50 protein-coding genes (1 of these 50 running past the window's edge) are annotated in these 57,671 nt (G+C 45.8%); 23 read left to right on the top strand and 27 right to left on the bottom strand.

Features of this window, described 5'->3' with window-relative positions; genetic code table 11:
- From H6F74_RS00610 to H6F74_RS00595, 4 genes are all read left to right on the top strand, one after another.
- Positions 1 to 580 carry the 3' portion of a peroxiredoxin gene (locus H6F74_RS00610; RefSeq protein ID WP_190434735.1) on the top strand. Its footprint begins 59 nt before the window's first position, so the window shows 580 of its 639 coding nt (coding positions 60-639); its start codon lies beyond the left edge, outside the window; it ends in the stop codon at positions 578 to 580.
- A gap of 130 nt (positions 581 to 710) precedes the next feature.
- On the top strand, positions 711 to 1,295 hold the full coding sequence (locus H6F74_RS00605; RefSeq protein WP_190434732.1) for a Uma2 family endonuclease: 585 nt from the start codon (positions 711 to 713) through the stop codon (positions 1,293 to 1,295).
- 134 nt (positions 1,296 to 1,429) lie between these two features.
- The gene (locus H6F74_RS00600; RefSeq protein WP_190434728.1) at positions 1,430 to 2,404 is read left to right on the top strand and encodes a cysteine synthase A; all 975 of its coding nucleotides are present in this window, start codon (positions 1,430 to 1,432) and stop codon (positions 2,402 to 2,404) included.
- A 455-nt stretch (positions 2,405 to 2,859) separates the two neighbouring features.
- Positions 2,860 to 3,153, top strand: a complete 294-nt coding sequence (locus H6F74_RS00595; RefSeq protein ID WP_190434725.1) for a (2Fe-2S) ferredoxin domain-containing protein — start codon at positions 2,860 to 2,862, stop codon at positions 3,151 to 3,153.
- On the opposite strand, the gene H6F74_RS00590 is transcribed toward H6F74_RS00595, so the two are convergent.
- The gene (locus H6F74_RS00590) at positions 3,154 to 4,146 is read right to left on the bottom strand and encodes a folate-binding protein YgfZ (RefSeq protein WP_190434722.1); all 993 of its coding nucleotides are present in this window, start codon (positions 4,144 to 4,146) and stop codon (positions 3,154 to 3,156) included.
- Between the two features lie 375 nt (positions 4,147 to 4,521).
- Here H6F74_RS00590 and H6F74_RS00585 point away from each other — a divergent pair, with 375 nt between their 5' ends.
- Complete coding sequence (locus H6F74_RS00585; protein ID WP_190434718.1) at positions 4,522 to 5,256, top strand: Uma2 family endonuclease; 735 nt, start codon at positions 4,522 to 4,524, stop codon at positions 5,254 to 5,256.
- Positions 5,257 to 5,316: 60 nt separating this feature from the next.
- On the opposite strand, the gene H6F74_RS00580 is transcribed toward H6F74_RS00585, so the two are convergent.
- Positions 5,317 to 5,961: a Uma2 family endonuclease gene (locus H6F74_RS00580; protein WP_190434715.1), complete on the bottom strand. Its 645-nt coding sequence runs from the start codon at positions 5,959 to 5,961 to the stop codon at positions 5,317 to 5,319.
- A gap of 148 nt (positions 5,962 to 6,109) precedes the next feature.
- The gene (locus tag H6F74_RS00575; protein WP_190434711.1) at positions 6,110 to 7,045 is read right to left on the bottom strand and encodes a helix-turn-helix transcriptional regulator; all 936 of its coding nucleotides are present in this window, start codon (positions 7,043 to 7,045) and stop codon (positions 6,110 to 6,112) included.
- 138 nt (positions 7,046 to 7,183) lie between these two features.
- Between H6F74_RS00575 and H6F74_RS00570 the strand changes: the two genes are divergently transcribed.
- Positions 7,184 to 7,477 carry a hypothetical protein gene (locus H6F74_RS00570; protein ID WP_190434709.1) on the top strand — a complete coding sequence of 98 codons (294 nt, stop codon included), beginning with the start codon at positions 7,184 to 7,186 and terminating at the stop codon, positions 7,475 to 7,477.
- A 97-nt stretch (positions 7,478 to 7,574) separates the two neighbouring features.
- Here the strand turns inward: H6F74_RS00570 and H6F74_RS00565 are convergent, their stop codons facing one another.
- Both H6F74_RS00565 and H6F74_RS00560 read right to left on the bottom strand, forming a co-directional pair.
- Positions 7,575 to 8,078 (bottom strand): hypothetical protein, encoded by a 504-nt coding sequence (locus H6F74_RS00565; RefSeq protein WP_190434706.1) that lies wholly within the window; start codon positions 8,076 to 8,078, stop codon positions 7,575 to 7,577.
- Positions 8,079 to 8,132: 54 nt separating this feature from the next.
- Positions 8,133 to 9,116, bottom strand: coding sequence for a DUF389 domain-containing protein (locus H6F74_RS00560; protein WP_347269465.1), 984 nt, complete (start codon positions 9,114 to 9,116; stop codon positions 8,133 to 8,135).
- Positions 9,117 to 9,489: 373 nt separating this feature from the next.
- Between H6F74_RS00560 and H6F74_RS00555 the strand changes: the two genes are divergently transcribed.
- Positions 9,490 to 11,208 (top strand): DUF3352 domain-containing protein, encoded by a 1,719-nt coding sequence (locus H6F74_RS00555; protein ID WP_190434700.1) that lies wholly within the window; start codon positions 9,490 to 9,492, stop codon positions 11,206 to 11,208.
- A 115-nt stretch (positions 11,209 to 11,323) separates the two neighbouring features.
- Here the strand turns inward: H6F74_RS00555 and H6F74_RS00550 are convergent, their stop codons facing one another.
- The gene (locus tag H6F74_RS00550) at positions 11,324 to 11,896 is read right to left on the bottom strand and encodes a hypothetical protein (protein WP_190434698.1); all 573 of its coding nucleotides are present in this window, start codon (positions 11,894 to 11,896) and stop codon (positions 11,324 to 11,326) included.
- A 248-nt stretch (positions 11,897 to 12,144) separates the two neighbouring features.
- Between H6F74_RS00550 and H6F74_RS00545 the strand changes: the two genes are divergently transcribed.
- The 4 genes from H6F74_RS00545 to H6F74_RS00530 all read left to right on the top strand — a co-directional run bounded on the left by H6F74_RS00545 (position 12,145) and on the right by H6F74_RS00530 (position 15,717).
- Positions 12,145 to 12,303, top strand: a complete 159-nt coding sequence (locus tag H6F74_RS00545) for a hypothetical protein (protein WP_190434695.1) — start codon at positions 12,145 to 12,147, stop codon at positions 12,301 to 12,303.
- Between the two features lie 26 nt (positions 12,304 to 12,329).
- Positions 12,330 to 12,629, top strand: a complete 300-nt coding sequence (locus H6F74_RS00540) for a hypothetical protein (protein ID WP_190434692.1) — start codon at positions 12,330 to 12,332, stop codon at positions 12,627 to 12,629.
- Between the two features lie 103 nt (positions 12,630 to 12,732).
- Positions 12,733 to 13,530, top strand: coding sequence for a hypothetical protein (locus tag H6F74_RS00535; RefSeq protein WP_190434690.1), 798 nt, complete (start codon positions 12,733 to 12,735; stop codon positions 13,528 to 13,530).
- 138 nt (positions 13,531 to 13,668) lie between these two features.
- Complete coding sequence (locus tag H6F74_RS00530; RefSeq protein WP_190434687.1) at positions 13,669 to 15,717, top strand: thioredoxin domain-containing protein; 2,049 nt, start codon at positions 13,669 to 13,671, stop codon at positions 15,715 to 15,717.
- A gap of 161 nt (positions 15,718 to 15,878) precedes the next feature.
- On the opposite strand, the gene H6F74_RS00525 is transcribed toward H6F74_RS00530, so the two are convergent.
- From H6F74_RS00525 to H6F74_RS00515, 3 genes are all read right to left on the bottom strand, one after another.
- Positions 15,879 to 17,735 carry a penicillin-binding protein 2 gene (locus H6F74_RS00525; RefSeq protein ID WP_190434682.1) on the bottom strand — a complete coding sequence of 619 codons (1,857 nt, stop codon included), beginning with the start codon at positions 17,733 to 17,735 and terminating at the stop codon, positions 15,879 to 15,881.
- A 100-nt stretch (positions 17,736 to 17,835) separates the two neighbouring features.
- A complete protein-coding gene (locus H6F74_RS00520; protein ID WP_190434679.1) occupies positions 17,836 to 18,333 on the bottom strand; it encodes a hypothetical protein in 498 nt (165 codons plus the stop codon).
- Positions 18,334 to 18,595: 262 nt separating this feature from the next.
- The gene (locus H6F74_RS00515; RefSeq protein ID WP_190434676.1) at positions 18,596 to 20,752 is read right to left on the bottom strand and encodes a GAF domain-containing protein; all 2,157 of its coding nucleotides are present in this window, start codon (positions 20,750 to 20,752) and stop codon (positions 18,596 to 18,598) included.
- A gap of 638 nt (positions 20,753 to 21,390) precedes the next feature.
- On the opposite strand from H6F74_RS00515, the gene H6F74_RS00510 reads away from it, so the two are divergent.
- The 3 genes from H6F74_RS00510 (at position 21,391) to glgB (ending at position 25,249) form a co-directional block, all read left to right on the top strand.
- The gene (locus H6F74_RS00510) at positions 21,391 to 21,534 is read left to right on the top strand and encodes a hypothetical protein (RefSeq protein ID WP_190434673.1); all 144 of its coding nucleotides are present in this window, start codon (positions 21,391 to 21,393) and stop codon (positions 21,532 to 21,534) included.
- 840 nt (positions 21,535 to 22,374) lie between these two features.
- Positions 22,375 to 22,653 carry a hypothetical protein gene (locus H6F74_RS00505; RefSeq protein ID WP_190434749.1) on the top strand — a complete coding sequence of 93 codons (279 nt, stop codon included), beginning with the start codon at positions 22,375 to 22,377 and terminating at the stop codon, positions 22,651 to 22,653.
- 307 nt (positions 22,654 to 22,960) lie between these two features.
- A complete protein-coding gene (gene glgB, locus H6F74_RS00500) occupies positions 22,961 to 25,249 on the top strand; it encodes a 1,4-alpha-glucan branching enzyme (protein WP_190434671.1) in 2,289 nt (762 codons plus the stop codon).
- 189 nt (positions 25,250 to 25,438) lie between these two features.
- On the opposite strand, the gene H6F74_RS00495 is transcribed toward glgB, so the two are convergent.
- From H6F74_RS00495 to rpsF, 14 genes are all read right to left on the bottom strand, one after another.
- Positions 25,439 to 25,972, bottom strand: coding sequence for a prepilin-type N-terminal cleavage/methylation domain-containing protein (locus H6F74_RS00495; protein WP_190434669.1), 534 nt, complete (start codon positions 25,970 to 25,972; stop codon positions 25,439 to 25,441).
- Between the two features lie 96 nt (positions 25,973 to 26,068).
- A complete protein-coding gene (locus H6F74_RS30810; protein WP_347269464.1) occupies positions 26,069 to 26,152 on the bottom strand; it encodes a hypothetical protein in 84 nt (27 codons plus the stop codon).
- A 143-nt stretch (positions 26,153 to 26,295) separates the two neighbouring features.
- Positions 26,296 to 26,976 carry a prepilin-type N-terminal cleavage/methylation domain-containing protein gene (locus H6F74_RS00485; RefSeq protein WP_190434666.1) on the bottom strand — a complete coding sequence of 227 codons (681 nt, stop codon included), beginning with the start codon at positions 26,974 to 26,976 and terminating at the stop codon, positions 26,296 to 26,298.
- A 39-nt stretch (positions 26,977 to 27,015) separates the two neighbouring features.
- Positions 27,016 to 28,032 (bottom strand): hormogonium polysaccharide secretion pseudopilin HpsC, encoded by a 1,017-nt coding sequence (hpsC, locus tag H6F74_RS00480; protein ID WP_190434663.1) that lies wholly within the window; start codon positions 28,030 to 28,032, stop codon positions 27,016 to 27,018.
- 55 nt (positions 28,033 to 28,087) lie between these two features.
- Positions 28,088 to 28,717 (bottom strand): type II secretion system GspH family protein, encoded by a 630-nt coding sequence (locus tag H6F74_RS00475; RefSeq protein WP_190434660.1) that lies wholly within the window; start codon positions 28,715 to 28,717, stop codon positions 28,088 to 28,090.
- Between the two features lie 69 nt (positions 28,718 to 28,786).
- Positions 28,787 to 33,664, bottom strand: a complete 4,878-nt coding sequence (gene hpsA / locus H6F74_RS00470) for a hormogonium polysaccharide biosynthesis protein HpsA (RefSeq protein WP_190434658.1) — start codon at positions 33,662 to 33,664, stop codon at positions 28,787 to 28,789.
- A gap of 674 nt (positions 33,665 to 34,338) precedes the next feature.
- Entirely contained in the window at positions 34,339 to 34,575 is a 237-nt protein-coding gene (gene rpmB, locus H6F74_RS00465) for a 50S ribosomal protein L28 (protein WP_190434654.1), read from the bottom strand.
- A 278-nt stretch (positions 34,576 to 34,853) separates the two neighbouring features.
- The gene (htpG, locus tag H6F74_RS00460) at positions 34,854 to 36,827 is read right to left on the bottom strand and encodes a molecular chaperone HtpG (protein WP_190434652.1); all 1,974 of its coding nucleotides are present in this window, start codon (positions 36,825 to 36,827) and stop codon (positions 34,854 to 34,856) included.
- 147 nt (positions 36,828 to 36,974) lie between these two features.
- On the bottom strand, positions 36,975 to 37,616 hold the full coding sequence (locus tag H6F74_RS00455) for a methyltransferase domain-containing protein (protein ID WP_190434648.1): 642 nt from the start codon (positions 37,614 to 37,616) through the stop codon (positions 36,975 to 36,977).
- A gap of 27 nt (positions 37,617 to 37,643) precedes the next feature.
- Positions 37,644 to 38,810, bottom strand: a complete 1,167-nt coding sequence (locus H6F74_RS00450) for a glycosyltransferase family 4 protein (RefSeq protein WP_190434645.1) — start codon at positions 38,808 to 38,810, stop codon at positions 37,644 to 37,646.
- Positions 38,811 to 38,826: 16 nt separating this feature from the next.
- Entirely contained in the window at positions 38,827 to 40,002 is a 1,176-nt protein-coding gene (locus tag H6F74_RS00445) for a glycosyltransferase (protein WP_190434642.1), read from the bottom strand.
- Positions 39,999 to 41,009, bottom strand: coding sequence for a hormogonium polysaccharide biosynthesis glycosyltransferase HpsE (gene hpsE, locus H6F74_RS00440; RefSeq protein WP_190434639.1), 1,011 nt, complete (start codon positions 41,007 to 41,009; stop codon positions 39,999 to 40,001). Before hpsE ends, H6F74_RS00445 begins: the two co-directional genes overlap by 4 nt.
- A 97-nt stretch (positions 41,010 to 41,106) precedes the next feature.
- Positions 41,107 to 43,764: an ATP-dependent chaperone ClpB gene (clpB, locus tag H6F74_RS00435; protein WP_190434637.1), complete on the bottom strand. Its 2,658-nt coding sequence runs from the start codon at positions 43,762 to 43,764 to the stop codon at positions 41,107 to 41,109.
- Between the two features lie 201 nt (positions 43,765 to 43,965).
- On the bottom strand, positions 43,966 to 44,298 hold the full coding sequence (rpsF, locus tag H6F74_RS00430) for a 30S ribosomal protein S6 (protein WP_190434634.1): 333 nt from the start codon (positions 44,296 to 44,298) through the stop codon (positions 43,966 to 43,968).
- A 250-nt stretch (positions 44,299 to 44,548) separates the two neighbouring features.
- Here rpsF and H6F74_RS00425 point away from each other — a divergent pair, with 250 nt between their 5' ends.
- Positions 44,549 to 45,340, top strand: coding sequence for a fumarylacetoacetate hydrolase family protein (locus H6F74_RS00425; protein ID WP_190434631.1), 792 nt, complete (start codon positions 44,549 to 44,551; stop codon positions 45,338 to 45,340).
- Positions 45,341 to 45,365: 25 nt separating this feature from the next.
- Here H6F74_RS00425 and H6F74_RS00420 read toward each other — a convergent pair whose 3' ends face one another.
- From H6F74_RS00420 to H6F74_RS00410, 3 genes are all read right to left on the bottom strand, one after another.
- Entirely contained in the window at positions 45,366 to 45,842 is a 477-nt protein-coding gene (locus tag H6F74_RS00420; RefSeq protein WP_190434628.1) for a Tic20 family protein, read from the bottom strand.
- 136 nt (positions 45,843 to 45,978) lie between these two features.
- The gene (locus H6F74_RS00415) at positions 45,979 to 46,176 is read right to left on the bottom strand and encodes a hypothetical protein (protein WP_190424194.1); all 198 of its coding nucleotides are present in this window, start codon (positions 46,174 to 46,176) and stop codon (positions 45,979 to 45,981) included.
- A 182-nt stretch (positions 46,177 to 46,358) separates the two neighbouring features.
- On the bottom strand, positions 46,359 to 46,520 hold the full coding sequence (locus tag H6F74_RS00410; protein WP_190434625.1) for a hypothetical protein: 162 nt from the start codon (positions 46,518 to 46,520) through the stop codon (positions 46,359 to 46,361).
- Here H6F74_RS00410 and glyA point away from each other — a divergent pair.
- The 5 genes from glyA (at position 46,514) to aroQ (ending at position 51,123) form a co-directional block, all read left to right on the top strand.
- Positions 46,514 to 47,797, top strand: coding sequence for a serine hydroxymethyltransferase (gene glyA / locus H6F74_RS00405; protein WP_190434622.1), 1,284 nt, complete (start codon positions 46,514 to 46,516; stop codon positions 47,795 to 47,797). The two genes, H6F74_RS00410 and glyA, sit on opposite strands and share 7 nt — an antisense overlap.
- Before the next feature lie 211 nt (positions 47,798 to 48,008).
- Complete coding sequence (locus tag H6F74_RS00400; protein WP_190434619.1) at positions 48,009 to 49,067, top strand: MraY family glycosyltransferase; 1,059 nt, start codon at positions 48,009 to 48,011, stop codon at positions 49,065 to 49,067.
- A gap of 6 nt (positions 49,068 to 49,073) precedes the next feature.
- Positions 49,074 to 50,324, top strand: coding sequence for a competence/damage-inducible protein A (locus tag H6F74_RS00395; protein WP_190434616.1), 1,251 nt, complete (start codon positions 49,074 to 49,076; stop codon positions 50,322 to 50,324).
- Between the two features lie 188 nt (positions 50,325 to 50,512).
- Positions 50,513 to 50,653: a hypothetical protein gene (locus H6F74_RS00390; RefSeq protein WP_190424186.1), complete on the top strand. Its 141-nt coding sequence runs from the start codon at positions 50,513 to 50,515 to the stop codon at positions 50,651 to 50,653.
- An 8-nt stretch (positions 50,654 to 50,661) separates the two neighbouring features.
- Positions 50,662 to 51,123 carry a type II 3-dehydroquinate dehydratase gene (aroQ, locus tag H6F74_RS00385; protein ID WP_347269463.1) on the top strand — a complete coding sequence of 154 codons (462 nt, stop codon included), beginning with the start codon at positions 50,662 to 50,664 and terminating at the stop codon, positions 51,121 to 51,123.
- Positions 51,124 to 51,239: 116 nt separating this feature from the next.
- Here aroQ and H6F74_RS00380 read toward each other — a convergent pair whose 3' ends face one another.
- A complete protein-coding gene (locus H6F74_RS00380; protein WP_190434613.1) occupies positions 51,240 to 52,598 on the bottom strand; it encodes a mechanosensitive ion channel family protein in 1,359 nt (452 codons plus the stop codon).
- 271 nt (positions 52,599 to 52,869) lie between these two features.
- Here H6F74_RS00380 and H6F74_RS00375 point away from each other — a divergent pair, with 271 nt between their 5' ends.
- The 3 genes from H6F74_RS00375 to H6F74_RS00365 all read left to right on the top strand — a co-directional run bounded on the left by H6F74_RS00375 (position 52,870) and on the right by H6F74_RS00365 (position 57,505).
- Complete coding sequence (locus tag H6F74_RS00375) at positions 52,870 to 53,553, top strand: hypothetical protein (protein ID WP_190434610.1); 684 nt, start codon at positions 52,870 to 52,872, stop codon at positions 53,551 to 53,553.
- A gap of 370 nt (positions 53,554 to 53,923) precedes the next feature.
- Positions 53,924 to 54,817, top strand: a complete 894-nt coding sequence (locus tag H6F74_RS00370) for an ADP-ribosylglycohydrolase family protein (protein ID WP_190434607.1) — start codon at positions 53,924 to 53,926, stop codon at positions 54,815 to 54,817.
- A 237-nt stretch (positions 54,818 to 55,054) separates the two neighbouring features.
- Positions 55,055 to 57,505 (top strand): HD family phosphohydrolase, encoded by a 2,451-nt coding sequence (locus H6F74_RS00365; RefSeq protein WP_190434605.1) that lies wholly within the window; start codon positions 55,055 to 55,057, stop codon positions 57,503 to 57,505.
- Positions 57,506 to 57,671 lie beyond the last annotated feature (166 nt).

Raw genomic sequence — 57,671 nt, 5'->3', positions numbered from 1 at the left:
TATCAACTTTTACCAGTGGGCTGGCGATAGCTGGGTAGTGCTATTCTCCCACCCTGCCGATTTTACCCCCGTTTGTACCACTGAACTCGGTGAAGTCGCCCGCCTCAAGCCGGAATTTGACAAGCGCAACGTCAAGGCACTGGCTTTGAGCGTGGATGACGTAGAATCTCACAAAGGCTGGATTGGCGATATCGAAGAAACTCAGAATGTTGGTTTGAATTACCCAATCCTGGCAGATCCGGACAAGAAGGTTTCTGACCTTTACGACATGATCCACCCCAACGCTGCTAACACAGTAACGGTGCGTTCTGTGTTCATCATCGATCCGCAGAAAAAGCTGCGTCTCACCTTCACCTACCCCCCCAGCACCGGGCGCAATTTCGATGAAATTTTGCGGGTGATTGATTCTCTGCAACTGACCGACCATTACAGCGTCGCTACTCCTGCTAACTGGACAGAGGGAGGTGATTGTGTAATCGTCCCATCTCTGAAAGATCCAGAAGTGTTAAAAGAGAAATTCCCCAAAGGTTACACCGAAATCAAACCGTATCTGCGGATGACTCCTCAACCCGACAAGTAAGCCAAAAGTAAAAAGGTAAAATTTTGTAGGGTGGGCATTGCTCACCCTACTTTGTTAAAGGGTAGAGAAAAGTAAGCGATCGCACTACCATTGAAATCATCAATTCCATTAGAAAATAGACGCAGACGCCATGCTTTCATCCCCGTTAGTTGTAAGAATTCCGCCCTCAATGCAAATGACAGATGACGATTTTTTTGAGTTCTGTCAAGTTAATCGTGGCTTACGCATTGAAAGAAATAAATTTGGAGAATTGGTGATTATGCCTCCGACAGGCTCAGAGACAGGAAACAGAGAAGGTAATATATTTGGACAGCTATGGGTTTGGTCAGAACAAGATGGCACAGGTATAACTTTTAGTCCAAGTGCTGGATTTAAACTATCAACAGGGGCAGAACGTTCGCCTGATGCTTCGTGGATAAAACTAGAACGATGGAATACTTTATCGCCAGAACAACAACAGAGATTTGCCCCCATCTGTCCAGATTTTGTAGTTGAACTCAGATCCCCCAGTGACAACCTCAAGCCTTTGCAAGAAAAGATGTTGGAATATATGCAAGAGCCAGGAGTACAGTTAGGCTGGCTGATTGACCGGAAAAACCGCAAAGTTTATATTTATCGTCCGGGTGAAGAAGTGGAATGTCTAGATAATCCGACTACAGTTAGTGGCGATCGCGTATTACCTGGATTTGCCCTGAATATGAGTAAAATTTGGTAGAAGCCAAGATAGTACCGCAACGCTTACCTAATCTGGTTCTGGTAAACGAGCGATCGCGCTTTCCAATCAAGCGTCTATCCAAACACCTAATATAAGCCAAAATTTTTATAGAGAATAACTCAGGTAATTTCAGAATGGATATCAAAAATGGATTTGTCGATGCGGTTGGCAATACGCCGCTGATTCGGATAAACAGCTTTAGTGAAGAAACTGGGTGCGAAATCCTGGGAAAAGCAGACTTTCTCAATCCCGGCGGTTCCGTCAAAGACCGCGCCGCGCTTTACATCATCAAAGACGCTGAAGAAAAAGGCTTACTCAAACCCGGCGGTACAGTAGTTGAGGGAACCGCAGGAAACACAGGTATTGGACTAGCCCATATTTGCAACGCTAAAGGCTATAAATGCCTGATTTTCATCCCAGACACCCAATCTCAAGAAAAGATAGATGCCCTAAAAACACTCGGCGCAGAAGTCCGCACCGTTCCAGCCGTACCATACAAAGACCCCAACAACTATGTGAAACTCTCAGGCAGAATTGCGTCCGAAATGGAGAATGCTATCTGGGCGAATCAGTTTGATAATCTGGCAAATCGCCGCGCCCACTACGAAACCACGGGGCCAGAAATTTGGGAACAAACCAACGGTAAAATCGATGCTTGGGTGACATCGACGGGTACGGGCGGCACTTTCGCGGGTGTGTCGATGTTCCTGAAAGACCAAAATCCGGCGATTAAAACTATTTTGGCAGACCCAATGGGTAGTGGACTTTACAGTTATGTCAAGACGGGCGAAATCACAACTGAAGGAAGTTCTATCACCGAAGGTATTGGCAACAGTCGCGTGACGGCGAATATGGAAGGTGTCCCGGTTGATGATGCCATCCGCATTGATGACACTGAGGCTGTGCGAGTGGTTTACCAACTGCTGCGGAAAGATGGGCTGTTTATGGGCGGTTCTACGGGGATTAACGTCGCCGCCGCCGTAGCACTGGCTAAACAGATGGGGCCAGGACATACTATTGTTACGTTGCTTTGTGATGGTGGTTCGCGCTATCAGTCGCGGCTATTTAATCAGGAATGGCTGGCATCGAAGGGACTTTCACCGGATTAAATAAATTAACCCCCAACCCCTACCCGCATTTCAAGGGGCAGCGTGGTTTAATTTATTAAAAGAAAATTCTGTAACGTTGATTCTGGTTGGCGGTAGGGGCTTTTTGATTGCCATGCCCCTACAAAATATCGCAATTTTCGATATTTTCTAAGGGTTGTATGAAACCACCCTGCTTCCTGCTTTTCAAGGAGGCTAAGACAAGATTGTTTGATTTTTTACCATGTTAGCGATCGCAGATTGGGGCGGAGAATGCGAAACTTAACACCCATAAGCATTTATTGGGTTGAATGCAAGTGTTCCCAACGTTTAATGATTCCCACCAATAGGTAGATATCTAATTCACAAAACTTGAAACCACAGAGCCATCAATAACGTATAGCAATTAAGTCAACATTTGTATGGGCGTACAAAGTTACCCCCATACAAATGTTGATTAGCGTGGCTTGAAATTACAGATGTTTGAGGGCAATTCATCACCCACCGAAGTATTAGTTTGCCAGAACCGCAGTTGTCGCAAGTTGGGTGCGGTTAAGGTTTTGGCAGCTTTTCAGGCACTTCCAGTTCCTGGGGTTACTGTAACTGGTAGTCAATGTCTGGGACAATGCGGCAATGGGCCGATGGTGCTGGTGCTTCCGGAACAGGTTTGGTATAGCCGCGTCCATCCCGATGAAGTCCCGGCGGTAGTGGAACGACATCTGCGGGGTGGACGAGCGATCGCATCCATGATTTATCGGAAGGTTAAGCAGTAATCACACGTAATCGTGAGTTAGAAATGGCACATTAATAAGCTCACCTTGGCTTTCCCCGACCTGTACTTTCAGCCCTTCGCCACCAGCTTTGGTGCGGATATATGCCAATCCAAAGGAACCTTGTTCGGTTTCAGTGTAGCTGGTGAGTTTGCCGACTTTTTCCTCTCCCACGGTAATCGCACTCCCAGGTTCTGCGGGTGCGGTTAGTCGCACTCCCCAAAGGTGTTGCTTGACTCCTTTATAGGTATTTAAACGGGCAATTGTCTCTTGTCCGATGTAGCAGCCTTTCTCAAAAGAGATTGTCTGCCATAAGCCAGCTTCTAGGGGATTATAATCTTCGGTTAGTTCAAAGTCAGGCGCAGGTCGTCCTTGTTCGATTCGCAGATGTTCCCAGACGCGATCGCTCATCGGAACTGCCCCAGCTTCTACTATTTTCTCCCACAGCTTCTCGCGATTACCAGCACTTAGGATAAGAGTATATCCCGACGTTGCCAAACCGCTACCGACAGCAACCCGCACATCCTCAAACAATTGGTGCGAGGCATAAGGTTTCCCAATAATTGCACCAGCACCCAACTTTTCTATTAGGGCATCACTTCCTGGCCCAATCAGGCTGAAAGTAGCGGTATCTTCAGTTACATCCTTTAATTGCACCTTGTCAGAGAAAAAGATGTAGCGATCCATTAACTGGATCAATTGCTGGCGGCGAGAAGGTGAAACCAGCAGCAGCACAGAATCTTCAATCACATAAGCAGTGGTTAAGTCAATAGTTCTCGCCGTCGATGTTACAAAAACTGTATCGCAACCTTGTCCTGGCTGGAGTGACTGGAAGTTGTTGGTAGTCTGGTTGTGCAAAAATCGGATGCGGTCATCGTCAGAAACTTGAATGCGTCCCCAGTGAGAGCGATCGCATACAGCAACAGAGTCCCGCACCGCTTGGATAGCTGCTGCACTCTTGTCGTCAAAATTGCCGTCAATTGCAGATGTAGGCATGGTGATTGTTGCTAATAGTTTCAATTTTTTACCTAGGATTTCTGCTAGGTTCTTTGACTTGAAAATCTTATCAAATCAGGCTGATTGGCTTCAATATTGTACTCAATATGGAGCTAACATACAGTCAGTAAACTGCTTGTCAAAATACCAGACGACTATAGCAATTCAAGGGTTGGGTGCGATACATCTGTAAGGACATGGCATTGCCATGTCCCTACCAAGGTAGACCGGACGCCCGAACCCCGATATATTCCACAAACTGAGAAACGCTGTAAAGTCGCAACCGCATAAACCAAGTTCGCCTGTACGGACTGACAGCAAATTAAGGTTTTGTTTGTGAGCCAGCAAACTTTAATCCGTAGGAGAGTAGCTGCCATGCTAAAGTACGATCCGCTACAACTTCCATCAGAGGAAGAACTACCCTGTTCTGACGATACTCCTGTGGATAATGAACTGCAAAATTTAATCCCTAACTTATTAGGAGCGATTTTAGCTTTCATTTGGCAAGACCGCAGAAACTGGTTTTTTGCCGTTGATATGGGAATTTATCATACAACAGGAACCAATCCCAGAATCCCAATTGTTCCCGATGGCTTCCTCAGTTTAGGGGTAGAGCGGTTGAAGGGTGACAAGTTACGTTTGAGTTACATTGTCTGGAAAGAAAATAACGTTGTACCTGTTTGGGTATTAGAAATTGTCTCTCACACTTACGGGGGAGAGTACGGCAACAAAGCCGCCCAATATGCCCAACTAGGAGTGTTGTACTATGCAATCTACAACCCCGAATACAGCCAGCGCGATAGACACGACCTTTTGGAGGTGTATCGCCTAGTTGATGGAGCTTATGTTCGCCAACCGGGGGAACCGGTGTGGATGCCGGAGATTGGTTTAGGAATTGGGCGGGAACAAGGAACTTATTGGGGAATAACGCGAGAGTGGCTGTATTGGTATGACCAAGATGGGAGAAAGTACCCATCCCCAGAAGAAGCAAGACAAGTGGCTGAACAACAGGCACAGCAGGAGGCTCAAAGGCGACAGATAGCTGAACAACGTGCCGAGCAATTGGCAGCACAATTGAGGGCATTGGGGATTGAGCCGGATGAAGCTTGAAGAAGCGATCGCGTTTGGTGATGGGGATGCGATCGCGCTCTATCTACTATCAATAAATGATTATTGTTGAAATTGGGATAATAACCAAGCGCCAACCAAACTTTGATTTTCTTGACGACTGCGCTGTAAAGCTTCCACTAGCACCGAAATCGCTAATCCCGGCAACACTTGAGACTCTGTAATTCTTTGACTTCCCCCAGGTGATGTGATCGTAAAAGCAATTATTCTGATGTTCACAACATCCACCACCCAATATTCCGCCACTCCTAAATCTTCGTATAGCAGCCGTTTTTGCCCGATATCATCAGATAGTGAAGTATTAGCAATCTCAATTACTAAATCTGGCGCTGGATATTGGTTTAAGTTGATGATTGACGTTCCCCAAGGAATTACATTAGCATTATCACCAATATAGTAAGACACATCGGGTTGACTTTCTTGAACACCTGTTTTTCTATAGGTACAGTTATCCCGTCCATGTATAGGAATGCCTTTGAGGGTAGCAAACAGGTTAACGGCAAAGATAATAATAGTGTGATCGCTGGCGTGGTCAGAGCCGATAGGTGACATTTCTATCCTCAATTGTCCATTGTGGTAATAGCCTTTCGCTTTTTCTAGTTGGGGATCTTCAATCGCCTGGATATATTCATCCCAACTGGCTACAACCCAAGTATCTGTCGGTATTTTTGTTTGTAGTTTACTCATGGTTAAGGCATTTAGGGCGCGATCACTTCTTTAAATGTAGTGTAGTTTTTGGGATGGCGATCTCTCTTTTGTATATCTATTATATTGTGGCGTATAGAGCGTAATTACACCTTTTATCAGAATGAGTGACTGATTTTAATAGACATTATTATCTTTCCATAATAATTCTCCCAAAGTAATCCATAAACTCTTCCAGGACTTTCCTTGAACTGATACAAACCTGCCCTGCGTAGGGAAAAAGTTCATCTTCCTGAACAATTAAATAGCTATTTTTGTCACTTAAAGTCTCGATATTAAACTCTTGCTTGACTATTGAATACCATCTTTCTCCATCACTATCATAATCTCTTAGTGTAAAAGAGCCAGCAACTTCACCTTTTAAAAAATTTGGATATTGAACTTGCATAGATTTTAAAAATACGTCCTCTTTACTAGGTAAAACCCAAAAGCTTCCAAGAATAGGATATTCATCGTAATCATCCCAGTAGAAAACATAATCACTGAGTGTCAAAATCTCTGATCTCAAAAATTGTTGATGAATAGAAATAGATAAGTAGGTTGGTTGTTGGGCTAATATAAGTTGATAGTGTTTAGATACTTCTCCATTATTCCAGAGTCGATATCCTATATATTCGGATGTCCTGTTCACTCTAAACTTCTTGTTGAAACCCAGATGTTCTAGCATACTGGTAGCTAACGACATTAGATCCTTCCCTGTTTCACTCTCCTTCAGGCTAGACGAAATCGAGTGGGGTATAGGGTCTGGCTTTGCCTGTTCTCTTTCATAACTAACCTCCTGCGTAGCAACAAGAGGACAATCATTTACCCACTCAGGCTTGTACTTGGTGAACAGAGCAACTAAATCACCGCGTTTCGACCGTCGATCGCCTTCAAATTCACTTTTGATGCCGAAGGCGGCATAAAGTTTTTCGATGTGCTTGCGTACAGTTCCTTGATGGATACCCAGAGACTTAGCAATTTCGGCATCTGTACACTTAGCTAACACCATTCGCAATACCTCGACTGTACGAGGTTTCCGCGGCTCTAGCTTTTCCAGTGTTTCTTTGAACTGCTGACGATTCATATCTTTCAAAATATCGCAGTTATTTTATTATCTGCGTACTCTGCGTACTCTGCGTACTGAAATTAGGATAACAGATGCCCATTGTCGTGTGTATCTGCGTTCTGAGCATGATATTCACAGAAGCATTTGAGTAAAGAAATGAAAATTCCAGAAAGTCAGCCCAGATTCCACCAGTTAGAAATACCAGGTATGGAAGAATTTCTTGCCAATCTGGAAACGCAGTCGAAAACTACCAAGGTGAATTCAAAACCCATGTCTGAAATTTCGCCTAACAATACAGAAATTCAAAGTACATTCCATCAGTTAGAAATACCTGGGATGGAAGAATTTCTCTCTAAGCTGAAAACACAGCGAAAAATGGCTGACTTGAGCGAATATGGCAACGCGGTCGCAATTAGCATGAATAATCTGCCTAACGATACTGCTGCTTGAAGAAAAAGCGATCGCGCTATCTTTCCTCCTCTTAGCCCGCGTAGGTGAGCTTTGTTTGTGGAGCATCTAGCCTTCAGCCTGCGGGCTTTAGAAATTTTCAACTACCAGGCAAATTCACAAATATTTCTTCCACTAGATGCTTAGCTTTAGCGTCCAAAAGATTCCAGTCTACATCACCAGTGTCTTCTTCAATTAAGCTGGTATCAATCTCTACTTCTGCATTTTCTTGGTGGGTCGCTTGATTATAATTGCGAAAACAAACTTGATAGCACAGTTCCCACAAATCAACGCTAACTTCGCGGTCTTGTTGCTGCAAACAAAGCAGATAACCAGGATAGGGATTTGGGATATCAGCTAAAGCATTTTCAATTACAGACGCTTCTTCTGGTGAGGCGGTGGCGAGTTGTTGCTGCAAAGCAGTAAAGGCAGCTTTAGTTTCTTCTGATGTCCCCCCAGACCAAATTAGCACTTCTTTGTAAGTTCCTTTCCAGGTTGATTGATCTAAGTGTTTGCGGATGTGGTCAATGATGCGGATGAAGGCTGGCTGCATCAAGATTTCGGCTTGCCCCCAACTGGTAATATCTGTGAATTTTGGTTGCATTATTTTATGAAAGATTAAAAAAGTTGGATAAAAGATTGTTCAAGATTCAGGCTGTTAAGGTGACGAGGTTGGGACTTCTCGCCGGACATCTTTGACTTGACTAACTTGAAAAATTAATGTAAAAGGTTGACCCATTTTTTGCTCGACAAACTCTTCCAGTAGCAGCACTTGTCTGGGTGTTAAAACTTCCTGAGCGCGAACTGTGAGATAAACTTCTGGTGGGTTAGTTAACCAGTTGGACTCAGTTTTAATTAAATCCACTCGCTGAAATGTAATGGTTTCCTTAAGCAGTGCTTGTTTTAAACTTACTTCTAGTCGGGCTTGTCTGATTAATTCTACTAAACTGATACCTAATGGAACTAGGAGAATTGCTGTAAAAACGAGAGTCCAAGTTAGGGCTTTACGGGCGCGATTTAAAGGGGTGTAGCCTGACACTAAAAATGTCAGCATACAAGCTAGGGTAATGCCCAACAAATTTGTCATGTACAGCAGTGCTGCACCGAAACTCAGCGACCAATTAGCTTGGGAAAGACCTAAGCCAATGACGCAAACGGGGGGCATAAGTGCGACTGCGATCGCAGTCCCAGCTAAAGTACCAGAAATTTTTGGCTGAACTTTGGCAAAGCCGCTGATTCCCCCAGCAGATACGGCAATTCCTAAGTCTAGCAGAGTCGGTTTAGAGCGAGATAGCACTTCGCTGCCAAATTCTGGCAATCCGACAAAGGAACCGAGAAGAAATGCTAAAAAAATCGCTAAAACTGTACCCACAATTACTGATTTTAACCCTTGGCGAAACAGCAGAATATCGCCTTCTAATGCGCCAAAAGCTAAGCCGCGAATGGGTAACATTAACGGAGCGATAATCATTGCCCCAATAATTACCGCCGCACTGTTGGTCAGGAGTCCGAAAGTAGCGATCGCGCAAGACCCAACAATCAATACCATATAGTTCAGGTCTATTATGGATTCTTCCAATAGGCCTTCTCGCAGCTGAGTTATATTTCGCTGTGCCGATTTTCTTAATCTCTGATATTTCAGCCAATCCTGTTGAATGTTTCTTAACAAATTGAAACCACTCCCATAGAATTTTACTCAAAGACGAGGTTAAGCCAATGCTTGTATAGTTAGTAAACTTCTCCCTAAATTGGTGTATATCCGCAGGCAAAGGTCTAAATCCTATGACACCCAAAGCGCGCCAAAAGTGCGATGGTATTGAAATGAAATACCATAATCACCATCCATCGGTAAAATGTAACTACTTCTCAGGGTAGAAATGAGCAGTGAGGTAATTGATAATAGGTAACTGGTAATTGGTAGTAGCAATTACCCATTACCGATTCCCGATTCCCCATTTCCCTTTCCCCATTCCCTGCTAAATTGGCAATGGCACTGCATAGCCTGTCTGAATTTCATGCTTAAGAAAAATAAACGTCCCCTAATTCTGGCTTTGGGAACTGGTGCGTTGCTACTGGGCGGCGCATTGGCTTACTGGCTGCTGGTGCAGCAAAATATTTTACGGGGTAATGTCCCAGAAGGTGCCAAGTTAGTTCCTCAGGATGCGCTCTTTGCCGTGTCAGTTTCTACTGATGAAAAGCAATGGCAGCAACTGCGGGAGTATGGCACTCCGCAAAGCCAAGCTGCCTTTGCCAAACAGCTGCAACAGCTGGAAAAAAATCTCCTGACTGCCAACGGCTACAACTATCAGCAAGATATTAAGCCTTGGGTGGGTAAAGAAGTCACGATCGCTTTTTTGCCACCGGAAACACCGCAATCCCCGAATGCGATTCCCGTTGGTCAACAATCGGTGGTGATGGTGCTGCCAATTAACGATCCCTTGCAAGCAAAGCAAGTGTTGGAAAGAGCCAGACCGCAAACGGCGAACAAGTTCGTTGAACGCGATTACAAGGGCATTAAGATTAGAGAAACGCCGAGCGGTGCGGCACAGAAGTTTTCCACAACGCTGCTAGAACGTTCTTTGGTTGTCAGCACCGATCCTAAAGGGACGGAGCGCATAATCGATACCTACAAAGGTGCAGCATCTTTGGGGACTACTCCAGGTTACTCGGAGGCGTTGGGTAGGATTAGAGCCACAGATCCGTTTGCGCGATTATATTTCAATGTGCCAGTTGCTACTGCTGTAGCCGCAGCAAATTCGGCGCGATCGCTTCCTTCCCAAAACCTCGCTTCTTTGCAAGAAAAGCAGGGTTTAGCAACATCGGTGATGTTGCAACCAGAGGGAATTCTTTTTAAAGGGGTTTCTTGGCTGAAGCCAAACAGCGAAAACAAGTATGCTGTTGAAAACAATGCCAAAATTATGTCCCGCCGCTTGCCAGAAAACACGCTGATGATGACTTCTGGCGGCAATTTAGAGCGGTTATGGCAAGATTACGTCAAGGGCGCTCAATCAAATCCGATTATCCCGATCAATCCAGAAGCCCTGAAAGCTGGGATAAAGTCTCAACTTGGTCTAGATTTAGAGCAAGATTTGCTGCCTTGGATGCGAGGCGAGTTTAGCTTGGCTTTAATTCCCGCACCTAAAGGAGTTCCCTCAAATTTAGGTGCTGGGGTGGTATTTATGGTGCAAGCAAGCGATCGCTCTCGTGCCGAAAAATCCCTCCAGCAAATAGATCAGGTGATGGCAAACCAATACCAATTCCAGGTGCAACAGGGAAGCTTGAATAATCAACCAGTCGTCAACTGGACATCGCAGTTGGGTGGTTTAGCCGCAACTCACGGCTGGTTAGATGGAAATGTTGCCTTCCTCTCCTTGGGCGCACCTATTGCTACTACCATCGTCCCGCAACCACAAGCAACTCTCTCCGACAGTGAGTTATTTAAACAGGGGATGCCAACAGAACTTAATGGCAAAAATGGTAGCTTCTTCATCGATGTTGACCGCACGATTAATACTGGAAATCTGGCACTGCCGCAATTTTCACCCGATCAAAAGATATTTACAAATGCGATTCGCTCCATTGGGGTAACAGCTGGAATTAGTAGCGATCGCTCTAGCCGTTTTGACATCTTTGTGCGGACGAAAAAAATCGGGGAACCCACTAATTCTGGAAAACCTAGTATTTCTCCTACTCCCCAAAGTAGCCCCCAAGCATCTCCCACCGCTTCGCCCTAATTTTAGGAAGCTGCACATCTTTATTGTTTTTTGTCAGTGGTCAGTTGCCACGAAAAACTGACCGCTGACTACTGACAATAGCCAAACAAGGAGTTTAAATTTATAAGAGCGATCGCTAATTTATTTTTTGGCAGTAACACTGTAATGCCAGGTCATAACAAGTATTGCTATTTTTATAAAACTCAACTTGGCTGGGCTTATTTGTCACTTCTGAGTTTCCCAAAGCACTGCACAGCCACCAATCACCAGTAAGATTGAGACGTTTTGCCCATTCAGCGATTAACGGTTGAGCTTTTGTATGCCATTCGCTGCTTGGTGAAATTCTGCCAACTTTGACAAGTGCTTCTTTATAATTATTAGATGCTGCTAACTGGTTCGCCCACTCAAATCGACACTCTTGAGTTAGTGCATTAGCATCGGCGTAATAGTTTGAATTACTAAGTGCTGTTTTGGCTTGTACAATGCACTCCTCAAATTTTCCCCCAGCTTTAAGATTTTCAACTTCTGCCAAAATAGTTTTTGCTTGAGAAGTTTGTAAAGGACTTGACGGACTTTGCATTTCAATTAAATTCGTCTCTTGGCTTTGTTCAGCTTGTATTTCAGTGTAAGCGTAAACGCTCATCCCACCAAGAAGAGCAATACCAAGACCTATTTCAAATATCAGGCCAGCTTTGTTGTAGGATGACATAAAATTTCGCACAATAGCCTTGTGCAGAGATATTGTAAGGGATAGGCTACTGGCTGGAGAATGTTTAATACATCCTGCTATCAGGTGAATTTGCAATACACCCACACTGTACAAGGGTAGAGACTGAAGTCACCCAGGCATTTTGACTTTAACAATAATCACCCAATCGGGTGAATCGATAGAACGAAGTGCGATCGCTTCACAACATCGTATCGTAATATTTACCATGCGATGGATGGAGGTTGCCAATGTTTAAAAGACTTCTCCAAGCCGCCGCGATCACCTTGTCTCTCAACGTAATTGCGGCACTTAACCAACCTACTATAAACCTGACGACTTATCAATTGCCGTCCGGGAGAACTTCAAAGCCAATAGCGAGTTTGCTGGATCAATTTCTCAAAAACTGAGACTTAATTAATCAAGGAATCGCTAAATGACACCACAATTTAAAGATTTAGAGGCGTTAGCTCAACAAGAAATTGAGCTAATGCCCACATTAGCACTTGCTTTGCGATCGCGCCAATATCAGGATGCACCTCTAGAAGAAATCTTTGATTTACTCGAAAGTGTTACAGAATCCTTTGCAGCGATCGCTCACACGCTTCCTATACAGATGCAATACAGCGCGCGAAAAGAAATTGAGTTTTTTGTTTCTTTGTACCTACAGCGGTTTCATGATGCACTTTACCAAAAAAAATGCTATCGTGCAAAGGCAAAAGTCATTAGTCGTTAGCTAGTGACAATATAGCAATCTTAAAGAGGTTGTAACCCGTAGTAAAGGCTGGCCAACCTGTCGCTTTCATGACGAGTGCGGCTTAGCCAAGTGGAGTTTAAATATGAAAAAAAGTTTAATTGCATTTTTCTTACTAATATTGGGTTCTGCTTCTGTTGCTTATTACTTTTGGAGTCAGGCAACAAAGCTCCCAGATTGGTACGTTTCTAAGGGAGTAAGTAGTGATAAATTAATTAACCTATCTAATGAAGTAGAAGTACAAGCAGTAAAAACTAAACTACAAGAAAAGATTGATACCAAAATAGAAGACAGCATTAATGCTCGTCAAGAAGCCAGCCCTAAATTAACCAGGGGTGATGGGGATAAAGTTAATACTGATGCACCGAAAAATCCTCAAGTCCAAGAAAATAGTAAAACTATACAAATAGACTTAAGCGAAAAGGATTTTAACGAGTTGGTGGTTTCATCGGTAGCAGAAAATACACCAAATAGTAAAGTATTAGAAACAGCTAAAGGTTTTAATACAACCATAAAAGATGGAAATCTAGAGAGTGGAGCGGTAATAAATGTTTCCGAGATTCCCAATGACAGACTAGAGCAAAGGGAAAAAGTTTTTGTAGAAAAGATAACTAAAACTTTCCCTTTTTTAGAAAATCAAGATGTTTATATTGGCATAGAGGGTAAGCCTAAAGTAGAAAATGGGCAGTTAAAATTTGAGGAAGATACAAGGATAAAGCTGGGAAACTTGAGCTTGACGATATCAGAACTTTCCCAAAGGCTGGGGATTCCTGAAGATAAAATAAAAGAAAGACTAAAGTTGGAATTGGAACTTGGGAAATTAAAAATAAGCGATATAGAATTTAATGATGATAACGCTTTGATAAAAGGCTCAGTGAATTGATGCGATCGCGAGTAGCCGCGTATACCACCAAAGACAATCGAACAGGATACGACGCAAGATGGAGCGATCGCTTGATGCCTCACGCTAAACTGCTAAAGGTGAAAACCGTTGTCAGACCGAGTGCTGCAATTAGCGTTTATGAGCAATCGCCTAGCCCAAGAATCGAGCCTCTATCTCCGAAAACACGCTGAAAATCCCATAGACTGGTGGCCTTGGAGTCAAGAAGCCTTAGAAAAGGCAAAGGCTGAGAATAAGCCGATTTTGCTCTCGATTGGTTACTCCAGCTGCCACTGGTGTACGGTGATGGAAGGAGAGGCGTTTTCCGATAACGCGATCGCGCAGTATATAAATGCCAATTTTATCCCGATTAAAGTAGACCGGGAAGAACGTCCTGACATTGATAGTATTTATATGCAGGCGTTGCAGATGATGAGTGGTCAAGGCGGTTGGCCTTTGAATATCTTTCTGTCGCCTGATGATTTAGTGCCTTTTTATGGCGGTACATATTTCCCCGTAGAACCGCGCTATGGACGACCGGGATTTTTGCAAGTGTTGCAAGCGCTTCGCCGCCACTACGACACCGAAACCGAAAAAATGCGAAGTCTCAAAGAAGAACTTCTCGGTTATATGCAGCAAGCAGCTGTATTGCAAACAGGAGTAGAGACACAGGGGTTGGATAAAAATTTGTTGCGCCGAGGTTTGGAAACTAGCGCCGGGATAATAGATAGCGACGGACAAGGTGCGAGTTTTCCGATGATACCCTACACGGAGTTGGCGCTGCGGGGTGTCCGATTTAATTTTGAATCCAAATCAGATCCGAAGCAAGCTTGCAGCAAGCGAGGATTAGATTTAGCACTGGGGGGAATTTACGACCATGTAGGCGGCGGCTTTCACCGTTACACAGTCGATCCTACTTGGACGGTGCCGCACTTTGAAAAAATGCTTTACGACAATGGGCAAATTGTCGAGTATTTGGCGAATCTTTGGAGTGCTGGGTTAAAGGAAGCAGCATTTGAGAGAGCGATCGCGCACACAGTAAAATGGCTGAAACGCGAAATGACTGCACCCGAAGGTTATTTCTACGCTGCTCAGGATGCGGATAATTTTACCACTCCAGAAGAGGCAGAACCCGAAGAAGGAGCGTTTTACATTTGGAGTTACCCGGAAATAGCTCAGTTGCTAACTCCCCAAGAGTTTGCAGAAATTCAAGAACAGTTTACAGTGACACCAGGAGGCAACTTTGAAGGCAAAATTGTATTGCAGCGCCGTCATCCAGGGGAACTGACCAAAACACTAGAAGCAGGTTTAGACAAGCTGTTTGAAGCTCGTTATGGTGCTAAGGCAGGATTGGAAACTTTTCCTCCAGCCCGCAACAACCAAGAGGCGAAAACTGGAAATTGGCCGGGTCGGATTCCACCTGTCACCGATACTAAAATGATTGTGGCATGGAATAGCCTGATGATTTCGGGTTTAGCCAGAGCTTACGGAGTATTCAGCAAAGAAGAGTATTTGTCTCTCGCGGGCGGCGCTGCCAATTTCATCTTAGATCGCCAATTTGTTGACGGACGCTTCCACCGCCTCAACTACGACGGCTGTCCATCCGTATTGGCGCAGTCGGAAGATTACGCCCTGTTTATCAAAGCGCTGCTAGATTTGCACCAAGTGACTCAAGCTCGTTTTTGGATGGAGAAAGCGACACAGTTGCAAGAAGAGTTTGACGAATTTCTTTGGAGTGTGGAACTGGGTGGATATTATAACACAGCAAAGGATGCCAGTAGCGATCTAATCGTGCGAGAACGCAGCTATGTGGATAATGCTACACCAGCGCCGAACGGGATAGCGATCGCCAACTTAGTGCGTCTAGCTATGCTCACGGAAAATCTGGAATATCTCGATCGGGCAGAGAAAACATTACAAGCGTTTAGCAGCATCATGGAGCGATCGCCGCAAGCGTGTCCCGGTTTGTTTACCGGGCTGGATTGGTATCTTCACTGTACGCTGCTTCGCACCACAGTCAACCAACTTGCCAGCGCGATCGCTCAATACCTCCCCACAACTGTATGCAATGCAGAGGTGATGCCATCAGAGGCGGTGGGATTAGTTTGTCAAGGGCTAACTTGTCTGCAACCCGCCCAAACCCAAGATCAGATGTGGGAGCAACTTTTGCAAAGCCAAACTAGGGGGTAGGGGCTGGGGACTAGGGGCTGGGGGCTGGGGACTAGGGACTAGGGACTAGGAACTAGGAACTGGCTAAGATTCTTCCCAATCCCCAATCCCCAATCCCCAATCCCCAATCCCCAATCCCCAATCCCCAATCCCCAATCCCCAATCCCCAATCCCCAATTCCCTCACTTTTCCACTGAAGGTGGAATTTGTTCGATACTAATCAGCGCCTCCATGACTGATTTAACCACTGGCGCCGCCACAGTGGAACCATAGGCATTTTCCCCTTTCGGTTCATCCACTACAGCTAAAACCACATAGCGGGGAGAATCTATAGGCAAGATACCCACAAAGCTTGTAATTCTGGCACTAGAGTATCCTCCTGTGGAACTGGCTTTTTGGGCAGTTCCCGTTTTACCACCAATCCGATAACCTGGAATCTGAGCTGCTTTCCCCGTTCCCTTGGCCACTACAGCTTCCATCATTTCTAACACCGTCTGGGTAGTCTTCGGGGAAAAGAGGGGGCGCGGTGTTGGTTGATTTGGTTGCCAAAACACCTGCCCTTGAGTATCAAATAACCCCCGGACTAGATGGGGCGTTATCAGTTTGCCACCATTGGCCAGAGAAGCGTGCATTTGTGCGAGATGGATAGGCGTTAGAGAGAATCCCTGACCAAACGAGGTTGTAGCTGGTTCAATCCGAGATGAGGTAAACTGCTCAGAGCTTTTCATCTGCCCTGGTGCTTCAAAAGGCAGGTCAATGCCCGCTGTTTGCCCCAGCCCCAGGCGTTCCAGCCAGCCGTAGTAGACGCTTGGCTTCATTTGTTGCATGATTTGTACCATGCCAATGTTGCTGGAGTATTGCAGAATCTCAGAAATTGTGAGTCTCCCGTGACGGCCAGGTTCAGCGTTTTTGATCTGCCAGCCAGCTACCTGAATATTACCGCCGTCATAGAATGTAGTTTCTGGTGTAATTGCTCCAGCTTCCAGAGCGATCGCTACATTCAACGGTTTAAACGTCGAACCCGGCTCATAAAGGTCAGCCAGCGCCCAGTTCTTAAACAAACCCACGTCAGAATTAAAATACTCATTCGGGTCATAGGTCGGCTCTGCCACCAGCGCCAGCAAAGCACCATCCCGCGCATCCATAACGATAACCGTACCACGTTTAGCTCTAAACAACTCTATCTGTTGCTTCAAGGCAGATCGCGCCGCCCGTTGCAAACGAGAGTCAATCGTCAGCTGTAGTCGCAGGTCATCAAAGTGGAGCAATCCTTCTGGCAAATGGTCAGGCATTAACGTGCCATTCCCCGCGCGGCTTAGTCGCACGGTGCGAACAGCACGCACCAGTAAATTTTCCTGACTATATTCCACACCCGCCTGTCCGCGATGGTCAACATCGACATAGCCCACCACGTCTGCTGCTAAATCCTTCTGAGGATAGAGGCGGGCGTAATTTTGAATCAGTTCAAGTCCATCGTTTCGCAGTTGGGCGATGTTGTCAGCCTGTTCTTCGCTTAGAGAGTAGGCAACCCGAATCCCACTATCGCGCTGGTTAAACATAGTAACCAGCGCGTCGGCAGAAATTCCCAAAGTCCCACTTAGCTTGGAAGCGATCGCAGATTTTGATTGTTTGAACAGCTTTGGATGGGCAAACAGTGTATAAGCAGGGCGGTCTGTTGCTAAAACGTTGCCATTGCGATCCACAATCGCGCGGCGCGGCACAAACGGACGCAGATATACCATTTGCTGCTGTCGCGCTTTTGCAAGCAGTGTTGGTGCCTTGACAATTTGCAGCCGATACACATTCAGTGCCAGCCCTAACCCACTTGCGAACAGCACTCCCCAAACGAGTAGCAGCCGGAAGGATGAAGGATTAGACAGCAAGGCAAAAAAAGGAATTATGCCGCTTGTTTGTTTCTCTTCTTGCGGACTTTTGCCACCTATTAGAGACGCGAGATTGCGCGTCTCTACATTATTTGATGCCTGATGATTTTTTCTGGCACGAGTACCTTCTAGGGGCAGTTTTTTGGCTGATGGCATCCTACTAGCTTTGTGATTCAGCAGGTTCGTAGTTTTGCCATTTCCGGAGACTTTCTGCGTAGATGTCCTACGACTTCTAGATCCTGAATTCTCCATGCCTCTAGTAGCCCATTGGCATTGTTGGTGCTGGTTCTGGGTTAGCAGTCGCTGCTGGTGTGGGCAGTGACTGGCGCTGCGGTGCAGGCGCTAAAAAGATGGTGTTGGCGGGATTAGGAGAAACCAAGCCAGTTCCCGGACGCTCAGCTTCTTGAGCCAACTTATCTTTCAAGACTTCATTCGCCGCCGTCATCTGTCGCTCATTGCGTTGCAAGGTTTCCAGATGCTTGTACTGCCGGCTCCACATCTGCTGAGTATAGACTGTCCAAGCATAAACTCCCAGCGTAGCGGCAATCAAGCCGAAGCACAATATGTCTGAGACGCGCTGCACATAGGCAAGCGATCGCAGCCAACCTGGTGATTGAGCTTGAAATGCTGGCTTTTGGGTTCTTCTGCTACTGGTTCTAGACGGTACGCCGCCTTTGGGTTGCCGCGAGGAGATATCTGGTTTTCTTTTCCCAAGGCGGCGGTCTGAAGCAACGGATTGAGGGACAGCAGACATAAGCAGTTTTTAGTTGTGGGTTATCAGTTGTTAGTTGTCGGTTGTTTTTCCTTGCCACTAACTACTGACACCATTTTGTTTTACTTTGGTAACGCTTTGAATTATTGAAACTTCTACAGCTTAGAGTTTCAAATCCAAAATCCAAAATCCAAAATGGTATGACCACTGACAAAGGACAAAACACCAACGACTTTAAACCATAGACACAAAGGCTGTCTATTGTCCACATTTTAGAGTCGCTAGTCTGTTTTCGTACAATTTGTCAATTCTTGCCCAATGGTGTCTTCCTAATCTCCATCGCTAATTTCATCGTGGTGTCTTCCCAGTTCCCAGTCCCCAATTCCCGATCCCCAATCTCTCCTTTACTTGGTGCCAACGGTTTGGGTTGCTGGAGAGGAATTTCTATAATAAACTCTGCACCTTGACCGGGTTGGGAGTGACAGTGTAAGTTGCCTTGGTGTTGGGAGACGATGGTTTGATAACTTACGGTTAAGCCCAATCCCCTACCCTGACCAACATCTTTGGTAGTAAAGAAGGGGTCGAAGATTTTCGGCTGAATTTCTTGGGCAATTCCAGGGCCATTGTCTGCGATCGCAATCCTCACAAAATCTTCCCCCGTTTCCCCATCACTCACCAGCTCTGTACGCAACTTGATAATTTTTTCTTTAGATGACCACCTGCTGATCGCTTCTATAGCGTTCATCAAGATACTCATAAACACCTGATTGAGTGGCTTTGGGTAACACTCCACGGGGGGTAAGTCGCCATAATGCCGCACCACCTCAATTTCATCGCCCAGGTAAGTGTACAGAATTGAGAGGGTACTTTCTAACGCCTCGTGGATATCTATCGATTTTTGGGACGCTTGATTGAGGCGAGAAAAGTGCTGCAATGAGTTAACAATCTCGCGAATCCGCTCAGCACCTACCTGCATCGATTTTAAAATCTTGGGTAAATCTCTGAGTAAAAAATCTAGCTCCACTTGCTCAGTCAGCTTTTGTAATTCCGCATTTCGGTTCGGATACTGAGTTTGATAGCCCTGCACTAACCGGATCAGGTCATGGATATAATTTTCTACATAAGGAATATTGCCGTAGATAAAGTTCACTGGATTATTAATTTCGTGAGCAACCCCAGCTACCATCCGCCCCAAACTTGACATTTTTTCACTCTGAATCAGCTGAGATTGCGTTAGCCGAAGTTCTAAGAGCGTTTGGGAGAGTTGCTCGGCTTGCTGGGCGCTCGTGTGTGCCTGCTGCTGAGTTTGGGCATACAGATTCGCCTGTTGAATAGAAATCGCCAACTGATCGGCAACTGCTTGGGCTAGTTTCTGGTCATTTTTCGACCAATACCGGATTTCGGAACACTGATTGAGATAAAGAATTGCGTGCAGCGTTCCGTTAGCCTGAACTGGTACCACTAGAGAAGATTTTATCTGAGCTTTTTGGTACTCAAGGTTGGCGTCCCCAACTCGTCCATCTCGCGTAATGTCGGAAATGCTCACCTGTTGACGATGCTGGATCACCCACTGGGTGATTGGGCCGTGAGTATCAAAGTCATCAATTGTCGGGGGAAAAGGCTCCCTACACACTTCATAAAGGTGTTTCCGTCTGAAGGCAGCAGAAGAGGGTTGGGGGTGTTGTAGGTGATTCTCCCGCTCAAATACACGTATACTTTCCTGTTCATGATTTTCCACCAGATGAATTAGACACCGATCTGCTGATAATGCTTGCATCAGCTCTCGCGTCGCTTCGGTGAGAATGGTTTCTATGTCAAAACTTTGGCGGGTAAGACTGGTAATCTGATTCACCAGTTGCTCTCTTTGAGCTTGTTTCTGGGTTTGCTCGTAAAGCTGAGCTTGACGGATGGCAATCTCTAGCTGCTGGGCGATCGCTTGCAGAAACTCGATTTCGGAGCTTGACCAAATGCGGGGTTGCTCTGAAATACAGGCAATAAAGCCTATCGAGCCTTCTGACTGTTTTAAGGGAACCAATAAGTTACCGATCGCACCCTGGAATATAGGTAATTGTGGCGATCGTTGGTCTTTCTTTATCTGCTGTTGGATCAGCCGCAGCTGGGAAAGCCATCGGCTAACTATACCCACCACGCCTGGATTAGAAACTGCTGTTTTGCTGTTGATGATTAATTTGCCAGTAGCGATCGCGGGCGCGATCGCTCCAAACTTTTCTAGCGGATAGTATCCCAGTTGAGCATTTTTTTGATTGTGGCGCGATCGCTCTACTACCACTTGCACCCGCTGCGTATCCTCGAAATACCACAAAAAACAACACCTATCCAGGTTTAGCAATGTGGCAATTTCGTCCACCGCCGTTTGCAGAACTACTCTCAATTCCAATGAGTTCCGAATCCGGTCAACGATTTTCTGTAGTAGTGTCCAATGTTTTTGAGGATATGGCATCCAGGCTGCTAGTAATTTGCTTTTTTTAGCAAAAATAGGGAACACAAAGCTTTCCTTGAACAATTCGGGCGCTTGTGGGCTAGTTAAATTTTTATGCAGTGGTTACAAGTCCTTTTGTCAAGTTATTTGGCCCCGTGAAGCTTTGTCAGCATAACGGATCTTTTCCTCCTTAAGTTGTATTCAGATTAACTAATACTCAACTTCAATAGAAGTTTCTTTCCAATTTACAGGTTTTTTTGTTACTTAAAGCTTAAAAAAACTGCATCACTCTTTAGTTATGGATTTTACACTAAAAATAGTATAGACAGAAATTACCGCTCATGCTAGAATTTGTGTGTTTATTTTGGATTTTCCAAAAATCCCAAAACCCTAAGCAAATTCGCTGTCTGACGAATAAAAGCAAATCCGCAAAGGCGGCGATAAACCGTCAATACCTAAGACAGCTTAGGAAAGGTGAGGCACGCGGAAATCGTCGGGACTCACTCGAAACGGAAACATCACTTCTAGCCGATTGAGCAAATTGAAGTTCAAAATCCAGAAATCCTCCTTTGTAGGGACAGGAGTTTCAAGCAAAAAATACAATATTGTGATTAAATAGCAAACGATTCCTTCAGTAGCAATCCATAAAAGAGGAGTGTATGAACAAAAAGATACTTAGTTTGGTTTTGGTACTCGGCTTGGCTGCCACCTTGGGAGCTTGTGACCAAACCGGAGGAGGCGGAGATGGAGCTAGTCCTTCACCCACCGTATCACCCACCGCATCACCTACAACATCTCCTTAGTAATTAAGCTGGGTCTCGCTTCTCACCCCTTGAATGAAGTTCATACCGCCGAAAGGGTATGACTTTCTCTACTTAGTTGGTTATCCGTAGTCTGAATCTCAGGTTGGTAATCGTTCCTAAGATATTAAGTTAGGCATGTACTACCACCTGGGTATCAGATTTTTGATTCCCAGCAAATACAAGTTCTATCTCTGATGTAGGCGCAGCTGAATTTTGGGTAATGGCTGACAAGATTTATATGATATTGCGGTAAGCAGCTTTTGGCGCTAAGGGCTACTACTGCAATTAAACAGTTTTGACTATTGTCGAAAACGAGACTGGAACTGGGATTTAAATAAATTCCCTATCGAGTGAGAATTTAACCCCAGGGCTAGATATTTTCTCAAGCTAAAACCACTCACCAGGCAGAGGAGAGTTCCGGTGCTTTTGGCAAAAATGGGAACCGGAAGCGATCGCACACTCATCGCCGATTTAAAAATTTTTAGACAGCCATCGTTCTAAACCAGCGCTTTCTTTGCCAGATTCCCAGCTACCAACCGAAGCATTGATGCTGGAATGGTTTGATGAAAGCATAGGCTCCCCACTCGCCTTGGAGAATAGCTGCCCTGGTTAGCCCTTTAGCACTGATTCCCAATTATCGGGAAGAATACCCTTGGTTGTTTGAGCGCATCAAGCAGATTCAACAAATCTGTAACGAACCGCTACCCCTAGGACTTCTGAAGGATGAACGATGAATTAAAAAAAACAAGTTTTTGCCTTTTGCAGCCTTCCACCCCCTCCAACTGGTTCGCCAGCAGGGGAGAGATAAGGAAAAACTTTTATTGCTGGGGGTTAGGCGGGATTGCCTTTTGTTTTTTACCTTTTACCTTTTGCCTTCCTGCGTGGGCATTACCGCCGCCGGAGGAAGTGCCAGAAGAAGTATTGCGGACGGAGATTATTACCGAAGCGCGATCGCCAATCGATGGCAAACCGATCACAGCAGCTGAATACGCCCAGCTGCAAGCCGAGTTGCAAACCATTACCCCAGCGGCATCCCCACTCAATCCTCAACTGCGAGAATTAGTTTTTCTGCTGAGAGTGCGGCAACTGCTGCGGAGAATTGGCGTTCCCATCAAATAGCATTTTTTCACTCCCAGCAAGACATCTCAGACTATTGCGATTGATTCCCCGCCAATAATTTTTTACCTTTGCGCCTTTCTCCTGCGGATACTGGTGCCATAATTTGCTATTGTCCCTTAGCAGGATGCAAAATATACAAACATAAAAAAATGTATATAAATATAAAGCACTCTTACATAGAGCGCCTGTAGATGCTTAGAAGCGAAACGACTTTAAGCGAGAGTGCCAGCTACCCTGATGGGTAGTGCAAGCTTCTCATTGAGCAAATCGTCTCAATTCAGTCAAGACCTTTAGGATAAGTAGGTTTATGTCCATGACCATTGCCCCCGAACAGATAGAGCGGATTGTTTGGAATCAACATCAAGACCCATTTGAAATCCTGGGTGCCCATCCCAGTACGCAAGATGGGAAAACCGTCTGGGCAGTTCGAGCCTACCTACCCAATGCGATCGCTGCCTGGGTAGTTCGCCCAGAAGAACGGACTGAATACCCAATGGAATCAGTGCATCATCCCCATTTTTTTGAATGCACCATTGAAACCCCAGAATTAGCAAACTATCAGCTACGAATTCAAGAAGGAGAACACGAGCGCGTTATCTATGATCCCTACGCCTTCCGTTCTCCCCGCCTCACAGACTTTGACCTGCATCTGTTTGGCGAAGGAAACCATCACCGCATCTACGAGAAACTGGGCGCTCATGCGACAGAAATCGACGGCGTAAAAGGAGTTTACTTTGCTGTCTGGGCCCCAAATGCCCGCAACGCCTCAGTTTTGGGAGATTTTAACCTCTGGGATGGTCGCCAGCATCAAATGCGTAAAGGCTCCACTGGCATCTGGGAACTATTTATCCCTGGTTTGGCTGTTGGGGAACACTACAAATATGAAATCAAAAACATTGATGGTCACATTTACGAAAAATCTGATCCCTACGGGTTTCAACAGGAAGTCCGACCTAAAACTGCATCTATCGTCACTGATTTAGATTCTTACCAATGGAAGGACGAAGAGTGGATGGAGAAGCGCCGCCACACCGAGCCGCTAGCTCATCCCATCTCCGTGTATGAAGTGCATCTAGGATCTTGGCTGCACGCTTCCTCAGCTGAACCTGCGCGGTTGCCAAATGGCGAAACTGAAGATGTTGTAGTCGTCTCTGACTATAAACCAGGGGCGCGGTTCCTCACCTACCGAGAACTGGCAGAACGACTGATTCCCTACGTCAAAGAGTTGGGATTCACTCACATTGAATTGTTACCAGTAGCAGAGCATCCTTATGATGGCTCCTGGGGCTACCAGGTAACAGGATACTATGCCCCCACTTCCCGCTATGGCACAGCCCAAGACTTCATGTATTTCGTTGACCAGTGCCACCAAAACGGGATAGGGGTAATTGTGGACTGGGTTCCCGGTCACTTCCCCAAAGATGGTCACGGTCTGGCATTCTTCGATGGTACTCACCTCTACGAACACGCAGACCCCCGCAAGGGCGAACACAAAGAATGGGGTACGTTGGTATTTAACTACAATCGCCATGAAGTGCGTAACTTCCTGGTTGCCAATGCCCTGTTCTGGTTTGACAAGTATCACATTGACGGAATTCGCGTGGATGCTGTAGCATCAATGCTTTATTTAGACTATTGCCGTGAAGAGGGGGAATGGCTGACTAACCAGTACGGCGGGCGAGAAAATATTGAGGCAGCTGATTTCCTGCGCCAGACGAATCACACAATTTTTAGCTACTTTCCTGGTATTCTCTCAATTGCGGAAGAATCCACCTCTTGGCCTATGGTGTCTTGGCCTACTTATATGGGGGGGCTGGGTTTTAATTTGAAGTGGAATATGGGCTGGATGCACGATATGTTGGACTATTTCCACATGGACCCGTGGTTCCGCCAATTCCACCAGAACAATATCACTTTCAGTATGTGGTACAACCACAGCGAGAACTTCATGCTGGCGCTGTCTCACGATGAGATAGTCCACGGCAAGAGTAATATAATCGGCAAGATGCCTGGTGATGAGTGGCAGAAGTGCGCTAATGTGCGCTGTCTGTTCGCTTTTATGTTTGCTCACCCAGGCAAGAAAACTCTGTTTATGAGTATGGAGTTTGGGCAGTGGAGTGAGTGGAATGTCTGGGGTGACTTGGAGTGGCATTTGTTGCAATATGAGCCACACCAAAAACTAAAGCGGTTTATGAGCGAACTCAACCACGTGTATCGCACCGAACCGTCACTTTATACTCAGGATTTCGCTCAGGAAGGTTTTGAGTGGATTGATTGCACTGATAATCGCCACAGTGTGGTTGCGTTTATCCGCCGCTCTAAGGACTCTGATGAGTTTGTGGTCACGGTCTGCAATTTCACGCCTCAGCCACACAGTCACTACCGCGTAGGTGTTCCTGTACCTGGATTCTATACGGAATTGTTTAACAGTGATGCCCGCGAGTATGGCGGCAGTAACATGGGCAATTTGGGTGGTAAGTGGACTGATGAATGGTCGTTCCACAATCGTCCCTATTCCCTAGACTTGTGTTTGCCGCCTCTGGGGGTGCTGATTTTGAAGCTCAACCCGCAGAAGACAGCAGGGGCAATGTCTTAAGCCTAGGACTAAAGTTAAGGGCGAACAAACAAAGTGTGCCGACCCAGGCTAAGAAGGCTGCTTCTCGTTCCCAGTCTCTGACTGGGAACGCTCCGAAGAAAGGCTCTGCCTCATTGTAAGCATCCTCTAGCGATCGCTTCGCTAGGCAACCAGAGAAATTTCCAGCCTCCCAGCCCATGCACAAACTTGCTAATAGCAATACTTGTTATCTTGGGCCGTAGAATGCTCTTTGGCAGTTCGCATTGCTCCTAAGAGGGTAGAAACAACTACACAACGTTTGGCTTTACCACCATTTTTTGAGGACAGGGTGATGCGACCAAATGGAATTGTTTTCACTTCACCCAGAAAGCCAAATTCTACACCGCGTACTCCATTGCTCTGAATGGGGTAGGTGGTTTCTGGATCAATTTGAATCAGCGGGTCAAGGCTATTCCAGTTTGCTACCGTTGGACTAAGGCTAGACGGATAAACTGCCCACTGCACAATTCCATTAACTTCTCGAAAACTAGCTCGCCAGTTTTGTTTATCGCGTTTGGCGTTGCTCTGGGCTGCCCGCATTGCCCAATAAATATGGTCTTGGGCTGTTCTGAGACTTTGGGTACTGAGGAAGCTTAGCCAGCTGGGAGCAGCGATCGCGCTCAATATTCCTATAATCAAAATTACTATTAAACTCTCTATTAGCGTAAACCCACTGCTGGAGCAATTAGATAATTTTTTACGCATTAGCTAGATACTTAAAAGACACACCCAACTTTTCAAGTTTCCTCTCTGGGTGCGTCTTTTGTATTCCGTATCTTCGCTGATTTTTGCAATTGACTATTAGTTGTAGTCAGTATCTTTCCCAGTTGCGATCGCGATCGCGCTCAATATCCTGATAATTAAAATTACTACTAAATTCTCTATCAGCGTAAATCCTGTGCTTGACTATTCCCATCTTTTGTGCATTATTTAGATACAAAAATCCACACCCAACTTCTCAAGTTTTCTCTTTGGGTGCGCGTTTTGGATTCCGTATCTTCGCTGATTTTTAAGTGCAAGCTAATCTTTTAATTAGCCTTGCAGTCATCGTTGAGGCCTGGTTGGATTGAGCCTAAAATAGTTCTTATTTTGACACATCGCTTCGTGGCATTATCGCTGTTGAGTGCCGGTTGATTTTGTGCCACAACGACAATTATACCTTTATTTCCCAAAGCAGCTTCAGGTGATAAATTTCCCAAGTAATCAAAGGTTATAGGGTACGATGGCGGATTGACAGCGAGCTGAGAGTTCGTAGTACCAGCAGTGTTTCTGTCAGTAAGGTTTGTACCCAACACAACTGTATTCTTGGGCATTTCCTGGTTTTCGCCTAATTTCTTCCAGGCATTGGCAGGAGGATTGACAAAGTTGCCATTAGCGTCTTTAGCAAGATAAACAGCATATTCGGGAACACCATTGTTGGTTCGGAAGCTGACGCTGTAACTCAGTTTTGTTTTCTTAGCATCTCTTTGGGCTTCTCTGAGGGCGTTCAAGGCTGCATCATTAACCGCGTTCATCCGTTGCTTATTTGTAAAAGCCAGCCAGCCGGGAGCTGCGATCCCGCTTAATATTGCTATAATTACCACCACTACGATCAACTCGATCAGGGTGAATCCAGCAGCCGATTGGGAGGGCGATGTCCTAAGATGACGATTTTCGGTTCGCTTTGACTGGTACCGCTGTATTTTTTTTAAAAAAGCTAGACTATCCATCCTTTCCTTTCCCTCTGATTTGCCTTGTTGAGGCTATGATTACTTAAACAGAAAACTACGTCCTTGAATTTGAATGCTTGCCTTAGGAAAATAAATAGAATTCCGATCGGTAGTTGTAGAGTTCTTCTTAAATCGCTCTAAAGCATTTCCTCTAATAACCACTTGTGCTGTGTACTGAGCGGAATTTGAATTGACGCAAGCATAGAAACCGCCTGTCAAAGTAGACGGAACCAGTGCTGGGCTTGGACAATTTGGAGTTAACCCATTTTCACTTTGGTCAACGTAATCAATTAAAGGTTGAATTTTAGTTTGTGCAGTGAAAGAACCCGAATTCTGCCATGTATTCATTGCTTGTTTGACACTACCTGCTGTTTTCAGGTCAAACAATTTAAAACCTGGACTCGGCTGTTCATTTGTATTTGCAATATATTTAGGGTCGCCATTTGGCTGAGTTGACTCAAAAGGATCTCTGACTCCATCTTTAATTTCAAATCTACCAATCCGGGCAGCTTTAGACCAAGTAGAGTCAGCATTTTCGATTAAGTAGTAACCCACTAGGGAGTAGACAAAGGCATCGTTACATTTATCCGGCGTAATTGTACAGTAGTTAGCTGCGGCATTTTTAACAGTTGGGGCAACCTTTGGTCTTTGCTGGCGCTTCCAGAAGACAAGAACTGGCACGCATTCCCCCGGATTACACCCAACCGCTGAAGAACCTGGTGCATAAGGTGGAATTTGGTTTCTAATCCCAGAATTAGCAGGGTTGGTATTGAAATCGTTATTCAACCCAGTTGCATCGTAGATATATACTGCCTGTGATAAATCCTGTGCAATGTAGTCTAGGGCATTTTTTATTTCTTGTTCTGAATTTGCCTTGGCTTGTTCTTTGCGATCGCTATCTAAAATGTTGATCATAAACCCTAGCAAAGGACCAAGCACTAATGCTGCCAGAATTATAGCTACTAGCAGTTCAATTAGGGTAAAGCCGTCATCTTTTTTCTCCGACCAATTTGAGCGTTTTAGCTGAGTCCTAAGCAGAAACTTTAGTTGATTCATAATGCTACGGTTTCCCCCTTTGTTCGCCAATATTTAACAATCCTAATTTTGATTACTACAAGCATTGGGAATCAGGATTGTTAGTGTTTTTGAGGCGAGCGCACAAAGTTTTCAAATTTGTGTTGCTTCCTGCCATCTCTGTAATTGTTTCAAACTGGGGGGATTTGCGATCGCCTAATCCCCCAGAAAAAGTTTGAGCTTTAGCTCCATTAACTCCCATCGTTTTGAGTAAGCCTGGAGTTGAAAAGGCATCTGCTCTGTAAACTCTAATACCCAACATATAGCCATTCTCAGGACTAGCTGCAACTCCGTTTCGGAAAGCCTGAACATACAAATCTTTCGGGCTATTGATACTACAGCCACCACCATCTAGATCGACGCAGTACAATCCTGCATTACTTGTAGGAGCAGCAACCTTTTCAAAGGGCTGAGGTGTGTGAAACGGGAAGCCTAGAGTAGTGCTTGTGATGGCTCCAGACCGAACGCCATCAATGTATGCTCTGGCAGCATCAGCTCCCTGTTCCACCCGCTTTGCCTGAACCCGCGTTGCTACCGAAAGGACGATAACAGGTGCTACCCCCACCATCAAAATAGTTACCACAAGAATGGCCAGCAAAGATTCAATGATTGTGAAACCAGCTGCACTGGATTGGGAGCTAATTTGCTGCTGTTTGGGTTTTATCATGGCTGGGTCTTAGTTGAACTAGAGTTTTGCTACAGTCTGGAGAATATTTTCGCCTATGGCTGATAGTAATCAACCCCCTGTCATATCCCGACAGAAAGTACCAGGCGGACGTTGGTCTGTGTCGATGGCGGGAGTATTATTTGGCAACTTAGCACACAGTAAAGTTTTTACCCATTCGTCATCCCGACCCACTTCTCTGTAAAACTCGTTAGGATCGCCCGCCGAGGGTGTTGTGAACCGTTGCGAGAACAAATCGGGCAGCTGAGACAACAGAGCTACATCAAAACCCCAGTAACGCTTGGGTTCTACGTAGAAGGGTACTTTACCTCCAAAGATTTCCGAGGTGTACAACCTTGTGTAGCCAAAAGGAGTTTTTGTCGGATCGAAGCTTGGGCTTAGAACTGGTGTGAACGGGGCGGTAGCGTAGGTACTGCGCTTGAACTGGATAAAGGAACCACTAATCCGGGCAGGGATGTTATACCAGTTCTCTATGAATCGCACAAAGTTTTGCAAGCCCCCATTGGATTCAATCCTGGTACCACCGCTACTAGGACTATCTCCTCCAGCAACTAATAGATTAAAGATTGTGCCTCTGTTACTGCCTGTGGCAGTAGGTTTTTGCACCCAGAGTGTATCTTTGACACTGATAGCTGAAGCATTGTCGGGATTTTGTCCAGCAGGAGGTATTGGTTGTAGGACATGAAATTGTAATACTGGTTCCAATATCGGCTGCTCAGTTGGGGTGGCTGGCATCTGCTTTATGTACAGTTTCCTACTGTTGCCATAAGCAGCAGTACCCGGATTTGGAGTTGCATTATTAGTAGTTGTCTTAAACCACAAAGCATTACTTGCAACTGTTGGTAGTGTACTAGCACCGTAGGGAATTTTCGCTATGCTGTTGCTAACGATTCCTAAAGGAACCAGTTGGTTTAGGTCTGTTGTAGTAAGAACGGTAGTACCATTGGCTGCCACCAATTGATTGCTGGCATTTCTGAGGAAAGCAACCCGACGAGCATAACGTTGATACAGTGGAGCAGGAGTCCGAGCAGTTGTGCCTGCTTTATGTACATTGATATTGAAGCTGGCACCAACAGCCGTCAATGCTTTTATTTTTGCAGCAGATGGATCAACATACCAATCTCCCGGCCCACAGTCAGAAACGGGTAGTTTTACACACATTTCCATCAAATACTCTGGAAAGTTCCCCCGTCGTTGAATAGGCGTGACGAAGTTGTTGAAGTAGGAACTGGAGACGTAGTTGGCCTGCGTAGGGTCGCTCCCTGTATACGTTAAATCGTCAGGTGTTTTAGGTGCTGGCACATTACTAACAGCAGCACTGCCAGTTTTTGTGGCATTGAAAATAGCACCACTGCTAAGACCGTTGGTGACGAAGTTATTGCTTAAGAACCCTTGCTGCTTAAGTTTAGGTATCGAAGTTGGATCTCCTTGGTTGTTTCTCAGGTCATAGTCTCCCTCATTACGGAAACCAAACCGGAAATCGTCTGAAAGCAGGGTTACAGAATCCCCCAGTACGGTTGCTTGTCGCCAAAGGTCGCCACCAGGACAATTGTTTTCAATGCCCGGTTGTCCAGAGCGACAAGCAAATCTGTTTTCTGGATTTTTACGACCATAGAAATAGGCTTGAGCATAGTCATTGGTTCCTAGCTGTTCCGAAAATTCTTCCAGCTCCCCTCCACCTGTTGTTTGGTGCTTGTTAAAGCTCTTAGTCTCATCAGCTTTGACATAAGCTGGCAAGTTAGTCGCCAAGATCAAGCCTTTCTCTGCCCCTGGAGGATTTACCAAAGCGTAGGTGTTGGGAGCGGTGTTACCAGATCCACCACGCGCTAGAACGCTGCCGTTAACTAACATAATCCCGTTGGGTCGGCGGGTGGGGTCGAGTTTAAAGTCCACTGAGCTGGTGCTCTTGCGTTCTGCCATTTTTTCTTCTGGGGTACCGATTGCAGGGGTAAGTGCGCTCAGATCCAGAAGTGCATCATCACGAGTGGCATAAATAATGCCACTGTCTGGCAGCAGGTACTCCGGTGAGGGGCTGTTTGGTGCGCCACCACCTGCAATTGGTGTTTTTCGTAGTTGGTTCAAATCCAACGCGGTGACGCGAACCTCTAGAGGCTGGCGTTCTTCTAGGGGAAGGTCATAATTTTTTGTCAGTAGAGATGTATTAGTAGCGCCTACAGCTCTAAAAGTGGCTGTGCCTGGAGCAGTATCAGGATCTCGATCAATTGCTTTAATCTGTCGAGCATCTAGAAAACTGGTTTCGTAGATTGTTCCATGAGGGATAACCGAGCTATTAGGACTCAGAGTGCCATCGGCAATTTGGAAAGCGCAAACGGTAGCATCCAGGGCTGATTGCTGGGCTAGGGTAGGTTGCTTACCTGCGGATAGGGCTGTCAGCGCCTCTCGCAGTGGTTGATTCACAAAGCGCCCATTGGGAAAGATTAGGTTAGCTTGATAGTATAGGCGATCCAGCAGAGCAACGGCACTATCTGCTGGATTTTGAGCTGGTGAATTTACTCCCCCTGCCAGAGGAAATAAACCAGTACCAGCGTTTGGCGATGCTGAAGTATTAGGCACATTCTGAGGCGCTGGGTAACTAATGCCGTTGTTGGATAAGCCCCTAGTTCCAGTATTCCCTTGTGGTTGCCACGGCAGCCCATTTCTGTTCCTAGCTGTATCGCTGGTGCTGGGGTCGTAGTAGCTGCTAACACAGGCGATCGGTGCTTGACGCTGTGTTATGTTCTGTTCCTTATCAATAGAGCTGCGTTTGTAGTGATACACTGCTGTGGCTCGCATCACTAGATCCCCTCTCCTGTCACCGTTAACCCCAGGAAGGTCAGGACCCGGAGTGAGACTGGCAGCAGATAAGAAACTTGTGTCTTCCCACATTGGCATCGAGTCAGGCCAGACAGGTGTAAACAGGTTTTCCCGGATATTAGTGGTAGATATATCGTCGATAACAGGGGGGGGCTGCGGCAGGAAAGACCACCAAGCATTGGCAAGATTCGCTGGGGCGGGATTTGAATTCGGTACCGTGCGTTTACCAGTGTAAACTCCAGCACCAGTAACAACGCGCAACCCCCCAACTCCATCGAGCGGTTGATTTGGTTTCACAGCAGCGTTTCTTTCCCAGAAGCCATCCCGATCGGTGTCACCTAAATCGGACATAGGCACTACCTGGGTAGTGCGATAGCGCCATTTTGTATCTGGTTTACTTGTGTCGTAGGAATCCCACGGCGTGTCCGGTTTAACTGTTTGTTTTCCTTGGTCTTTGACAAAACTTGGTGTGGCTAGCGTCTTATCCCACCAGATAGCGGGTAGACCATTGCCAACGAGGATGCGATCGCCTAAATATGTTTCCTTATCATCTGCTTCTTGTTTTGTCCGTTCTGTCGCCTCCGGCTGATCGCGCTGAAGCGTCACATTGTTATTACTCGCTCCGCTAGATGGCTCGACTGGATATATCCACTCATCGGGTGGACGCAGAGTGTCTCCACTTCCTTGCGGAGTTTTTGCTTGATCTCCAGATGTGTCTTCTGCAAACGGAACTTGGCGCATCCGATCTTTGAAGTAATCTTGTAGAGCTTTTGTACGCTCAATGCCAATTGCAACTTTATCTTGAACTTCGCTTGGATCGGTTCCAGTTGTGTTTCTTACTAAAATATTAATTCTTTCAGCAAATGCTTCGCTGTTATATGCTGCCTGGATGGGCGTACTACCACTAACAGATTGGTCATTGCCTTGGAATTCTTCACGGTTAACTTTTTTTTGCGGTTTTGAATCGTACAAATCCACACTAACTGAACCAGCATTACCACCTGTTATGCTGCCAAGAATTACATTACCGCCAACGGTTATTTCGCCGTTTTCTTCCTCAAAAAAGCACGATTCATAACTGCTGACTTGATAATATTCAACTCTTCCTCCGGATGTTTTAGCAGTTATTAAATTTCCGTTAGTTTGGATACGTCCGTTTAGCTTAATGCCAGAACCTGGGGTAATTTCTAAATCATCGTTATACACAACAGCATTGTTGCTCAGAGGAATTTGCGCCCGATCTTGCTGGTACTCTATAGCAGAAAAGCCTCTGTTGCTCCCTGGTGGGAAAACCTGAGGATTCGTAGGTTTATTAGTAGGACTGGTAAATGGAACAGTTGTAGCGAAGACATAAAAGCTTTTCTTCAAAACCGACCCAGATTTATACCAACCTGAACTCCCTACTAAACCAGCAAATGTCCCCTGTGCTGCTCGACATTGCGGCTTGGTATTGCTGTCATCCTGAGGTGGAGTTCTCGCCTCTATAGGACTTCTACTAGGGTTAGCAGTTCTCACAAGTGGATTGGGAGTGCGGAAATAAATGCCGTAAAGAGTGAAACTATCAAACCGGCCGTCGTTATCTGTATCAACCGGAAATCGCCACGCAGTGGTTATTCTTTCATCATTGTCTAGAGCTGGAGTATTTGGTTGAATACCCCCAGCCTTATCAATGTCATACTGGACGACTAGCCGCGTCTCATCGCCCAAAGTATACTTACCAATATTTCCAGATATCGCATTATTCAATGCGATATCTGTTGGTGTGGCTCGTGGCAGGGTTGGATCTGCCAGTAAAGCTGATATCTTGGCTTTGGCTCTGTCTAGTGCTGGGGTAGCCGCCGCCAGAGTTGCCTGACTCACTCTCACGTTACTGGCGTTTTTGGAGCGCTCAAATGACCGGAACACCATTGCCGTTGTCAGCAAGATGACGACTAAAATTACCATCGTCACCGTTGGCAAGATAAATCCAGCATTTGCCAGATTTGCTTTTTTCCCAGTTACCAATATGCTCCGCAAGAGCCAATTCATCAGCTTTTTAGTTACAGCTTTTGCTATCTGCACCATTTCCCGGAACAGATTTTGAATGGCTTTGAGCAGCTTTTTGTGGGGTGACATACTTGCTTTCCTGTCAAACGTTGAATAGGGCTGAAATGAAGACTGAGGGGTAAATAATCGGCGGTCAATTAAATTTTTATAAAAGGCAGATGGGCTGAACTTCCCTAATCGCCTTGGTAAAGCTTCATCAAAACTTCATAGTTTTGGCGTTCTTTTCTGTCATAACAAGTCTAAACTTTGTTATCAACCGGGAAAGTACGCATTTAAATGTAATAAATTTTTATTAAGTTTTTCAGTATTCTTCCGGAGCATAAATCGTCCATCAGAATTTTGAAACAAAAGTGAGGTTTGCGCTTCCCCCACAAGACTGATTTAGGGAAGATGTATGAGTTGTCTGTGAAAGATAGCGATCGCCTTAAACATAAATTAACAAACAAGGTGGGGAAATTACTGTACTTAGCATACCCACCTGTCTTATAAAATCTATCACCCCTCGAAAAAAAAATCGGGAAGCCGCCCGACACCTAACACAAGCAGGATATCAGGCAGGATAGAGATCGCAACGGTAGGCACGTTGGATGCAAAACGTTTTATCCCCCCAACCTCAAGGGTAAACTGGGGGGGCTATGAATCCCCCAATTTTTAAAGGAGAGCTGGGGGGAACTAAACAATACAGTGTTGCGCTCAAAGTTTCTACAGAAATAATAATCAGAGAAACTTCGAGAGTGGCTGCATTAATAGTTATTTAGGTTGATTCCAGCTTCGTTCGCCATTGCTTGCAAACCCTTATGTTGTAAGGTTTTGATTGCTTTGGTAGAAAGCCGCAGTTTCACCCAGCGATTGCCTTGCGACCACCAAATCCGCTTTGATTGCAGGTTGGCTTCCTGTAGCTTTTTGGTGCGTCGGTGAGAGTGGGAAATTGCAAAGGCATTATTCGCCTTTTTTCCGGTCAGCTGACATTTGCGCGACATAGAATATCTCCAGATTTTGGTTCTGTTATCAGTAAAGGCCTACAGATTGAAGGATGCTGTTGTCAATCTGACCTCTCCCCAACCCCTCCCCTCGTAGGGGAGGGGCTTTTTTTACCCTTCACAGGAGGGAAGGGGCGGGGGTTAGGTTTTTGATTCGCCCACAGACTGAAGTCTAGGGCTAGACAAACAAAGTCCGCGTTGCGCGGACTTTGGCAAGATGTCTATTGTATCGAATCTCTTCCAGGCTCAGCTTAGGAACGAGAGATGATCGCTAGTTGCTAACGTTCTGTGAGACGAGTTAGCACCTGATTCGACCGTTCCACAAAGGATTTCATCCCTTCGGCATCAAATCCCTTTTGAGCCATGAGCGCCAAATCATAAATATGTTGACAGATTAGATTAGTCAACTCACCTGTAGGCGATCGCCCTTCTTCTTGAATGATACTACCTTGACTCATTTGAGTGAGATTCTGGATCAGGGGGTGGGCAGTGTTCACTACCAGGACGTGTTCTTCGGGAAACTCAACATTTTGCTGCTGCATCAGTGCATTCATCTCTCGCAACCGTCGCAGCACTTCGGGTAAAAGCACCATTGCGGGCGGCGTTGCTTGCGAATCGTCGGACTTCAGCGCCTCGGTACGAATGTTAAGTTTAGGCTTGTTGAGGGCTTGCTGAAATAGTTCTTTGATTTGTTCGCTGCGGGTTTTGTTGGTTTTAGGGTCAACAATTTCGCCGGATTTATCTTGGTCAATTAGGGTCTTGTCCAGTTCTGAGTCTACGCGGGAGAATTTGACATCAGGATGTTCCCGTTCTAGGAAGCTGATGAAGTGGGTGTCGATGAAGGAGTCCATAAACAGGACTTCTAAACCCTGGCTTTTATGTAATTGTACGTAGGTTGCTTGGGTGACTTCATCGGTGCAGTAAAAGACGCGGTTTTCTTGGCGTTCTTTGTTGCGTTCCAGGTAGTCTTTGAGGGTGGTGTATGGGGATGAATTTTGTTGTTCTCCGGAAGCTGGGGTGACTTCTTGCCAAACATCGCCTTCCTGGGATTGTACTTCGACGGCTGAGGGAGTTTCGGGAGTTGCTTGTGTAAGGTTGGCGGTGGTGCGATAGATGATGATGTCTTCGACTTGTTTTTTGAATTTGTCGTCGTTGAGGGAGCCAAATTTGACGAAGGTGCCAACATCTTGCCAGCAACGGATGTATTCTTCGCGCTGTTCACGGTAGAGTTCTTTTAAGCGATCGCCTACTTTTTTGGCGATGTAATCTGCTATTCTCCGGACGGTGCGATCGTTGGTTAGGGCGCTGCGGGAGACGTTGAGAGGGATGTCAGTGCTATCAATGACACCTTGCAGGGGTAGCAGGAATTTGGGGATAACTTCTTCGCAGCGATCGCTCACAAAAACCTGGTTACAGAATAGTTTAATCTGCCCTTTAGTGACATCAACATCCGGCTTCAGCTTCGGGAAGTAGAGAATCCCATTCAGAATGAAGGGATAGTCGGTATTTAGATGCACCCACAGCAGCGGATCTTCTTGGAACGGGTAGAGGTAGCGGTAGAATTCTAGATAATCTTCTTTAGTCAGGTTTTGCGGCGATTCCTTCCACGGTGCCTTTTGACGGTTGATTACCTCCCCATCCAGTTTGATAGATACTGGCATGAAGTCGCAGTAGGTTTTCACCAACTGACGAATCCGCATCGGTTCCAGATATTCCTGTTCTTCATCCTGAAGGGTGAGGGTAATGGTGGTACCGCGTTCAGTGCGTGGCGACTCTTCTAAAACAAAGGCTGGCGAACCATCGCAAGACCAGTGTACTGCTTGCGCTCCTGGCTGGTATGAGAGGGTATCAATCTCGACTTTTTGCGCCACCATGAAGGAGGAGTAAAAGCCTAGTCCGAAGTGACCGATAATTTGCTGTTCGGCGCTGGCTTTATACTTTTGGATAAATTCTTCAGCGCTGGAGAAAGCAACTTGGTTGATGTACTTCTTCACCTCATCGGCTGTCATCCCGATGCCGTTATCGGTGATAGATAGGGTCTTTTTGTCTTTGTCAATAGCGATGTTAATTTCTGGTTCGCCTATTTCGCCTGTGACTTCCCCAGCAAAGGAAACCATTTTAAGTTTCTGGATAGCATCGACGGCGTTGGATACCAGTTCCCGCAAGAAGATTTCGTGGTCTGTGTAGAGGGACTTCTTGATAATCGGGAAAATATTCTCGGTATGTATCGTGATTGTGCCTTGTTCCAGCATATATATCTTGTGGTAGTTGTGTAGAAGCTTTCTAAAGATTGATTGTGAGCGATCGCAGATGCTTGTGAGAAAGGGATTTTCCGCCCTTGAGGAATTCGGATTCCCCTACTTGCTGGTCTATATTCGCTCAATTAAGCTTGCTGAAGGCTAACTTTTAGCCTTTTTTTCCAGTACGAAAAAGTAGTGATATGGATTCAATGGATCGATAAATTCTCTTTTAATTGTAAGACCCGCTTTTTCAATCGAGTTTACCAGACGCTGTTTTGGGTAGCCTTTCAATCCCATCTCCCAGTAGTGTTCATCCTCGGTTAAGGGCTTTTGACTCCAGAAGCGGGGAACGTGGAGAAAAAGATGTCTCGGCCTTTGCTTTAAAGAATATTTAAACTGAATTGACAAAAATAAACTGCGATAGGGAACCGATATTACCAAAAACTTTTTAGTAGCGTTTGCCAGCTTTTCGAGGGCTTTTTCTGACTTATCGTAAGGGATATGTTCTAGCACTTGAAAAAGCGCGATCGCATCAAATTTATCTTCTGGCAGTGTAAAATCAGTGGCTAGATCCAAAACCATGTCCGGATTTAGTTCGGCATCAAAATCAGCGGTTGTGACGTTATATCCAAACTTCCTTAACAAGTCCGTGAAAAGTGAATTAAATATTCCAATTTCCAGAATATTATTTACTTGCTTTCCTAATCCTTTGATGATACGCACCTGATTATTGTAGCTGATGAGTCGGTCTTTTGATATGTATTCATCGCTCGGAATTTTAGACGTGTTGATGCTTGTCATAAAATGTCCCAACCAAATAAATCACTATTATAGTAAGTCAGTCATTAGTTGCTTCACGGTTTGGGTAGCTACATCCCAATTAAGGCGAGATTGATACTCTTCAAATGAGGATATAGCCAATCTTTTATATTCACTATAATTTTCCATAATAGACACAATATAGTTACAGTAATCGGATATATTGGCTTCTAACGCAAAAGTCTTTCCATTGAAATTCTCTTTAATAATGGTTGGTATACCGCCAGTATTTGTTGCTAAACAAGGAACACCAAAAGAATTTGCTTCAACTAAAACGTGAGGAGAACAGTCAGCAAAAGTTGGTAAAATCAGAAAATGTGATTCAGCAATGATCTTATTTAATTGATTCAATCCTTCCTTAGTTGATTTATCAATAAATCCTCGAACTTCAACAAAATCTGGTAGAGGCTCATCAATAGTAGGTTTACACCCAACTACAGTAAGTTGAGTATTCAAGCCGATGCGATTTAATTCTCTAGCAACCTCAAAGGCAACATCTCCCCCTTTCCTGTGCCACTCAAGACCCATAAATAACAATTTACAAGGGTTTGCAGCTCTAGATGCTATAATACTTTGAATATCATCAATTGTGCGATCGCATTCTATATTTGCTCCCCAAGGAACTACTTTTACTTTGGCTGGCTCAATATTATAAATTTTAATAGCTGCTTGAGCGGCCCAGTCCGATAAGAAAATTACTAACTTGCATCGGTTTAACGCAGCTTGTTCCATTGCATAAATATTATTTCTGGTTTCGCCACACAAGTTATTTAAATAAGGATAAAAATCAATTAATCCAGCCAAGGTTGAATCTGTCCACAAAACAATTGGCTGTTTACATTCAAGATAAGCAAGGGGTACTGCATTTTCAGGACAAAGCACTACATTTGAGTTTAACGCAGACAGTTTTTTAGAAATTTGACGAGCATAATTTTTAAGCACTAATGGTTCTGCCCATCGGTAGTAATCTTGATGAAATAAGTTGCGGTAAAAGCTCCACTTAGCTCTAGTAAAGAATGAAAACTTTTTCTGCAAAGCTCCAAGATAGTCAAGTTCAATAGACTGGCTAGCTAAAGATTGGGCTATATAATAACCTGCTCCACAAAATCCTACTTGATTTTTAGACCAAGTAGAACTATTAGAAACATCATAGGTGGTAACATAAGCTACTTTCATAAATTAACTCATTATATTATATTAAAGTCATAAATAAAGTTTTAGCTGTTTGAGTAGCAACTGCCCAATTTAGACGAGTTTGATATTCATTAAATGAAGATAATGCAAGTTCTTTATACTTGTAATAGTTAGAAAACAAACTATAAATATAGCTACAAGCTTCTGTAATAATTGCATCTATTGAGTAAACTTTCCCATTTAAATCATCTTTAATAATTGTCGGTATACCGCCGCTATTGGTAGATATACAAGGAACGCCAAAAGAATTGGCTTCACAAAAAACGTTGCCATAAGCTTCTGCTCTTGAAGGAACTATTATGAAGTGAGATTCAGCTATCAATTTGTTTATTTTCTTTAATCCTTCTTCTGTAGATTTATTAATAAAACCAGGATTAACAACAAAATCAGGACATGAATCGTTCTGGAAAGGCTGGCACCCAACTATTGTTAATTCAACATTTAACCCTGTTTTTTGTAACTCGCTTGCTACTTCCACGGCTATGTCGCCACCTTTCCTATACCAATCTACACCTAAAAAGAGTAACTTACATTGGTTCGACGGTCTGGCATCCACAATCTCTTTGATGTCTTCCAATGTTCTGTTACACTCAACGTTAGCACCGGAAGGAATAACTTTTACTTTAGAAGGGTCAACTTGATAAACATCAATTACCTTTTGTGCAGCCCATTCGGACGAAAATATAGCATAACTGCAATTATCATAGGTAAGTTTATCCATTGCAGTTAATTGCTCAGTTGTCTCTTTACAGAGGTTGCTAAACTCAGGGTAAAAGTTGATTAATCCGGCATAAGAAGCGTCTGTCCAAACCACAGTAGGTTGCTTACAGTCAAGATAAGAAATCAAATTGATGTCTGGACATATGACGATTTCGGGATTAGCTTGTAGGATCTTTTGTTCAATTTGAAATGCATAGCCTTGGTTGACAGCGGGTTCCGCCCAAAGATAGTATATTTGTTTAGATATATGCTTGTGCCAGCGGTTCTTTGCCTTAGATAATAATCTAAAAATGGGAGCATAACTTTCCTCAAGAGGCCCAATATACTCCAAAGCCCCCAACTGCCTTTCAAGAGCTTTCGCTTTGTAGTAATTAGTGCCACAGTGCCCAATCAAGTTCCGAGACCAAGTGCGGCTATTAAAAATATCATAGTGAGTAGCGTATGCTATCTTCATTGACTTTGTTCAGAATTTGCTTTTCCGTTAATAAAACCTTTGAATGGCAATTTTTTGTATATTCCTAAAAAAGGACTATAAAGTTGGCCTAATTGGGACTGAAATTCACAAGCTTTCGGAAAATTATTGGGTATAGAATTTTTATTTTGTAGGTAGTAAATTAAGATTTTCGACCCATTCCGGAAGGTAAAAAATGGTATCAAAAAAGGCAGGAAGGGACGCTGCCATCGATAAAACCGAGTGACTCGCGTTAGATGATTGGAAAGACCATATCCGAGAGCTAGTCTGAGTAGATAAGGTTGTTCCAAGCGATTTGGGGGAATATGGTGCCAAATCTCCATTTCGGGATTGTGCCAGACTTCCCACTTACTATTTTGAATATAGAACATTATTTCTGCATCTTCACCGGCAGCCATTGTTTTCTCATCTCTGCCGGGTATTAAGAGTTTTTCTGGAGGAGGAATGGCGTCTTGCCATGTCTGCTTTCGGATTACCGATCCAGGTGCAGCAGGAATTCGGCGCGGTTTATCCGAACGCTTGTATTGGAAAGCGGTTGAACCTCGGTTATAGATAGTGAGATACCCTTTTATTTGCTCAAAGTAGGGGGGGGGTGGTTCATCAAGTTTGGCATGAATAATGCCACCGTAGGCGCCAACTTGGGGGCGATCGCAACCAAAGCAATAAGCTTCGGCTACCCAGTTGTCTGCTGGTAGATTATCATCATCCAAAAATCCAATCAATTCGCTGCTTCTAGCTTCCTGTACGGCTCGATATCGAGCATAGGCAGCGCCTTGTTTGGCTTCAAAAACATATCTCAACTGGCTATCTTGACGCCAGTTTGTCGCATAGCGAGCAACAACGGCAGCAGTATCGTCATTGCTATTGTTGTCAACAACTAGCACTTCCCATTCAATATCCTCTGTGCCAACTTGATGAAGCAGTTGATCTAGAACTTCGGGCAGACGTTCTGCACCGTTATATGTGCAAATTGCTACAGTAAATTCCACGGATATGTTTTTGACGTTGTCGCATCAATTTTGGATGTTGTATTGCTTTCAAACTAACAGGAGAGACGTTTAGAGGCAACGTCTCTACTGATGATTGTTAAATGATTTGAGCTTCGAGGAGGCTGACGGACTGTTTTTTGGTGAAGGTTAGGGCATCATCTACGCAATCAACTACGATGGTGTCGCCACTCACGAAGGTGTTTTCTAGAAGCGCCGTGGCAAGCGTATTCTGCAATTCCCTCTGAATAGCCCGTTTCAGGGGACGCGCACCATAAACTGGATCGTAGCCAGCCTCCGCTATGTGGTCTTGAGCTGCTGACGACATTTGTATAGTAATTTTTTGATCTGCCAGCATGCGCTCAATCTGCTTAATTTGAATTCCCACAATTTGTCGCAGTTCTTTGCGGTTGAGCGTGTGGAATAGAATTATGTCGTCAACCCGGTTAAGGAATTCCGGACGGAAATGCGATCGCAGCGCATCTGTCACCTTCTTCCTCATCAACTCATATTGTGCATCATTCCCAGCCACATCTAAAATATGCTCGCTGCCAATGTTGCTGGTCATCACAATTACTGTATTCCGAAAGTCTACCGTCCGACCTTGAGAATCCGTTATCCTGCCATCATCCAGCACCTGTAGCAAAATGTTGAAAACATCCCGGTGCGCCTTTTCCACCTCATCCAGCAACACCACCGAGTAGGGACGACGACGAATTGCCTCTGAAAGTTGACCCCCCTCCTCGTAGCCTACATACCCTGGAGGCGCACCCACAAGGCGCGAGACGGCGTGTTTCTCCATGTACTCGGACATATCAATCCGCACCAGGGCATCATCGCTGTCAAACAGAAACTGAGCTAAGGCACGCGCTAACTCAGTTTTGCCCACACCAGTTGGCCCCATGAACAGGAACGAACCAATCGGACGACCGGGATCTTTCATCCCTGCGCGGGCGCGACGAATTGCCGCCGCCACAGCCGAAACCGCTTCTGATTGACCGATAACGCGCTCGTGCAAGTGCGATTCTAAATGTAACAACTTTTGACGTTCCGACTCTAAAAGTCGGTTCACGGGGATGCCAGTCCACTTTGCAACGATTTCGGCGATGTCACCCTCGCGTACTTCTTCGCGCAATAAAGCAGAACCGCGAGATTGCATTTCCAAGAGCTGGGCTTCTTTGGCTTCCTTGTCACGCCCTAACACCTCCAACCGCCCATACTTAAGCTGGGCAGCCTTGTTCAAGTCATAGGCGCGTTCCGCCTGCTCTATCTGCACCCGCAGGTGATCCTCCTCCTCCTTGACAGCATTAATTTCTTCCAACAGTTGCTTTTCAGATTGCCACTGAGAGCTTAGTTGACGTTGTTTTTCACTCAAAGACTCAATTTCTTGCTCTATGCGCTCCAAACGCTCTTGGGAAGAACGGAAAGCACCGACAACAGTTACACCCAACCGTTGACCTTCCCCTTGCAAGGATAGCTTTTCCATCTCTAGCTGCATTAGTCGGCGGTCAATCGCTTCTAATTCTACTGGCTTGGAGGTAATCTCCATTTTCAGCTTAGCTGCTGCCTCGTCCACCAAGTCTATCGCCTTATCTGGCAAAAACCGCTCTGTGATGTAGCGATCGCTCAAAGTAGCAGCAGCCACCAAAGCGGAATCCGTAATCTTCACACCGTGATGAACTTCGTAGCGTTCTTTCAACCCCCGCAAAATCGAAATCGTATCTTCTACTGAAGGCTGATTTACGTAAACCTGCTGAAATCGACGTTCTAGTGCCGCATCTTTCTCGATATGCTTACGGTACTCGTCCAGCGTACTCGCCCCTATACAGCGCAATTCCCCCCGCGCCAACATTGGTTTGAGTAAATTACTTGCATCCATCGCGCCTTGAGTTGCACCAGCACCGACGACGGTATGTAACTCGTCGATGAACAGGACAATTTGACCGTCAGAAGAGGTGACTTCGCGCAATACCGCCCGCAGTCGGTCTTCAAATTCTCCCCGATATTTGGCACCTGCAATCAGACTACCCATATCCAGGGCGATCAGCTGGCGTTTTTTCAGGGATTCCGGTACGTCCCCGTTAACGATCCGCTGCGCCAGACCTTCTGCGATCGCTGTCTTCCCCACCCCCGGTTCCCCAATCAGCACCGGATTATTCTTACTTCGTCGAGATAGCACCTGCACCACCCGACGAATTTCCTCGTCTCTGCCAATTACCGGGTCGAGTTGACCAGATTTTGCCTTTTCCGTCAAGTCTTGTCCGTATTTTGCCAACGCTTCATAGCGTCCCTCTGGATTTTGGTCTTGTACTTTCTGAGCGCCCCGGACATCCTTGATTACCGCTTCTAGTTTCTGTCTGTCAACGTTGAAGCTTTTCAGCAACCGCCGTCCGACGCGGTCATCTTCCGCAAAACCAACCAATATATGCTCTATGGCAATAAATTCATCTTGTAAGGCACTTCTTGCTGCTTCAGCCTTGTCTAGCATGACATCTAAGCCTCTGCCCAGGTACAGCTGGTCAATTACGGTGACTTTTGGCTGGCGCTGGCTGAAGGCTTCCAGTTGCGCTTTTAATGCTGTGGTGTCTACCGCGGCTCGGCTCAAAACCCGACTTGCCAACCCGTCTTGTTCTATCAGGGCAATGGTTAAATGCTCTACCTCTAGCTGCTGATTTTTGAAGCGACGCGCCACATCTTGGGATTTGACGATGCCTTCCCAGGCTTTTTCAGTAAACTTGGTAGAGTCAGTAGGCTGCATTTTATAAAATATATCTCAGTCAAATACCGTGTCCCACACGCTAGTATAACAATCTGTTATTGGTCATTGGCCATTAGTTATTAACTGAAGTGCGCCAGAGACTTTTACTCTGGCGCTACACAAACAAAGCTGTAGCCAGCTTATAGACCGCCAAGGCGGTCTTTGTTTGTGTAGCCCCGACTTTAGTCGTCGGGGTTTAGCTTACGCCTCTTGCTCAACAGGTTCAGCTTCTGGCTTCGCCTCGCGCACTTCCTGCTTGACGGTGAGGTAACGGATCACATCCTCCGAAAGACGCATTGCCCGCTCTAGAAGCGCAATCTGGCTGCCATTGCACTTATAGTTCATCTGGACGTAGACACCTTCCCGGTGCTTGCCAATTTCCTGAGCCAAACGCCGCCTGCCGCGATGCTGAGTTTCAATTTCCTCAGCTCCATTTTCGGTCAGGATGTTCTGGTATTTGGCGATCGCTAGGTTGGTTGGTTCCTCGCCTAAATCGGGACGGAGGATGTACATAGTTTCGTAAACAATCTGCATTTTGGTAATCTCCTTATGGACAATGAGGCTTCTTGGGGGGCTAGGGACTGGGGAGGAGGTGACTGGGTAGTTATTCCTCGCCTTGTGGGCTTCTACCCTGATAACTCTTCCCTAACGCCTAACAACATGAAGAAGCAAGGACTTAAAATCTTACTACCAGTTCACAAATTCTACAAATTAACCGGGCTAAATTTGCATCTGTGACATTTGAAGCACACTCTTAAAGCATAATCAAACATTACTCAACCATATGGCGCAGCGCTACGTCCGAGTTCGCACTGAAAAAGGACAGACTTACTACGGTTTACTGCAACTGAGCCGAGGTGTTCAGGTGCTTGATGCGCCTCCTTGGTTGCATGGGCAACCTACAGATTTGCAGTTAGAACCAGACACTTACCAAATTTTGGCTCCTTGTGCGCCGTCTAAAATTATTGCGGTGGGCAAGAATTATGCTAACCATGCGGCGGAAATGGGAACCCAAGTGCCAAAAGAGCCGCTGCTATTTCTCAAACCGCCGACTTCTGTCACCGCAGTGGGTACAGAAATTCATTATCCGCCGCAATCGCAGCAGGTGGACTATGAAGGCGAGTTGGCTTTAGTGATTGGCGATCGCGCTTGCGATTGTACGCCAGAGGAGGCACAAGAAAAAATCTGGGGCTACACTATTGCCAATGATGTTACTGCCCGCGATCTGCAAAAATCAGATGGTCAGTGGACGCGGGCAAAAGGGTTTAATACCTTTTGCCCACTCGGCCCGTGGATTGTCCGCGAATTAAGTCCTGCTGCTCGGTTGCAAACTTTTCTTAATGACAATAAACAGCCAGTGCAGTCTGCCTTAATTAATCAGATGGTGTTTTCGCCAGATTTTCTGGTATCTTACATCTCTGGGGTGATGACACTGCTGCCTGGGGACGTGGTGCTTACCGGAACACCGCAGGGAGTGGGTCCGATGCAAGTGGGCGATCGCGTCCGCATCGAAATTGAGGGTATCGGTCAGATGGAAAATACCGTTGTGGTACGCCCCACACCGACAGCACCCTAAACAAAGAAATGCCTGCGGCTTGAAACTAGCGCAATTGGGTGTAAGCTGCCTCAGAAATGGCGGGTATTTCTCCGTAACGTCCCAGTATTGACTGGACAACTGAATAGCCGCAGGCTACCAGCGTTCCTAAAAAGACTACATTGAACAGCGTTTGTGTGATTAAGTTAGCGCCCCCTAGCGCTGGAACTAAAATCTGCAAAAGCATACTGCACAGAAACAGCAGGATATCTAAAAGTATTGCCTGCATGGTGTTGAAACGAATAAAATGGTTAATGTTTTCGTTTCTAACTACTCCTAAGAACAAGGCAAAGAAAATAATTAAGCTAGCAAACGGTATATTGTAAATTGCTAACAAAGGTGACAGCGGCGTGTAAATAAGCCCTAATACAGGAAACTGTCTAAACAGAAACAGACTAAAAGGATACGCCGAAAGTAAAGGCAGTATATAAGGAAGGCAAGAAAAAATCCGGTCTTTGGTTGTTGTTGAACCACGCCAAGCCATCGTGCGTTCTCCTGTTGTAATGTTATTAATCGCTAGCTCTTACTAAGTTCAGGATAACGCACCGCAGCAGGTCAACCATCTTGGGGCTGCTTGAGGCGGATCTTTCCCCCAGATGGTTCCAGGGTAGCGATCGCGCTCATTTAATATTGGCAATCCGGAAGCCCATTAGACACTCGTATTGCTCCGGTTGATTTTCCGTCAGCTTGTGAATCGATTGACCACAGCCGAGTTGTCCTTTCCGCCAGCGGGGTTGACCGCTAGAGTCTGCTAGTAAACAGTTCTGACAAACTTGCTTGGGAGAGAGAATTTGTTCATCCGTAAGAATGACTAACATTTGACACCTCCCTTAAGAGGCTTATCCGCTTTCCTCAATTTTAAGCCAGGTTTTCGGGAATATATGGTAAATTAACATACACCTTAATGTCTTTAACCCTTATAGTCTTGAAGTTTTAATATATGGGTTGACTCGCCTGTTGTCAGGCAAGGTATTTTTAGGAGAGAGGGAACTCCGTAGAATCACTGATAGAGTGTTAACAGAAAGGTCTGTCCCGGACGCGACTCCAACAGCATTAAAATAAAAGACTCAGGAAAATACAGGCGCAAGCCAGAAAAGAAAGCATCCGAACTAAAGTAGGAAGCGATCGCTAACAGTATCTCTAGGGGTTTACTCCGTGACAAAAACTAACTTAGACTTTCTCGCCCAAACCGATCCCGTTGTTGCCGAGTTTATTGGGCAGGAACTCCAGCGTCAACGCGACCACCTGGAACTGATTGCCAGTGAAAACTTTGCCTCAGCAGCGGTTCTGGCAGCACAAGGTTCCGTCCTGACGAATAAGTACGCCGAAGGCTTGCCTGGAAAGCGTTATTACGGCGGCTGCGAATTTGTAGATAAAATTGAGCAACTGGCAATTGACCGCATTAAACAACTATTTGGGGCGGCTCATGCCAACGTACAACCCCATTCCGGGGCGCAGGCGAATTTTGCCGTCTTCCTGTCGCTGTTGCAGCCTGGAGACACGATTATGGGCATGGATTTGTCCCACGGGGGACACTTAACCCACGGTTCGCCAGTGAATGTATCCGGAAAGTGGTTCAAGGTTTGTCACTACGGTGTCAGTAAGGAAACAGAGCAGCTAGACTATGACCAAATTCGGGATTTGGCGCTGCAACATCGTCCTAAGCTACTAATTTGCGGTTACTCAGCTTATCCGCGAGTGATAGAGTTTGAGAAATTCCGCGCGATCGCAGACGAAATTGGGGCATACCTGTTAGCCGATATCGCCCACATTGCCGGGTTAGTCGCCACAGGGCATCACCCCAACCCCCTCCCCCACTGTCACGTTGTCACCACGACCACTCACAAGACCCTGCGCGGTCCCAGAGGTGGTTTAATTATGACCAATGACCCGGAATTGGGTAAGCAGCTAGATAAAGCCGTCTTCCCCGGCACACAAGGCGGGCCTTTGGAACACGTTATTGCGGCTAAGGCAGTTGCTTTTGGGGAAGCACTGACACCAGCATTTAAAACGTATTCAGGGCAAGTGATTGAAAATGCCCGTGCCTTAGCCGCCCAGTTGCAAAAACGCGGCTTTAAGATTGTTTCTGGCGGCACCGACAATCACCTGATGCTAGTAGATTTGCGTTCTATCGGTATGACTGGCAAGCAAGCCGATCATCTGGTGAGTGGGGTAAATATTACCGCTAACAAAAATACCGTTCCCTTCGATCCAGAGTCGCCTTTTGTAACGAGTGGCTTGCGGCTGGGAACGCCCGCAATGACAACTCGCGGTATGGGAACAACGGAATTTACCGAAATTGGCGATATTATTGCCGAACGGCTGCTGAATCCGGAAGACGAAGCAGTAGCGGCTGCTTGTCGGCATCGAGTTGGGGCATTATGTGAAGTCTTTCCCTTATACCCCCATTTAACAATTCCCGTCCCAGCCCTAGCTTAGTTAGCAGTCATTGGTCAGGGGTCAGTAGCAAGGGACAACTGACCCCTGACAACCGACAAATGACGACTAACTACTGACGTTTACCGTCCCAAATGTAGTAGACTCTGCCTGACGCCTTTTTTAAAGGATGAAAGATGAATAGCAATTAGTTAACAGCTAACAGCTTTTTTGAATTATCCTTTGTGATGTCTCGCACCCTACTAAATTTCAGATGCCTCCCCAGCTATACCATCTGGTTGCCTTTCTCGTCTCTGCCTTTGTTGTCCTCTGGACGACACCCGTTGTCAACAAAATTGGCTTGCAAAAGGGATTGGTTGATTTACCCGGTGAACGCAAAGTCCACAAGCACCCGATAGTGCGAGTGGGAGGTATCTCTATCTTTGCAGGTACCATAATCGCCCTGCTGATTGTTTGGGGAACCGGGGGATTTGGCACTCTCAGCGCAGATAAATCCTCCGAGATTTGGGGAGTCACCGTTGGTGGTCTAGGCTTTTTCCTGATTGGGCTAGCCGATGACTTGTTCAGTCTTTCCCCCTTCACGCGCCTGTTTATGCAAATAATCATCGCTAGCTGGGCGTGGCACTTTGGTGTCCAAATTGACTTTCTCACAGTTCCCTTCGCTGGGCTTGTCACTTTGCCAGACACCATCAGCTGGCCGATTACAGTCATTTGGCTGGTAGGTATGACCAATGCCATCAACTGGATCGATGGTTTAGACGGTCTAGCTGCTGGTGTTTCTGGTATCGGTGCCGTGGTGATGCTAATTGTGAGTTTGTTTATGAACCAACCAGCAGCAGCCTTAATCGCGGCAGCGCTTGCTGGCGGCGCACTAGGATTTCTGCGATATAATTTCAACCCCGCCCAGATTTTTATGGGAGATGGGGGAGCCTATTTTATGGGCTTTACTTTGGCTGGTGTCGGGGTGATTGGCTTGGTGAAAAGCACCGCCGTCACCGCCGTGCTGTTGCCCTACTTAATTTTAGCTGTGCCGATTGTGGATATGTCAGCCGTAATTGTGCAACGGCTGTTACGCGGCAGTTCCCCTTTCATTGGCGATAAATTCCATCTACATCATCGGTTACTGAAAGCTGGTCTGCCACAACGCTTGATAGTTTTGTTTATCTACGCTTTAACTCTGTGGGTGGGAAGCCTGGCGTTGGCTTTGGCTAACGTACCCAGCGGGCTAGCTTATGCTTTTGGCGCAACGTTGCTGCTGGGTTATACCAGTTGGCAAGTTTGGCGATCCTCCCGTGTCAGAGGCGAAGAGTAAAAAGTTATGAGTGCTGAAATTATTTGTGTTGGTACGGAACTGCTACTAGGCGATATCCTCAATAGGAATGCTTATTTTTTGGCGCAGCAACTAGCATCTCTGGGAATCCCCCACTATTATCAAACGGTGGTGGGAGATAATCCAGAACGTCTCAAGCAGGTGATAGAAATTGCCCTGCAAAGATCGCAAATCTTAATTTTTACTGGTGGGCTTGGCCCGACTGCGGATGACCTGACAACGGAAGCGATCGCAGACTTTTTTGGCGTTCCCTTGCTGGAGAAACCGGAAATTATCGAAGATATTGCGCGGAAATACGCCCAGCGGGGGCGGCAAATGACGCCCAGTAACCGCAAACAGGCCCTGATGCCAAATGGTGCCTCAATTTTACCCAATCCAGGCGGTACAGCCCCTGGCATTATCTGGCAACCGCGCCCAGGTTTGACGATTCTCACTTTCCCAGGTGTCCCCAGAGAAATGCAGCGGATGTGGCAAGAAACCGCTGTACCCTATCTCAAAAGTCAAGGCTGGGGCAAAGAAATTATCAAAAGCCGGATGTTAAGATTTTGGGGAATTGCTGAGTCGGCTTTGGCTGAAAAAGTTGCCCCTTTTCTAAATTTGCCCAATCCCACGGTTGCTCCTTATGCTGACTTTGGAGAGGTACGCTTGAGAATTTCCGCAAGGGCGGAATCGGAGTCCCAAGCGCTGGGGTTAATTGACCCTGTGGCGCAACAATTGCAGCAGATTGCGGGGCTGGATTATTATGGCAGCGACACTGACACTCTTGCCTCTGTGGTGGGGCAGTTGTTGCAAGCAGAGGGTGAGACGCTTTCGGTTGCGGAATCTTGCACTGGAGGCGGCTTGGGGCAGATGATCACAGCTATAGCCGGAAGTTCTAGTTACTTTCTGGGCGGTGTCATTTCTTACGACAACTCGGTGAAAATTTCCCTTTTGGGTGTCAATCCAGAAGATTTATCCCAATTCGGTGCGGTAAGCGATGTAGTTGCGACAGCGATGGCGGTTGGGGTGCGATCGCGTCTCTCCACTACGTGGGGGCTTAGTATAACTGGTATTGCAGGCCCAGGTGGAGGTACGGATGCTAAGCCAGTTGGCCTTGTCTACATTGGATTAGCAGGGCCAAATAGCATTGGGTCAAGTTTTAAGTACCAGTTAGGTCAAAATCGCGAACGTGACTCAATTCGCTACGCCAGCGCTTGTAATGCTCTTGACTTGCTGCGGCGAAAATTGCTGACCCGCTGAGCCTTCGATCTGTCTTTTGGCTGATAGAGGACACAAAAACACTCTTCTATGGTGGGAGAGAGATGCTATTTCCTAATGTGCTAGGGTTAAAATAATAAATCTTATTAGTACAATAGGATTTAAGAACTGTCAATTTTGCCCAGTTGTAAACTATTTATCCTGGTTGTATTGCAGGAGCCGTCAGTACAATGGACTACATAGAAAACGTGTTGGAAAAGCTTAAAGAATGGGCGCGGAAGCTCATCGAAACGCTGCTAGGGCCGGAGGCTGAGCCGGAACCGGAACCAATTCCAATACCCGTAAACGAGCGATCGCGCCAAAGACGTTAGTGTAATACGTGACTCATAAAACTTTGGGCGCTGTAAGTGTTTTGGTACTGCACGGGCCAAACCTGAACCTGCTGGGACTGCGAGAACCAGGGATTTATGGATCTTTAACGTTGGATGAAATTAACCACCTGTTAGAGCAAGAAGGGCAAACGCTACAGGCGAAACTTTCTATCATCCAGTCGAATCACGAGGGTGTCTTAGTTGATGCCATCCAGAACGCTCTGGGGCAGCACCAAGGCATTTTGATTAACGCAGGGGCGTATACTCATACAAGCGTAGCCATACGAGATGCGATCGCGGCTGTGAACCTTCCCACAGTTGAAGTGCATCTGAGTAACATTTATCGCCGGGAAGCTTTCCGGCATCATTCCTATATTGCACCAGTGGCAATTGGGCAAATCAGCGGCTTTGGTTCACAAAGTTATCTGCTTGGACTACAGGCGTTGATTCACCATCTGAAAGAAAATTAAAAACTAAAAGTCTAAAACTTTATTATTTTTTAATTTTCCCTTAAATAAGGTCACGGCTGTGCCGTGACCTTATTTTTGCAGGCAAGATACCTGAGCTAGAGATGAGAAGATCAGATTTATCGCATCGGGTTGCCATTAGGAAATAACCGCTGAGAATCACGATCGCCAGCAGCGTCATTTTGGGAATTGCGAACCAGCACCGTATAAATTTCCGTTGGGATCTCAATTCCAGCCTTGTGCAATGCCTCTTTAATTGCCTGATTGGCGCTAGAAGTAGTCTTGAGAAACTCTAAGCGTCGGGAATTTACCCAAAAGCGTATTTCCATACCCACACTGCCAGCAGCTAGTTCTCGAACCAAGACTTCTGGCGGTGGGTTCGGCTGCACTCCTTCAACTTGGACAACAGCATCGGTTATGACTTGCGTAGCCGTATTGATATCTGCCTTATAAGTAATGCCCACCGTTACCGAACTGCGCCGATAGGAGTAAGCAGTGTTATTAGTAATACTCGCTTGAAAAACCTCTTGATTAGGAATATAAACCTTTCGCCCGTCATAGGTATTAAGGGTTGTAGCCCTCAGTTGAATTTGGGTGATGGTTCCCTCGAATTCCTTAATCACTACCTGATCGCCTAAGCGAAAAGGTCTGCCTGCCAGTAAAATCATTCCAGAAATGTAATTACTAAAAATTTCTTTAAGACCAAAACCGATAGCAACGCTAGTTAGTCCCACCGCTCCTAGTAAAGCTCCAAAGTTGAGTCCCAAGACACCCAGAGCAACTACTGAGCCAAATACCCAAACACCACCGTATCCCACTCGTCCCAAGAGGATTTCAGCACTGCGATCGCCTTCTGTCTTTTGCGCCCATTTCAAAGTGACGTAACGCATTCCCTTGGCAAATCCCCAAGTGATGCCTATCACCAGCAGCGTCCCTAAAATTGACGGCAACTTGCTTATCGTGTCGCGTAGCAAATCCCGCACAGTAATATATAGGCGCTGTCCGACATCAATGGCTAGAGACGGTTTCTCAAAAGCCCCATTCAATTGCCTCGCCCACCTCTCGGCAAGCACTTCTACAGGCAAACCGAAGTCGCGGGCATCCTGTTGAGTCACTGTCATCAAGACGCGGTTATTCACCTGTAAGGTGGCGATTTTCTTGGGATCATCGGGCTTGACTATGACTTGCTCCAAAGCTTCGGGTTGTGCCAGCACGCTAGCAATACGCCGACTGATAATTTGCGATCGCTCCTTAGCGCTGAGTCCCGCCAAACTTCCGACTTGAAAAACTGGGTATCCTCTGACTATGACATCAGCAAAATAAAGTTCTTCCCCGTAAACCTTTACAGGCGTAGGTTTCGGCGTAGGCATCTGTTGGGTTCCAGCTGGAGTTGCTGTGAACAAAACGCCAGTGATGACGATTAAAATCTGGAAGTGATGTATTTTATTGCGAGTGGAACGATGAAAAAGGTTTTTCATGTCAATTCCAAAGGAGAACCCACACCACAATAAGTTAAGTTGTTGGCATCTGACTTCTGACGCGAGACAGGTTTTATAGCGATCGCATCTAAAAATTGAGTAATTGATTGATAGCTAAGTGCAGCTCATGCAGTAAATCCACATCTTTTGATAGATGGAGAAACTCGGCTTTTGGCTAATCTGCCATTATTTTTAATAAGGTGTAATAAGTTACAGGTATTAAGCAACTATGGCAGTTTAATTTAACTAGAAACATTCAAAGGTGAAAAGTATGCTTACTGCCAATAAAGGATTTATTCCAGAAGATTTATTTAAGGCTCCAGAATATGAATTAGCTAAAAATCATAATAAAGAATTACCTGATGTTGAAAAAATCGCTACCAGAGCCAGATATTTAGATTCATTAGCACCGATTAGCGCCATCCAAGTTTTTGAAGAAATACCTGGCATCAAAAAATCTACTATTTCACTTAATACAGAAACTTTCTTTGAGGTTTGGAATGTTATCTCAGGTCGGGTATTACTTCCTGAAGATTTGGAGTTTCTCAAACAAGACGCTAATCGAGTTGAGTCAATAGCTAAAAACTTGCTTTGGTTAGGTGAATCTTGGCTCAGTTCACAAATTTTTGAGAAAAAGCTAAAAGTTGAAAATTGGGAAGATGTGCAAAAAGTAGTGAATAGATACGAATATGAGTATGAGTTTATAGATATTGTTGAGGTTCCTTATAAAGTTAGTTTAGAACCCCATAAAAATAAATTTGGGGAGGTTAATGAATATTGGGGCGTGTATCCTACTTGTTGGAATATATCTCTAAATAGAACACGCGGCTTTAATGGGTGTTACATCATAAATGACTACAATTCATCTTACAGATTTAATATAGAGGTTTGGGCGGGAATCCCGTTTTTTAGGAACGTAAAGACTGGAGAAGTAGTAACGCTAGAAAATTTATAGAGAAAATGCGATCGCTTGGGTGCATCCCAGTTTTGCAAAAATACCTGGCGATTTCCAATCGCGCCTACACAAACAAAGCCTGCCTCCGCAGGCTAAATTGAGTCCGCGCAGGCGGAGTTGGTTTGTGGAGCATCGAGACTTCCAGTGTGTGGGGATTTGGAAATACGGGATGCTCCCGATCGCATTCTCTCTACTTAGATGGTTCCAGACTAAGAATCCATCTGACCTTATTGGATAGCGAGAACTGGGGGCGCTAGATGCCCTATTTGCGGGAAAGACCGGGAAAAGATAAATCCAGCCGCCGCGTTCCATGAGTAAGGGGCAAGGTCTAGGCTTTTATGGAGCGGCTGCATAGTCTACCATAGAAATCATGCGCTACTCACTTTTAAGTCGATTTCGCGGCACCTTATTGGGGGCTGCAATTGGGGAAAATTACGCCTATAAAGGCAAAAAACAGCCGCAGCATTCTTCTAGCTGGGGTAAAATCGCGGTTTTGGGTGCAGAAAGCTTAATTAAGCAATCTAGATTAGATTTAGAAGATTGGTATCGCCTTAAAAGGGAATTCTTGGAACCAGAGGCGATGAATCCCGTCTCTACAGAAGCAATTATTTCGACGTTAACTGTCGTGTTATTTTCCCACGAGTATAAAGCGAAACTGCGGCAAAACTTGCAACAAGTTGCCAGCGTTTTTTCAGACGACCCAGAATTGCAGGATGCGGTGTTGGCGGTGGGATATGCGATCGCGCAATCTCTCAGAGAAAAATTGAATCCCGTCACATTAATTCCCAAAACCCTCGCCTTTCTAGAAAATTCCCAGACACCTCTGGTGGAACAACTGAGTGCAGTTCAAATATTATTAGAGCAGGGCGCTGGCTTAGAGATGGCTGTAACCCAACTTTGTAGGGATGCCCAGCCAAATAGTACCCCAATTGCCCTAGCCTTTTACTGCTTCCTTAGTACCTTAGAAGATTTTCGACTCAGTATCGCCCGTGCGGCTCGTAGCGCCTACCAAACCGAGATTACCTGCGGTTTAGTCGGTGCAATGTCTGGAGCGTATAACACTACCGGGGGCATTCCTGTGGGATGGCGGCTACCTTGTAAACAGCATTGGGGAATCACGTCAATAGCCCAATTGCTGCAACTATCCGACCGCCTCTTTGCCGTTTGGTCTGGTGTTTATGACCCTTCTACAGATGTAGAGACACAAAATTTTGCGTCTCTAAGTAGCGCTGTGGCAGCTCCCCGCGTAATTCAGCCGCGTTAACTTTTTTTAGCCCCAGGGATATATGCCAAGATTATACTTGTTAAAAGGAAATTAAATCTGATAACATTATTTCCCCACAGGGGGCTAGGCATTCCCATCGGAGTTCTGTAAGGTAGGAAGAAGCCAACAATCGGGTGCCGCCTAGAGGTAAAGATTGCTGTTAGATGCCTTGAATCCAAGCAAAGTTAGCTCCCTCTCACCACGCCTGTCGCCTGAAACGGCAGTCATAACCATACTATGAAGACGCTTCAGTCATTGACGCATCAGCTTGATCAATGGCGGCGAACGAACCAGCCTATTGGCAGTCTTTTTCCATCCCGCTCATCTCGTCCAGCAGCTGGATCGGCGCGAGGCTTGCGGCTAGGTATTAATTCTACACTCCGTAGGCGAGGAAACCGTCCCAAGTTCGTTTGGATGCTGGCAGTGGTGTCTCTCACGGGGACGATGGGACAACGCTTTTACAATGCTCCGAAGCTGGATGTCGGCAAAACAGCTCCTCAAACCATCCGCGCTCCCTATGATGCCAGCATTGAGGATTTAAAGACTACGGAAGAAAAACGCAAAGCTGCTCGCACAGGTGCTGTACCAATCTTGATGGTAAATCAAGATGTCACTCAACAAGTGTACGAGGATCTGGAGCGATCGCTTCGCACCGCCGACGACCTTCGACAAATCGCCGGTTTTTTTCCTTTAGTTCCAGCTAATGTATTGTCATATCCCACGCAGATTGCCCTCCGTAAATGTCCGGAATGGGAGTGGCGGGCTGTGCTGGCAGCAGTTGACATTGATATGGATGTTAACCAATCCCAGTTGGGGTCATTGCCTGGTGCTGATGAGCAATTGAATGCGTCTACAGCACCAGCTGCGGTTGAACTCCGAGCCTACCATAAGACGGCTAGCCCAGAACAGTTTTCCATCCTGATTGATACAATTACCCAAGCACGCGATCGCTACGACAAGGCTTTAGCTGCGCTCTCAGAAACAGGCACCAGAAGTCGCTACGATGTTTTCCTGCTTGACTTATCAAATGATGTCTGGCAAAAAACCCAAACGGGCATCCTGCAAGCTGCCGAACGCATTCTTACCCAAGGCATTCCTCCAGGCTTACCTGACAGTATCTTACAGGAGGCGCTGAAAGTCCATCTGCGTTCGTTGGTTCCCATCGAAGCTGAGCCTGTAGCAAACCAGTTGTTGCTTTGGGCGCTACGACCTAACTTAACCGAAGATCAAGAACAAACGAAATTATTCGCAGAACAAGCAGCACAAGCTGTAAAGCCGCAAATGGTGATGGTGCGCGAGGGCGAGGCGATTGTCCGAGCTGGTGAGGTAATTTCTCAAGCAGATTTTGTGCTACTAGATTATTTCAATTTGAGTCGCCGGGGCATCAGTTTGCCTGGTGTACTGGGGTTTGGGATTCTGATCACTGGTGCTGTTGGTACTTTCTGGCTGGTGGAACGCCGATTTCACCGGAAAATGCGGCAAAGAGATCACCTGCTGGTTTTGCTGCTAACTTTGAGTACGCCAGTGCTGGTGAGTTTGGGTGTTGGCTACACGAACTTAGCAGCTGTTGGTTTACTGGTGGGCAGCTTTTACGGTTCGGCTTTGGGAATCACGGTTGTGGGGCTGCTGAGTGCCGTGTTACCAATTAGCCTGAAAATCGGCTGGGATTATTTACTGGCTGGTGTTGCGGGTGGGATAGTGGTGAGCCTGTTGGCTGGGAGAATGCGATCGCGCGAAGAATTGGCTTTTGTAGGTGTTGGCGTAGGATTAACTCAAAGCACTGTCTACCTGCTGGTAAATATTATCTTCAGTGCAGCTGCTGGTTCAATTTGGTACACCGTCCTCCAAGAAGCTGCTTTATGTGGTCTTTCCGGTTTAGCTTGGAGTATTGTAGCCCTTGGTCTTAGTCCCTATCTCGAACACGTCTTTGACCTGGTTACACCGATTCGTCTGGCAGAACTCGCTAACCCCAACCGTCCCCTGCTGAAACGATTAGCTGCTGAAGCTCCCGGAACCTTTCAACATACCCTGTTCGTGGCTACGCTGGCAGAAGCGGCAGCCCGGAAACTTGGTTGTAACGTGGAACTCGTCAGAGCGGGTACACTATACCACGATATCGGCAAAATGCACGACTCATTAGGATTTATTGAAAATCAGATGGGCGGGCCAAATAAGCACGATGAGATTAATGACCCCTGGAAGAGTGCGGCAATTATCAAAAAGCACGTTACCGAAGGCGAGGTGATGGCGCGGCGGTGTCGTTTACCAAAAGCGATTCAGGCGTTTATCCCGGAGCATCAGGGAACAATGCTGATTGCCTATTTTTATCACCAAGCGCAGCAAATCGCCGAAAAAGACCCCAGTAAAGTTGTGCGGGAGGAGGATTTCCGCTATAACGGCCCAATTCCCCAGTCGCGCGAAACGGGGGTGATGATGTTGGCGGATTCCTGCGAAGCGGCGTTGCGAAGTCTCAAAGAAGCCACACCGGAACAAGCCCTAGCGATGATTAACAAAATCCTCCGCGCCCGTTGGCAAGACAACCAGCTAGTAGATTCTGGGCTGACGCGAGAAGATTTAACCTGCATTGCCCAAGTCTTCGTGCAAGTCTGGCAACAGTACAATCACCAACGCATTGCTTATCCTAAATTAGTAGTTAGTTCAGAGAAAAGTTGTCAGGCATCCGTTTGAAATAGCTAATAGCTAAGACTATTGGCTAATTGCTAGAAAAGCTTATTTACTATGGCTCTACCGAACATAGTATGTAAAATAAACTGAAACTAGCTGGCAAAATGCCAAGTCAGAAAACTTCTTAATTTGAAATTGTTGAAGTTTCTAAACCCATAACCTCTTCGTT

Source organism: Trichocoleus sp. FACHB-90 (assembly GCF_014695505.1).
Taxonomy (GTDB): domain Bacteria; phylum Cyanobacteriota; class Cyanobacteriia; order Cyanobacteriales; family FACHB-T130; genus Funiculus; species Funiculus sociatus.
This window is presented reverse-complemented; position numbering and strand designations above follow the sequence as displayed.

What these genes read in the sequence shown, in the direction of transcription:
- H6F74_RS00605 (WP_190434732.1), top strand. Translation starts at nt 711, where the DNA reads ATGCTTTCATCCCCGTTAGTTGTAAGAATTCCGCCCTCAATGCAAATG.
- H6F74_RS00600 (WP_190434728.1), top strand. Translation starts at nt 1,430, where the DNA reads ATGGATATCAAAAATGGATTTGTCGATGCGGTTGGCAATACGCCGCTG.
- H6F74_RS00595 (WP_190434725.1), top strand. Translation starts at nt 2,860, where the DNA reads ATGTTTGAGGGCAATTCATCACCCACCGAAGTATTAGTTTGCCAGAAC.
- H6F74_RS00590 (WP_190434722.1), bottom strand. Translation starts at nt 4,146, where the DNA reads ATGCCTACATCTGCAATTGACGGCAATTTTGACGACAAGAGTGCAGCA.
- H6F74_RS00585 (WP_190434718.1), top strand. Translation starts at nt 4,522, where the DNA reads ATGCTAAAGTACGATCCGCTACAACTTCCATCAGAGGAAGAACTACCC.
- H6F74_RS00580 (WP_190434715.1), bottom strand. Translation starts at nt 5,961, where the DNA reads ATGAGTAAACTACAAACAAAAATACCGACAGATACTTGGGTTGTAGCC.
- H6F74_RS00575 (WP_190434711.1), bottom strand. Translation starts at nt 7,045, where the DNA reads ATGAATCGTCAGCAGTTCAAAGAAACACTGGAAAAGCTAGAGCCGCGG.
- H6F74_RS00570 (WP_190434709.1), top strand. Translation starts at nt 7,184, where the DNA reads ATGAAAATTCCAGAAAGTCAGCCCAGATTCCACCAGTTAGAAATACCA.
- H6F74_RS00565 (WP_190434706.1), bottom strand. Translation starts at nt 8,078, where the DNA reads ATGCAACCAAAATTCACAGATATTACCAGTTGGGGGCAAGCCGAAATC.
- H6F74_RS00555 (WP_190434700.1), top strand. Translation starts at nt 9,490, where the DNA reads ATGCTTAAGAAAAATAAACGTCCCCTAATTCTGGCTTTGGGAACTGGT.
- H6F74_RS00550 (WP_190434698.1), bottom strand. Translation starts at nt 11,896, where the DNA reads ATGTCATCCTACAACAAAGCTGGCCTGATATTTGAAATAGGTCTTGGT.
- H6F74_RS00545 (WP_190434695.1), top strand. Translation starts at nt 12,145, where the DNA reads ATGTTTAAAAGACTTCTCCAAGCCGCCGCGATCACCTTGTCTCTCAAC.
- H6F74_RS00540 (WP_190434692.1), top strand. Translation starts at nt 12,330, where the DNA reads ATGACACCACAATTTAAAGATTTAGAGGCGTTAGCTCAACAAGAAATT.
- H6F74_RS00535 (WP_190434690.1), top strand. Translation starts at nt 12,733, where the DNA reads ATGAAAAAAAGTTTAATTGCATTTTTCTTACTAATATTGGGTTCTGCT.
- H6F74_RS00530 (WP_190434687.1), top strand. Translation starts at nt 13,669, where the DNA reads ATGAGCAATCGCCTAGCCCAAGAATCGAGCCTCTATCTCCGAAAACAC.
- H6F74_RS00525 (WP_190434682.1), bottom strand. Translation starts at nt 17,735, where the DNA reads ATGCCATCAGCCAAAAAACTGCCCCTAGAAGGTACTCGTGCCAGAAAA.
- H6F74_RS00520 (WP_190434679.1), bottom strand. Translation starts at nt 18,333, where the DNA reads ATGTCTGCTGTCCCTCAATCCGTTGCTTCAGACCGCCGCCTTGGGAAA.
- H6F74_RS00515 (WP_190434676.1), bottom strand. Translation starts at nt 20,752, where the DNA reads ATGCCATATCCTCAAAAACATTGGACACTACTACAGAAAATCGTTGAC.
- H6F74_RS00510 (WP_190434673.1), top strand. Translation starts at nt 21,391, where the DNA reads ATGAACAAAAAGATACTTAGTTTGGTTTTGGTACTCGGCTTGGCTGCC.
- glgB (WP_190434671.1), top strand. Translation starts at nt 22,961, where the DNA reads ATGTCCATGACCATTGCCCCCGAACAGATAGAGCGGATTGTTTGGAAT.
- H6F74_RS00495 (WP_190434669.1), bottom strand. Translation starts at nt 25,972, where the DNA reads ATGCGTAAAAAATTATCTAATTGCTCCAGCAGTGGGTTTACGCTAATA.
- H6F74_RS00485 (WP_190434666.1), bottom strand. Translation starts at nt 26,976, where the DNA reads ATGGATAGTCTAGCTTTTTTAAAAAAAATACAGCGGTACCAGTCAAAG.
- hpsC (WP_190434663.1), bottom strand. Translation starts at nt 28,032, where the DNA reads ATGAATCAACTAAAGTTTCTGCTTAGGACTCAGCTAAAACGCTCAAAT.
- H6F74_RS00475 (WP_190434660.1), bottom strand. Translation starts at nt 28,717, where the DNA reads ATGATAAAACCCAAACAGCAGCAAATTAGCTCCCAATCCAGTGCAGCT.
- hpsA (WP_190434658.1), bottom strand. Translation starts at nt 33,664, where the DNA reads ATGTCACCCCACAAAAAGCTGCTCAAAGCCATTCAAAATCTGTTCCGG.
- rpmB (WP_190434654.1), bottom strand. Translation starts at nt 34,575, where the DNA reads ATGTCGCGCAAATGTCAGCTGACCGGAAAAAAGGCGAATAATGCCTTT.
- htpG (WP_190434652.1), bottom strand. Translation starts at nt 36,827, where the DNA reads ATGCTGGAACAAGGCACAATCACGATACATACCGAGAATATTTTCCCG.
- H6F74_RS00455 (WP_190434648.1), bottom strand. Translation starts at nt 37,616, where the DNA reads ATGACAAGCATCAACACGTCTAAAATTCCGAGCGATGAATACATATCA.
- H6F74_RS00450 (WP_190434645.1), bottom strand. Translation starts at nt 38,810, where the DNA reads ATGAAAGTAGCTTATGTTACCACCTATGATGTTTCTAATAGTTCTACT.
- H6F74_RS00445 (WP_190434642.1), bottom strand. Translation starts at nt 40,002, where the DNA reads ATGAAGATAGCATACGCTACTCACTATGATATTTTTAATAGCCGCACT.
- clpB (WP_190434637.1), bottom strand. Translation starts at nt 43,764, where the DNA reads ATGCAGCCTACTGACTCTACCAAGTTTACTGAAAAAGCCTGGGAAGGC.
- rpsF (WP_190434634.1), bottom strand. Translation starts at nt 44,298, where the DNA reads ATGCAGATTGTTTACGAAACTATGTACATCCTCCGTCCCGATTTAGGC.
- H6F74_RS00425 (WP_190434631.1), top strand. Translation starts at nt 44,549, where the DNA reads ATGGCGCAGCGCTACGTCCGAGTTCGCACTGAAAAAGGACAGACTTAC.
- H6F74_RS00420 (WP_190434628.1), bottom strand. Translation starts at nt 45,842, where the DNA reads ATGGCTTGGCGTGGTTCAACAACAACCAAAGACCGGATTTTTTCTTGC.
- H6F74_RS00415 (WP_190424194.1), bottom strand. Translation starts at nt 46,176, where the DNA reads ATGTTAGTCATTCTTACGGATGAACAAATTCTCTCTCCCAAGCAAGTT.
- H6F74_RS00400 (WP_190434619.1), top strand. Translation starts at nt 48,009, where the DNA reads ATGCCTCCCCAGCTATACCATCTGGTTGCCTTTCTCGTCTCTGCCTTT.
- H6F74_RS00395 (WP_190434616.1), top strand. Translation starts at nt 49,074, where the DNA reads ATGAGTGCTGAAATTATTTGTGTTGGTACGGAACTGCTACTAGGCGAT.
- H6F74_RS00390 (WP_190424186.1), top strand. Translation starts at nt 50,513, where the DNA reads ATGGACTACATAGAAAACGTGTTGGAAAAGCTTAAAGAATGGGCGCGG.
- H6F74_RS00380 (WP_190434613.1), bottom strand. Translation starts at nt 52,598, where the DNA reads ATGAAAAACCTTTTTCATCGTTCCACTCGCAATAAAATACATCACTTC.
- H6F74_RS00375 (WP_190434610.1), top strand. Translation starts at nt 52,870, where the DNA reads ATGCTTACTGCCAATAAAGGATTTATTCCAGAAGATTTATTTAAGGCT.
- H6F74_RS00370 (WP_190434607.1), top strand. Translation starts at nt 53,924, where the DNA reads ATGCGCTACTCACTTTTAAGTCGATTTCGCGGCACCTTATTGGGGGCT.
- H6F74_RS00365 (WP_190434605.1), top strand. Translation starts at nt 55,055, where the DNA reads ATGAAGACGCTTCAGTCATTGACGCATCAGCTTGATCAATGGCGGCGA.